We start from the raw sequence: 56,865 nt of genomic DNA, 5'->3' as shown, positions 1-56,865 counted from the left end.
CCGAACGGTGCCGCGCGTGACGAAGAGCTCGACGAGCACCACCGCTCCTGGCGGTACGCAGGAGGTCCCGGCGATGCACTACACGGCTGCCGGCTTCAGCGGGACGGCCCGCCCGGTGACGGGGACCACTCCTGCGGCGGCTGCTCCTGCCACGACCGCGGCCGCCACCGCCGCAGGGGCGCCCTCGACGGACGCGAAGCCCGGCGCGCGACCGGCGTCCGACGGCCCCCGCAGGGTCCGCCTGACGGTGTCCCGGGTCGACCCGTGGTCGGTCATGAAGCTGTCGTTCCTGCTGGCCGTGGCCATCGGGATCATGACGGTCGTCGCGACCGCGGTCTTCTGGACCGTGCTGGACGGCATGGGCGTCTTCACCGAGGTGAACTCCCTGGTGGAGAGCATCGTCGGCAAGGAGAGCCCCGTCGACGTGCTCCAGTTCGTGGAGTTCAACCGGGTCGTCGCACTCTCCACCCTGATCGCGATCGTGAATATGGTGCTCATCACAGCGCTGTCCACGATCATGGCGTTCATCTACAACCTGGTTGCCGCGATGGTGGGCGGAATCCACCTCACGATGACGGACGACTAGGGCAAAACGTCCCCTGACCGGGGCGTCGTCGCAGGCCGTGAGCGGTCCCGGACGGCTCCCGACGATGTCCCGGTTTGGGTACACCCCGAGAAGTGCGATAGTCTCAAGCGCTGCCGCAGCACAGCAAGGGCCTATAGCTCAGACGGTTAGAGCGCTTCCCTGATAAGGAAGAGGTCAGAGGTTCAAGTCCTCTTAGGCCCACTGCCGGAAACCCACCCGAGGGGGAACGTCATGAAGAAGTTCTTCGTACTGCTGCTTGTTGCTGGCGCTGGATTCTTGATCTGGCGCAAGGTGTCCGAGGACAACAACGAGCGCGATCTCTGGGCAGAGGTCACCGACACTTTCGAGTGACGGTTCTCTGCACGTCGGTTCCGAGCGTTCTGGGGCCATGGCGCAATTGGTAGCGCACCTGCTTTGCAAGCAGGGGGTTGGGGGTTCGAGTCCCCCTGGCTCCACACAGTGAGAAGGCCGTCGGCCGGGTCCATGACCCGACCGGCGGCCTTCTGCGTGCTCCGGCCGTCGCCGGATCCCGGAAGGTAGCGCCCCATGCACGAGGGGCCCGCCCGGCATCGCCGGACGGGCCCCTCGTGCAGGCGTACCGCTCAGGCCGTGGGCTTCTTGTCCTCGCCCTCGGTGCTGCCCTCGCTGCCCGCCGACGGCGCTGCGTCCTTGGCGCGTCCGGTCGCCTTGCGCGTGGCCTCCTTGGCGTCGGTCACGGCGTCCTGGACCTTCCCGGAGATCTTGTCCCCGGCGTCGGCGACGGCGCCCTGGACCTTCTCCCCGGTCTCACGGCCCTTGGCGACGGCTGCGCCGGCAGCCTCGCCGACGGCCTCGGCTGCGTTGCCGACGGCGGCTCGTGCGTCGTCGAAGGTCGAGGCGGGGACCTGGTCCCAGGGCTCGGCCCACGGGTCCGTGGTCGGCTGGGCGCGGCGCCACAGCACGTAGGCGCCGCCGGCAGCGGTCACACCGCCCACGACCCACCACAGGGCCTTGCTCTTCTTCTGCGGGTCGGCGGTCTCAGCGGCCGCGGTGAGCTTGGCCGGTGCGGCCTTGGCAGCCTTCTTGGCCGACGCGGCCGAGGCGTCGAGGCCCTTCTTCGCGGCCTTGGCGGCCTTCTTCGTGGCCCTCTTGGACAGTGTCTCGGTGGCCGCCGCGGACTCTGCCGTGGCGGCGGCCGCGGCGTCGGCGGCGCGGGACGCGGCTTCGGCTGCTGCGGCGGCCGCTGCGTTGAAGCTCGCCACGATCTTGGGCAGGACCTCGTCGACGAGCTTGTCGTGCGCGGTGTCGATCGCGGGCGCTGCCTTCCCCGCTGCCTTCTCGACGCGTGGTGCAGCGGCCTGGAGGCTGTCCTGCCATGCCTTCTCGACACGAGGCGTCAGCCACTCGACGAAGGCCTCGACCTTGGGGCTGCCCCACTCCTTCGCCTGACCGGCGGCACCCTTGGCCTGGTCGGCGAGCTGGACCGCGGTCGTCTGTGCCTTGGCGCCGGCCTCCCCGACGAGCGCAGCGACCTCGGCGGCCTGATCCTTGAGCTTCTCGGTATCGATCGTGTCGGTCACGGCGCGTGCGGAACGGCGGGTTCGGTCGGACATGGAGACTCCAGGTGTTCGTGATGCGGGCTGTAGGCGCTGGAACTCCACTCTGCCACCGTGTCCGGAGGCTCGCGAGGCAAGCGCGCCGTGGCGCGGGACACGAGCCGAGGGACAGGGCCGGGGCACAGGCGACCGTGTGAGAATGGGGGCATGTTCGCAACCCTCCACACCACTGCTGGTGACATCCGTATCGAGCTCCTGCCGAACCACGCGCCCAAGACGGTGGCGAACTTCACCGGTCTGGCGAAGGGCACCACGACCTGGACGGATCCGCGCACGGGCGCGGAGCGCAACGACCCGTTCTACGACGGTCTGATCTTCCACCGCGTGATCCAGGACTTCATGCTGCAGGGCGGCTGCCCGCTCGGCACCGGTACCGGTGGCCCCGGCTACACGTTCAACGACGAGATCCACCCCGAGCTGCAGTTCGACCGCCCGTACCTGCTGGCCATGGCCAACGCGGGCTCGCGTCGTAACCCGGTCTCGGGTGAGGTCGAGGGCACCAACGGGTCGCAGTTCTTCATCTCGACGGTCCCCACCCCGTGGCTCAACGGCAAGCACACCATCTTCGGCGAGGTCGTCGACGACGAGTCCCGCGCGGTCGTGGACGCGATCAACGCGACGCGTACCCGTCCGGGCGACCGCCCGGTGGAGGACATCGTCATCACCTCGGTCACCATCGAGGACTGACCATCTCCGTCCCCGCCTTCGGGACACCGGGGCCGGCGCAGCCGGCCCCGGTGTGTCCCCGACACCCAGACCGCGTCTCGTACGTCCGCTGCCAGCGCTGTGGACGTCCGGCCTGCCCCGAGTGCCAGCGTCCGGCGGCCGTCGGTATCCAGTGCGTCGACTGCGTGCGCGAGCAGGCCCGGTCCGCACCCCAGACCACGACGGCTCTCGGCGGGACCGTCCGGACGGGGCGCCCGGTCGTCACGCTGACGATCATCGCGCTGTGCGTCGTGAGCTGGCTGCTCCAGCTGGCCACCGGCGGCGAGTGGACCCAGCGGCTGGCGTTCGCACCGTTCATCGGTGACGTGCAGCCCTACCGGTTCCTCACCGCGGCCTTCCTGCACTCGACGAGCGTCTTCCACATCCTGTTCAACATGTACGCGCTGTGGATCACCGGGCCCTTCCTCGAGCAGATGCTCGGGAGGGCACGGTTCATCGCGCTGTACGTGCTCGCGGCCGTCGGCGGATCCGTCGGCGTCGTCCTGCTCGCTCAGCCGACGCCGGACGGCGGTTGGTTCACGCCGGTCGTCGGTGCGTCCGGGGCCGTGTTCGGGCTCTTCGGAGCGATCCTCGTGGTGCTGCGGCGCCTGGGGCGGAACGCCGCCCAGATCCTCGTCCTGATCGGGATCAACTTCGCGATCGGCTTCATGGTCAGCAACATCGCCTGGCAGGCTCACCTGGGTGGGCTCGTCGTGGGGCTCGTGCTCGGGGCGGGGTACGCCTACGCACCCAAGGAACGGCGCAGGCTGTGGAGCATCGGCATCACGGTCGCGGTCGCGGTGGTGCTCGTCGTCCTGACGGTCCTGAAGTACGCCTCGGCCCCGCAGTTCGTGCTGTCCTGAGCAGACTGCTCGATCTCGAATAGTTATCCACAGAGTTACTCACAGGTGTGGAACTACACCGATGTAGTTATCCACAGGCCAGGGAATCTGTGGACGGCCGACCGTCCCGCGCACGCTGGCGACAGGCAAGAGGGTGGGGTCCGCAGCTCTGCGGGCCCCACCCTCTCCTGCACCGAGCACCGCCGACGTGGGCGGGATGCGCGTCGTCCAGCGACTACTTCCAGCGCGTGGTCAGCGCGAACCCGGCGATGATCAGGACGAACCCGACCACCAGGTTCCAGTTGTGGAGCGCCGGGATCGGCAGGCCGAGGCCTCCGCTGGTGAGGTAGAAGATGACGATCCACGCCAGGCCCAGGAGCATCAGGGTCAGCATGGTCGGGACCAGCCAGCGGGGGTTGCCGGTCTCAGGCTTCTTCACCTGCGGGGCCTTGACCTTGGCGGGCTTCTTACGGGACTTCGACTCGGGCACGAGAGCTGGCTCCTGTCCTCGGGATGCGTGTTCCTGGCACCAGTCGTGTGCAGGAGCTGTGTCGGGTGGGACGAAGCGCCGTTGCGCGACGTCGTGAACGGCGACGCCATTCGTCATCTAGCGTAGTGGGCGGACAGAATAGCGTGTGCACGGGCAGATGGACGAGAGCCGGGAGTGAGCCAGATGGATCGCCGTCACGGAACGACGCACGAGCCCGAGGGTGCTGCGGCCGAGGATGCCCCGCGCGCCGACGCCGGCGAGCCCGTCGACACGGTCGGAGTCCGCCCCCCCACACGAGCCCGTCGGATCCGGTCCAGCGTCACGGTGCTGCTGGTGCTCTCGCTCTCGGGACTCATGTTCTCGGCCAGCGCCCGGCTCGCGCAGGGCCAGGACGGACGTCATCCCGAGAACCTGACGGAGCTCGTGCAGAGCGAGGAGCGCCGGGTCAAGGACATGACCGAGAAGGTCGTCGGTCTCCAGGCAGAGGTGTTGACCCTCGCGGCAGGGACCGGGCAGGCCGAGACCGAGTCGCCCGAGCTCGTCGAGCGCACCGGGATCGTGTCGGGTGCGGTCGCCGTGACGGGTCCGGGACTCAGCGTCACGCTCGACGACGCCCCCATGACCCAGGACCACCCCAAGGCGCGCGTGGACGACCTCGTGGTCCACCAGCAGGACCTGCAGGAGGTCATCAACGCGCTCTGGGCCGGAGGCGCGGAAGCGATGACTCTCCAGGGCCAGCGCGTCACCCCCACGACCGCCTTCCGCTGCGTCGGGAACGTGCTCAACCTCCACGGGCGGGTGTTCTCGCCGCCCTACACGGTGTCCGCGGTGGGTGACCCAGCACAGCTCCAGAAAGCGCTCGACCGTTCCGAGGCGATCGACATCTACAAGCAGTACGTGGACGAGTACGGCCTCGGGTGGAAGGTCGACAAGTCGGACTCCCTCCTCATGCCCGTGTTCGAGGGGGCGACCGACCTGAAGTACGCGCGCGTGACCGGCTCGGAGGACGAGGGCGCGTGACGCCGTCGGGCCAAGGGACGGGCTCCCCCACCCCGCGCCCCCGACGACCGACCCGGCCCGCGCATGGACACGGTCTCCGGCCCCCCGCAGCAGGGACAATGATGAGCAGGCCGGGCCCTGCCCGACCCCTCCGGACGAGCCGCACCCCCCGCGGGGCGTCCGGACGTCTCTACGCAACGACATCCGAAGGAACAGGTGGGTAAGGGATGGTCCGCATCCTCGTCGTGGACAACTACGACTCGTTCGTCTACACGATCGTCGGTTACCTGAACCAGCTCGGGGCCAGGACCGTGGTCGTCCGCAACGACGCGGTCCCGGCCGTGGGTGCGGACGGACGGTTCCGGGACGGTGACGGCGTGTTCGACGGCGTCCTCGTCTCCCCCGGCCCCGGCACCCCCGAGGAGGCAGGGCAGAGCGAGGACGTGATCCGTGCGTGCGCGGCGTCCGGAACGCCCATGCTGGGCGTCTGCCTGGGGCACCAGGCCCTCGCCGAGGTCTACGGTGCGACCGTCACGCACGCCCCCGAGCTCATGCACGGCAAGACGAGCCCGGTCGTCCACGAGGACCTCGGCGTCCTCGCCGGCCTCCCCTCGCCCTTCACCGCGACCCGCTACCACTCGCTCGCCGTGGTGCCCCAGACGGTCCCGGCCGAGCTCGTGGTCACGGCGACGACCGAGAACGGTGTGGTGATGGGCCTGCAGCACCGCGAGCTCCCGCTGCACGGCGTGCAGTTCCACCCCGAGTCCGTGCTCACCGAGGGTGGGCACCTGCTGCTCGCGAACTGGCTGACCGTGTGCGGGGCGCTCGACGCGGTCGAGCGCGCCCAGGGGCTCGCGCCCCTCGTGCGCCTCTGAGAGCTTCGCGAGGCTCGACGACCCGCACCCGAAGCACGAGGAGGGCCCGGCACCATCTGGTGCCGGGCCCTCCTGACGTTCGTGGTCGACCTACGCCGTGCCGGTGCGGTCGACCACGACTCGCGTCAGTACGTCACGGGGTGGACGTGGCGTCGTCGTCCCCGCCGCCGCCACCGCCCTTGGGCGGACCGCTCGAGATGACCAGGTCCACCTTGGTCCCCTCGTCGACCTCCGCGTTCGCACCAGGGCTGGTCGAGATGACCCGCCCCTTGGGCACGTCGGCCGACTCCTTCTCGGTGACGTCCCCGAGGTTGAGCTGGACACCGTTGAGGGCTCTCTCGGCCTGGTCCTTCGTCATGCCGACCAGGTCACCGGGCACCGTGGTCTTCTCGGGGCCCGCGGGCACGATCTCCTTGGCCAGCACGATCGTGACCTGCTGCCCCTGCTTGGTCGGTCCGGGCTTGGGCGTCTGGTCGATGACCGTACCCGGGGTCTTGGGGCTCTCCTGCTCCTTGATGACCGGGGTGAGACCCAGCTTGGCGAGCGCACTGGTGGCGTCCGCCTCGGTCATGCCGATCAGGTCCGGCACGCTCACGTTGCCGCTCGAGATGAAGATCTTGACCGTGCCCCCTGCAGCGACGCTCTCGCCGTTGGCGGGGTCCGTCCGGGTCACGAGGCCCTTCTTGATGGTCCCGTTGTCCTCGGCCTCGACCGTCGGGTCGACCACGAGGTTCGCGGCGGTGATCTTGGAGCGCGCCTCCTCCTGGGTGAGTCCCGTGACGTCGGGGACCAGCACGGTGTCCGGCCCTGCGGAGAAGAAGACTTCGACCTCGGTGCCCGTGGCGACCGACGTCCCGCTCTCGGGGCTCGACTTGGTGAAGGTGCCCTCGGGCTCTGTCGACTCGGTGTCGCGCGCGTACAGGTACACCAGGTCGACCGCCTCGAGCGCCTGCTTGGCAGACTCCTGGGTCGTGGAGGCGTCGAACTGAGGAACTTGCACCTCGGTGGGCGCGTCCGGGCGGGAGTTGATCACGATCATGGTGATGATCGCGGCGAGGGCCAGGACACCCACGGCGATGAGGGCCCACATCAGGCCGCGCCGCTTGGCGGGCTCCTCCTCGGGCTCCTCGGCGGACAGCCCGTTGCCGGGCTGGCCCGGAGGGACCGCTGCCGGGGCGGCACCCGTGGTCTCCCACGGGTTGGGGGGCGTCGCGACGGCCGGGGTCATGACCTGGGTCGCGTTCTCGAGCGGCTGCTGGACCTGGGTCGCGGCGACCGCTGCTCCTGCCACGGCGCCCGCAGCCGCTGCTGCCGCTGCCCCGATGGCCGGGGCCGTGATGTGACCGCCGCGGACGGCGTTCTCGAGGTCGTTGCGGAACTCGGCGGCGCTGCTGTAGCGCGCGGTCCGTTCCTTGGCGAGGGCCTTGAGCGTGATGCGGTCGAGGACCTCCGGCACGTCGGGTGCGAGGTCGCTCGGCTTGGCCGGCGCCTCCCGCACGTGCTGGTAGGCGACGGCGACGGGTGAGTCGCCGATGAACGGCGGACGACCGGTGAGCAGCTCGAAGAGGAGGCAGCCGGTCGAGTAGATGTCGCTGCGTGCGTCGACCGTCTCTCCACGGGCCTGCTCGGGCGAGAGGTACTGGGCGGTGCCGATCACGGCGTGGGTCTGCGTCATGGTCGCGGCGGAGTCCGCGACGGCGCGCGCGATGCCGAAGTCCATGACCTTGACGGCGCCCGTGGGCGTGATCATGACGTTGGCCGGCTTGATGTCGCGGTGGACGATGCCCGCGTGGTGGGAGTACTCGAGGCCCGACAGCACGCCGGCCGTGATCTCGATGGCCTCGTCGATGGGGACGGCCTGTCCGTCACCGAGGATGTCGCGGACCGTGTGGCCCTCGACGTACTCCATGACGATGAACGGCACGTGCGCCGTCCCGCCGCCCGGCTCGGTGTGGGTGTCCTCGCCCGTGTCGTACACGGCGACGATGGCCGGGTGGTTCAGAGCGGCGGCAGCCTGTGCCTCACGACGGAAGCGTGCGAGGAACGACGGATCGCGCGCGAGGTCGGAGCGCAGGATCTTGATCGCCACGGTCCGTCCGAGGCGCGTGTCGTGGCCGATGTGCACCTCGGCCATGCCGCCTCGGCCGATGAGCTCACCGACCTCGTACCGGCCGGCGAGTACCCGGGGAGCGTTGTCCACCACTTAGGAATCCTTCGAGGTTGTCGGAGCCGAGGACGCAGAGGCCTCCGGCACAGTACTGAGCATCATCCCATCGCTGGACGTCGAGTCCTGGGACGAGTACAACGATCTGGTCACGGTCGCAGCAGCCGAGTCGTCCGTGCCGTCCCCGCCACCTCTGACGAGGGTCGCGACGAGGACCACGAGCAGCAGGATCAGCAGGGCCACGAGCGGCCACGACAGGCCCTTGGCGAACCCGCCGATCCGTTGGCCCGTCGTCGTCGAGGTGCGGCCGCCTGCCGGTTCCTGGGAGGCACGCCGTCGTTCGGCGCGCGTCACCCCGCCCGGCTGGGCCCCCGCGAGAGCGGGAGCCGACGCCGCGCCGGTGCGTGACGTCGTCGGGCCGGCGTCCGGGCGCCGCGGACGAGAAGCCGCCGCGCCGTGCATCTCGCGGCGGGGCGGGTACGAGCGCGGGGCGGCAGCGGGCTCCGCTCCGCCCGGCGCGTCCGAGCGCTCCCAGGGGAGCGCCTGGCCAGGGCGGGCCGTGTCCGACGGCGGCGTGACGGACGGGGGAGGAGGCGGCGGCGGGGGGACGGCCTGGCCGTCGTACGGGGCGTCGTCGCGCGCGACCGACGCTGCCGACGCCGCAGAGGGAGCCGACAGTGCCGAGTAGCCCGACGGCGCCGACAGCGCCGAGTGCCCGGAGTGTGCCGACCAGCCGGAGGTGGCCGGTCCTGCGGCGTCGGCCATCGGTGCCGGGCTGACCGTGGGCAGCGGGCGCGAGCGCAGCTCGGCGGGGATCTCGAGGGGCGTGGGCGAGCTGGGTGCCGGCGGTGCGCCGTGCCGTGCGGGCAGGGGGCGGCGCGAACGTCTGCTCCCGGAGGCGGCCCCGGACCGGGCCGTGGCCCCCCACGGGTCGCGCGCGATGGTCTCGGCCAGGTCGTCGAGCGTCTGGGCGAGCGCGGAGGCCGGCATGGGTCGTGCCTTGGGGTCCTTCGCGAGCATCGCGTAGATGAGCGAGGCCAACGACGGGTGCACGTGCGCGGGCAGCGGCGGCACCTTCTCGTTGACGTGCGCGACCGCGATGTCGACCGGGGTCGTGCCCGTGAACGGCCGGTTCCCCACGACGGACTCGTAGGCCACGATCCCCAGCGCGTACACGTCCGACGCCCCGGTCGCGGCCTGGCCGATCGCCTGCTCGGGCGACAGGTACTGGGCCGTGCCCATGACCATGCCGGTCGCCGTCATGGGGATCTGGTTCGCCGCGAGCGACACCCCGAAGTCGGTGATCTTCACGACCCCCCGCGGCTCGAGCAGGATGTTGCCCGGCTTCACGTCGCGGTGGACGACGCCCGCGACGTGCGCGGCGTGCAGGGCGCGCGCCGTCTGCGCGAGGATCGGCAGCAGCTTGGCCGGCATGAGGACGGGCTCGCGCTCGAGCAGGTCCGCCATGGGCTCGCCCATGACGAGCTCCATGACGAGGAAGCCCGAGGCGTTCTGCTCGCCGTAGTCGTACATCTGGGCGATGTTCGGGTGCGACAGGGCCGCGCTGTTGCGAGCCTCGGTGCGCAGCCGCTCGAGGAAGTCCTCGTTGCCCGCGTACTCCTCGCGCAGCACCTTGACGGCGACCTCGCGGCCGAGCGCCTTGTCGTGGGCGACCCACACCTCACCCATGCCGCCGATCGCGATGCGGCGGACCAGGCGGTAGCGGTCGCCGAGCCAGAGCCCCTCGACCGGCCTCACTTGTTCAACACCGCCTCCATGACGGCCTTGGCGATGGGTGCGGCCACGGCGCCGCCCGTGGCCTCGTTGCCGCTGTCCCCACCGTTCTCCACGATGACGGCGACCGCGACCTGAGGGTTGTCGGCCGGGGCGAAGCCCGTGAACCAGGCGTGCGGGGCGGCGCCGCTCTGGTGCTCGGCCGTGCCCGTCTTGCCCGCGACCTGGACGCCGTCGATCTTCGCGGCCTTGCCCGAGCCGCCCTCGACCACGCTGATCATCATCGAGGTGAGCTGCGACGCGACGGTCGGCGAGACGGAAGTGCGCAGGAGCGAGGGCTCGTTCTGCTGGACCACGTCGAGGTCCGCGCCGCGCACGGTCGCGACGGTGTAGGGCGTCATCTGCTTGCCGCCGTTGGCGATGGCCGCGGAGACCATGGCCATCTGGAGCGGGGTCACGCGGACGTCGCCCTGGCCGATCGAGGCACGCGCGAGCTGTCCCCCGTCGTCGGTGACCTCCGCGTCGGGGAAGTGGCTGGGCGTGACGGTCATGGGGATGCTGAGCTTCGAGTCGAAACCGAAGTCCTCCGCCTGGTCGCGCATCGCGTCGCCCCCGAGCGTCACGCCCAGGTCCGCGAACGCGGTGTTGCACGAGATGCGCATCGCGTCGGCGAGGGTCTGCTCGCCCGTCGGGGAGCAGCGCGCCCCGCCGAAGTTCTTCATGGCCTGGGTCGAGTTCGGGTACGGGTACTCGTCCGGTGCGGGGATCACGGTCTCGGGCGTGTACTGGCCGCTCTCGAGCGCGGCGGCCGCGGTCACGAGCTTGAACGTGGACCCCGGCGGGTAGGTGTTGCCGGAGATCGCGCGGTTCACGAGCGGGTCGTCGTCCGCGTTGATGAGCGAGGTGTAGGCCTCGCGCGCGGCCTTGGTGTCGTGGGTCGCGAGCAGGTTGGGGTCGTACGACGGCTTGGAGACGAGCGCGAGGATCTTGCCCGTCGACGGCTCGATCGCGACGACCGCACCGCGCTGGTCGCCCATGGCGTCGTACGCGGCCTGCTGGGCTGCGGGGTCGATCGTCAGCTCGACCGACGCGCCCTGGGGCTTCTTGCCCGTGATGAGGCCCTGGAGACGGTCGATCCACAGCGTGCTGGCCTGACCGTTGAGGAACTCGTTCTCGGTGCGCTCGATCTCCTTGGTCCCGTTGACGATCGAGAAGAACCCGGTGACGTGGCCGTACAGGGGCCCGTTCGTGTACGAGCGCTGGTAGCCGTACGGGTCGTCGATGGGGGTCGAGAGGGCCACCGACTCCCCCGCGACGACGATCGGGCCGCGGAAGTTCCCGTACTCCCGGTAGATCTGGCGGACGTTGCGGGGGTCGTCGTTGAGCGAGCCCGCCTGGACGAACTGGATGTAGGTGGTCGAGACCATGAGTGCCAGGAACATGACCAGCACGACGGTCGCCACTCGGCGCAGAGGGACGTTCACGGGGTCTTCCACTCGGTGTCTTCGATGATCTCGGTGGCTCCGGTGCCCGGGCCACCGCCGACCTCGGGCAGGGCGGTGCGGACGACCTGCGTGGGCTGGTCGTCCGGGAGCGCGCCGTGCGCCCCGGGTTCACGCTGCCCGACGGCGGTGCGCCCGTCCGCGAGGTCGGCGGCGCCCTGGGCGCCGGCCTGGACCGTGACGGGCTGGGGGCCCGTGTCGGGGCGCTCGGTCGCGCGCGACGGGGCGACCTGGCCGCGCACGGGCAGGGAGGACGGCCGGCGCGCGTTGTCGGAGATGCGCAGCAGGAGCCCGACCACGAGCCAGTTCGCGAGCAGCGACGACCCGCCCTGCGCGACGAACGGCATGGTCAGACCCGTGAGGGGGATGATCCGGGTGATCCCCCCGATGACGACGAAGAGCTGCCACGCCATGACGAACGCGAGGCCACCCGCGAGGAGCTTGCCGAACCCGTCGCGGACGCCGATCGCGGTGCGCAGACCGCGCTCGACCAGGATGAGGTACATGACCAGGATCGCGAGCAGTCCCGTGAGCCCGAGCTCCTCGCCGAGCGAGGTGTAGATGAAGTCGGAGAACGAGTACGGCACGAGGCGGGGGTAGCCCTCGCCCCAGCCCGTGCCCGTGAGCCCGCCGTTGGCGAGACCGAACATGCCGCCCACGAGCTGGCCCGAACCGCCCGGGTCGCGACCGTAGATCTCCGGGTCGAGGGGGTGGAGCCAGACGTCGACGCGCGCCTGGACGTGCGGGAACGCCGAGGCCGCGACGACCGCGCCCACGGCGAACATGCTCAGACCGATCGCGACCCAGCTGAACCGCTCGGTCGCGATGTACAGCATGGCCACGAAGAGGCCGAAGAACAGGAGGGAGGTCCCCAGGTCGCGCTCGAAGATGAGCACGGCGAGCGACGCGGCCCAGACGATGACGAGGGGGCCGAGGTCGCGCAGGCGCGGGAGCTGGAGCCCGAGGACCTTGGGACCGGCGAGCGCGAGCGTGTCCCGGTTGGTCACGAGGTAGCCCGCGAAGAAGATCGCGAAGGCGATCTTGGCGAACTCCGCGGGCTGGAGCGACATGCCGGCGATGTTGACCCAGATGCGGGCGCCGTTGATGTTGCGCCCGATCACGGGGAGCAGAGGCAGCACGACGAGCACCAGGCCGACGATCATGGCCGTGTACGAGTACTTCCGCAGGGTCCGGTGGTCCTTGAGGAGCCACACGACCACGCACGCCGCGACGACGCCCAGGGCCGTCCACATGAGCTGCTTGGACGCGAGGTCCTGGTCGCGGCCGACGATCTTGCCGCCGATGTCGATGCGGTTGATCATCCCGAGCCCGATCCCGTTGAGGGCGATCGTGACCGGCAGGATGACGGGGTCGGCGTAGGGCGCCTTGAGGCGCAGGACCACGTGCCCGACGACGGCGAGCGCGACGAGGCCCGCGCTGTAGACGTAGAAGTTGGTGGGCAGCTCGCCCAGCATCGACAACCCCACGGAGGCGTAGGCGCCGATGCCGAGGGCGAGGGCGAGCACGAGCAGGCCTGCCTCGGCCCGCCGCGAGGGACGTACCTCGTGGGGCTCGACGGTCGCCATCACGGGGCCGCCGGCGGATCGGTCGTGGTCTCGGTCGTGGTGCCGTCGGCGGGGGCGGCAGGGTCCGTCGCCGGGTCGGCCGGGGGCGTGGTCGCGTCGGTGCCCGCGGGCTCCTGCGTGCTCGCGTCGGTCTCGGCCCGGGCGTCGGCGACGAGGCGCGTCGCGCGGTCCCGGGCGTCGTCGATCGACGTGGCGCTGATGGTCTCGGTGAGCCGGTCCACGACGTAGGGCGGCAGGTCGTCGACCTTGTCCCCCGTGAGCTCGATCGGGGTCGAGAGCGTGAGGGGACCCGCGCTGGTCGGGATGCCCCGGAAGACCGCGACCTGGCCGTCGGACACGCCCACGTAGTACTGCTGCTGCGTCCACCGGTAGCCGTACAGGCCGACGGCGCCGACCACCGCGATGATCGCGATCGTCACGACGGGCGCGATCCAGCGGCGCGGCCGCTTGCCGGGGCGGACGTCGGAGTCGTCGCCCGCAGCATCCGTGCCGTCCTGGGGGGTCTCCGCGGTGTCGGCCGATGCCTCCGGGGACTCCTCGGCCGAGGCCGTGGCGACGAGCGTGGCCGCGCGGGCGGCGGGGCCGTCCTGCGCCGAGGTCGGGCGGTCGCGGTCGATCGCGGCCGAGCCGACGACGACCGGCACGGTGGACGGGCCCGCGCCGTCGGCCAGGGTGTCCAGGTCGACGACGTCGGCCACGACGACCGTCACGTTGTCGGTGCTGCCGGCCCGGAGCGCGAGCTGGAGGAGGTGGTCGGCGCACTCGTCGGTGTCCGCGACGGTGCTCAGGGTGTGCTCGAGCGTCTCGATGCTCACGAACCCCGACAGCCCGTCGGAGCAGAGCATCCAGCGGTCGCCGGGTCGCGCCTCGCGCACCGACATGTCCGGTGTGAGGTCGACGTCGAAGTCACCGAGGACCCGCATCACGACGTTGCGCTGCGGGTGGTACTCGGCCTCCTCCGGGGTGATGCGGCCCGTGTCGACGAGGTGCTGGACGAACGTGTGGTCGGTCGTGACCTGGTTCAGGACGCCGTCGCGCAGCAGGTACGCGCGGGAGTCGCCGAGGTGCGCCATCGCGAGGGCGTTGCCGCTGCGCAGGATCGCGGTGACCGTGGTGCCCATGCCGGCGAGCTCGGGGGTCACCTCGCTGCGCTCGACCAGGTCGAGACGCGCGCTGTCGATCGACGCCTCGAGGTGGGACAGGGCGTCGTCGGGCCCGTGCGACTCCCCGTCGAGAGGCGCGAGCGCCGCGATGGCGAGCGAGGACGCGACGTCGCCGCCCGCGTGCCCGCCCATGCCGTCCGCGACGACGAGGAGGTGCGGACCCGCGTACCCGGAGTCCTGGTTGTTCGACCGGACGAGGCCGACGTCGGAGACCGCGGCGTACCTGAGTGCGATGTTCATGGCGCGCTACCGCTGCAGCTCGACGATGCTCTGCCCCACCCGCACGCTCACTCCTGGGGCGAGGGGCTGGATCCCGGTGATGCGCTGCTCGTTGATGTAGGTGCCGTTCGTCGAGCCGAGGTCCTCCACGTACCAGGTGCCACCCTGGGGGAAGATCCGGGCGTGCCGGGACGACGAGTAGTCGTCGTCGAGGACAAGGGTGCAGCTCGGGGCGCGGCCCAGCAGGATCGAGGACGCGGAGAGCGGGACCGTGGTCCCGCGCAGCGGACCCGCGGTCACGACGAGCCGGGAGGGCCCGGTCGGGGCCGGGGACGCGGGAGCAGCAGGGGACGGGGCCGAGGGGGCCGACGCCGCCGCACCGCGCCCGGCGGTGGGCGCGGGACGGTGGCCGTCCTCGCGCGTCTTGCCCTTGCGTGCCGTGATCTTGGTGCCGTACAGGTCGCGTCGCAGCACGCCGATCGCGGCGAACACGAACACCCACAGCAGGACCAGGTAGCCCAGCCGCAGCAGGGTGAACGTCAGCTCGGTCATGCGGGGTGGATCACCATTCCTCGTTCTCGGGCGCACCCGTCCAGAACATGATGCGGGTCCGCCCGATGGTCAGGCTGTTCCCGTCGAGCAGGGTAGCGGCCGGGACCTGGTGGCCCTCGACGAAGAGTCCGTTCGTGGAACCGAGGTCCGTCGCGATGACCCCGTCCTGCGTCACCCGGATCTCGAGGTGACGGCGTGAGACCCCGGGGTCGTCGACGACGATGTCCGCCTCGGAGCCGCGGCCGATCACGGTCACGGGACCGGTCAGCAGGTAGCGCTGGCCGTCGATGTCCACCAGGGGGTGGCGTGCGCTCGGGGCCGACGCCGTCGCCGGCGCGACGTTCCCGCGCACGCTCGCGGAGCGCAGCTGGAAGCGGCCCGTGTCGAGCGAGTCGTTCTGCTCGAAGGACACGCTGACCGGGCCGACGAACGCGTAGTGCTGCGACGCCGCGTGCTCGGTGACATTGGCCGCGAGCTCGTCGGCGAGCGACTCGGCCCCCCAGCCGTCGACCTGCGCGTAGTCGTCCGGTGACAGCTCGATGGTGAACTGGTTGGGCACCACGGTCCGGTCGCGGTCCACGACCGCAGCCCGGTCGTCGACCTCACGACGCAGAGCGCTCGCGAGCTCGACAGGCTTGACCTCGCTGCGTCCGACCTTGAAGGCGTTGTTGACGACGCGTTCGACGCCCTTCTCGAAACGATCCAGGACTCCCATGCCACCTCCTCCCTCATCGACGTTCCCACGACCGGGGTACACGGTCCCCGGGCAGACTACCTAGATCGTAACGACCCGGGGCCTCGACGGGCCGGGAATCTCCCGGAATCGAGGGGGAGATCGCGGGGAGATCGGGTGACTCGGGCGTGAGGCGCTCTGCGGAGCGGCTACTGTTCTCTCTGGTGCACCACCGGGCTCTGGCCCGGTCGGGGCGCAGGTGGAAGAGCGCACGAGGACGGCCGTCCGACCGATGCACGGTTGGGTCCGCTCTCGTGATAATCTTCTGCGGCACGCGCGAGTGGCGGAATGGCAGACGCGCTAGCTTCAGGTGCTAGTGTCCGAAAGGGCGTGGGGGTTCAAGTCCCCCCTCGCGCACGTGATGTACGAAGGCCCCGGATCTCAGATCCGGGGCCTTTCGTCGTTCCCGGGGTCGGCTCGAGGTGTCGCCCGACGGGTCCACCGTGCGCGCTTCCCGCGCAGACGCTGGACGAGCCCCGCGCTGCGCAGGTGCTCCACGACCTGGGGCGGCAGGTCTGCGAGCACGGTCGGTCGCGGCGAGCCCGCCGTGCGCGGCAGCAGGCTCACGGTGCCCGCGTCGCCCGTGACGACGAACGTGGCGCTCGCGGGTCCGGGCCGGTAGACGACGCTCCGGAGGGTGGCGAGCGGCTGCTCGTGCACGAACGATCCGCCGTCGGTGATCGAGAGGTGCTGTGCGGTGATGCTGATCCGGTAGGGGCGAGACCGTGACCCCACGCCCAGCGCCACGGTCACCGACACGATCGCGAGCGGGGCGAGCAGCCACCAGGGCGCGCCGCGCCCGTTGATCGAGGCCATGACGTCGTCCAGGTCGATCCCCAGGCCGGCCAGCACGGCGAAGGTCGCCCCGGTCACGACGACGCCGAGTGCGAGGAGAAGGGTGACGAGGGTCGCGTGGCGCATCCGGAGTGCGGTCGTCTCGAGGGTCGCGATGCCGTGGACGACGTGCCAGGCGTTCACCTCGAGGTCCTGCCGCTCGGTACGGGCTCGGCCTGGTCTCATCCGGGGAGTCTGCCAAAGCGAGGCTCCGCTCGGCGACCATACCTAGACCTGCTAGGTTAGAACACCTAGCAGCACTAGGCATAGGAGTGTCATGCACATCGACAAGGACCTGGTCGCGGCCTCGGCCACACCGCTCGTCCTCGGCATCCTCGCCGACGGCGAGTCGTACGGCTACGCGATCGTCAAGCGCGTCAACGAGATCTCGGACGGCCGCATGCAGTGGACCGACGGGATGCTCTACCCCCTGCTCCACCGGCTCGAGCGCCTCGGGCACGTCGAGGCGTCGTGGGGAGTGTCCGACGTCGGGCGCAGGAGGAAGCACTACGCGATCACCTCCGCCGGGCGCGAGGCCCTCGCCGAGCGGCAGGCGCAGTGGAGCGTCGTCGCCGACGCGCTCCAGAAGGTGTGGAGCGACACCCGCGACACACAGGCCCCGCGGACCGTCGCCGAGGGGTGGGCCTGATGAGCACGCACCCCGAGCTCGAGGCGCAGATCGACCAGTGGCGCGGCTACGTCCAGCGCCGCCAGGCGATCTCCACGGCCGACGTCGACGAGATGGAGGATCACCTGCGCGAGCAGGTCGCCGACCTGACCTCGACCGGCCTCGACGACGACGAGGCGTTCCTCGTCGCGGTCAAGCGCATGGGCAACCTCGACGAGGTCTCGCGCGAGTTCGCCCGCGAGCACTCCGACCGCCTGTGGAAGCAGCTCGTCCTGGTCCCCGACGCGGCCGCGGCCGGTGGCGGCTCACCGCGGTGGCGCGAGCTCGCGGTCGTGCTCGCGCTCGCCGTCGGCGCGGGGCTCGCGGTCAAGGTCGCCGCGGAGACCATCAGCGACGAGACGGTCCTGCTGCGCAACGTCAGCCTGCTCGTCTTCCCCTTCCTTGCCGGGTACTTCGCGTGGAAGCGCCGCCTCACCTGGGGTGTGGGTGCCATGCTCGCGATCCCGTTCGCGGTGCTCGCGGTCGTCCTCAACGTCTACCCCTTCGCGCCCGAGGGCTCGACCCTGCTGCTCGCGGCCCTGCACGCGCCGGTCGTCCTGTGGGCCCTCGTCGGGGTCGCATACGTCGGCGGGCGCTGGCGCTCGGACAGCGGTCGCATGGACTTCGCCCGGTTCACGGGCGAGCTCGCGATCTACTTCACGCTCCTCGCCCTGGGCGGCGGCGTGCTGCTCGGCCTCACGTTCGGGACGCTTAACCTCGTGGGGATCGACCCCGAGCCGTTCTTCGAGGGCTGGGTCCTGCCGTTCGCCGTCCCGGGCGCGCTCGTCGTCGCCGCCTGGCTCGTCGAGGCCAAGCAGAACGTCGTCGAGAACATCGCCCCCGTCCTCACGCGCGTCTTCACCCCGCTGACCGTCGTCATGCTGCTCGTGCTCTTCGTCGTGCTCGCGACCGCCGGCTCCCTGCTCGACACCGACCGCGGCCTCCTCATCCTCATGGACGCGATCCTGGTCCTCGTCCTGTGCCTGCTGCTCTACTCGGTCTCGGCCCGCGACCCCCTCGGCCCGCCGCACCTGTTCGACGGGCTGCTGCTCGTCCTGGTCGTCGCGGCGCTCGCGGTCGACGCCGTCGCGCTCACCGCGATGCTGACCCGCATCGCCGAGTTCGGGTTCAGCCCCAACAAGGTCGTGGCCCTGGGCCTCAACGTGCTGCTGCTCGTGCACCTCGTGGGCTCGGCCCTGCTGCTGACCGGGTTCCTGCGGGGACGTCGCCCGTTCGCGGCTCTCGGCCGCTGGCAGACGCAGTTCCTGCCGGTCTACGCGGTCTGGGCAGCGGTCGTCGTCGTGGTCTTCCCGCCCGTGTTCGGGTTCGTCTGACCCGTCGCCGTCGCCGTCGCCGTCGCCTCGGCAGCGGCCCGGCGGCGGCCCCGCTCCGGCCCCCTCCGGCCCGCCGTCGTAGTCTCGGAGGATGACCGACGACGCTCTGGTCGACTGGCTCCTCGACGCGGACCCCGCACTGCGGTGGCGGGTCGAGCGCGACCTCGTCCGAGCCCCCGTCGAGGTCTGGCAGCAGACACGGTCCCGCGTCGCGACCGAGGGCTTCGGTGCTCGTCTGCTCTCGCTGCAGGACCCGGACGGGCAGTGGGCGGGTGGTGCGTTCTTCCCCGCCGACTTCGACATGGACGGCCCCGAAGCCCGGTCCGGCGCCGGTCAGCCCTGGACTGCGACGACCTGGTCGTTGAACGCGCTGCGGGAGTGGGGGCTCGACCCGGCGGTCCTGCGCGACCGCCGGACCGCCGAGCTCCTGGCGCAGAACAGCCGCTGGGAGTACGACGACCTGCCCTACTGGGGCGGGGAGGTCGACTGCTGCATCAACGCGTGGACCCTGGCGAACGGCGCGTGGCTCGGTGCCGACGTCGCGCCCCTCCTCGACGCGATGCTCGCGGTGCGCATGGCCGACGGCGGCTGGAACTGCGAGTGGGTCGAGGGCTCGGTCCGGTCCTCGTTCCACTCGACCCTCAACGTCGTCAAGGGACTCCTGGCGCACCAGGCCGCGACGGGCGGTACCGACGAGACGCGCGAGGCACGGCGCTCGGCCGAGGAGTACCTCCTGCGTCGGGGCCTGTTCCGCCGCGAGTCGACGGGAGAGCCCGTCGCGCCCTGGGTGCGGTACTTCACCTACCCGTACCGCGCGTTCTACAGCGTGCTCAACGCGGCCGTCCACTTCCGCGAGGCGTCGCTGCTCGACGGTACGCCCCCGGACCCTCGCATGGCCGAGGCGATCGGGATGATCCGGGCAGCTCGGCAGCCGGACGGGACCTGGCTCCAGTCGCCGCGGCACCCGGGCACGGTGTGGTTCGAGGTCGACGCGTCGGCAGGTGAGGCCTCGAGGTGGCTGACCCTCGACGCGACCCTCGTGCTCGCCTGGTGGGACGGACGCTAGCGCCGCGCTCCGTCGTCGGGCTCGCCGTGCCCGCCGGGCAGCCGAGACGCCCGGCCGCTCGTCCCACGGACGGACTTCCTTCCTCTCCCCCGGTGTGTGACAGTGGGCCGGATGCTCCGGTGCACACCCCCCGATCGCACCGCAGGACCCCTGGAGGAACCATGACCGACGTGCACGTGCCCGTCGCCGCCGACCATGTCGTGACCGTCGACGACGAGGGGACCCGCACCGGGACCTTCGCGCGCAGCGCCGTCCACACCACCGAGACGCCGCTGCACCTCGCGTTCTCCTGCTACGTGGTCGACGACGCCGGTCGCCTCCTGGTGTCCCGCCGGGCGCTGTCCAAGCGCACGTGGCCCGGGGTGTGGACCAACTCGTTCTGCGGGCACCCGCGCTGGACCGAGACGACCGAGCAGTCGATCGTGCGCCACGCCGCGCACGAGCTGGGCCTCGAGATCACGGGGCTCGAGGTCGCCGTGCCCGGCTTCCGCTACCGGGCCGTGGACGCGTCGGGCGTCGTCGAGAACGAGATCTGCCCCGTGTACGTCGCGCGCGCCGCGAGCGACCTCACGGCCAACCCGGACGAGGTCGCCGAGCTCGCGTGGGCCGAGCCCGGCACGCTGGGGCGCGCGGTCGACGCCACGCCGTGGGCGTTCAGCCCGTGGATGGTCCTGCAGGTCGCGGCGCTGCGTGACGCGGCGAGCGGGCCCGACGGCGCCGTCTCCCCCCTGCTGGCAGAGGTCGCCTCGGCCCTGGGCTGAGCCGGCTGAGCGGCCGGGCGCGTCGGGCGCCCAGCCTGCCCGGCAGTCCGGCCCGCCGTGCGAGGGAGCTCAGCGCGCTCCAGCCCGGACCTGCAGGCTCGTGGAGCGCAGGCGCTCGGGCAGGTGCAGGTGGTCGGCGTCCGTGACGCTCACGCGCAACCGCCGGGAGGGCAGCGCGTGCGGCAGGACGAGGTCGGCTCCTGGCTGGCCCGAGAGGCGCAGCGCGGCGGCGAGCTCGTGCACCAGGACCTCCTGACGGTGGGCGTCGCGCACCGAGAACACCCACAGGTCCTGCCGGTCGGGCTGCGGCTGCCAGGTCCCGGTCCGCGTGAAGGCGCGCGAGACCTCGGCCGTGGGCCCGACGAACGTGACCGAGCGCAGCGACCACAGCGCCGTGCGGTTGGTCGCGGACGCCCCCTGGTCGGCCTTGAGCAACGACACGGGTCGCTGGGTCCCGACGATCGCGGCCACGCTCGGCGCCACGACGTCCGCGTAGGGCACGGCGTACGGGCTCAGGAACGGACCGAACGAGCCGACCACGAGCCCTCGCTCGAGCACGAGGAGCTTCTCGCTCGCGACGAACCGCAGGATCACGGCCAGGACGATCCCCATGCCCACCGCGAAGATCGCGACCTGCAGGACGCTCCCGTTGAACGCCATGACGGCGACGACGAGGGCGAAGACCCCGGCCACGATCCCGATCGCGCGTGCCGACAGGGTGCACGACTCGACGTGGCGCAGCTCGCCGAGGGTGGCACGGTGTCGTTCGGCGACGTCGCGGACCTTGCGGGTCGCGCGGTGGCTCGACGGCGAGAGGTGGGGCATCGGCGGGGCTCTCCGAGGGCTCGTGCGGGGCGGGGTCGTGCTGCGGTCCCGCAGCCGCGCCGATGCTATCCGAGAGGGAGGATTCCCTACCGGGCGTGCCGTTTCGACTGTGCCCGCGCCAGCGGGTGACAATCGACGCATGTCAGCAGCCGGATCCCTTCCCGTCCCCGACCCCGCAGCGTCGTTCGAGGCGCACGTCGAGTGGGCGCGGGCGACGCCGGTCGAGGGGTTCGACCTGACGCCGATCGACGACCGCTGCGTCGAGGACCCGTTGCCCTGGGACTACCTGGTGCTCGCGCGCGAGCTCGTCGGGAGCGGCCGGGGACCGGTCCTGGACCTGGGCACGGGCGGCGGGGAGGCGTTCTCGTCGCTCGCGCCCCTGCCCGAGGGGTCGGCCGCGACGGAGGGCTGGCCCCCGAACGTCCCCGTGGCCCGACGGCGCCTCGAACCCCTGGGCGTGGACGTCCGGCAGGTGGGGAGCAGCAAGGGCGAGGGCCTCATGCTCCCGTTCCTCGACGGCCGGTTCGCCGTCGTCCTGGACCGGCACGAGGAGTTCGAGGCCACGGAGGTGCTGCGCGTCCTCGAACCCGGGGGCGTGTTCATCACGCAGCAGGTCGACAGCCGCGACGGGATCCGGGTCAACACCGCGCTCGGTGCGGACCTGCCGTGGGACCCGGACGACGTGACGATCGAGGGCGTGACGGCCGAGCTGGCCGAGGCCGGGTTCGTGATCGACGTGGCGCGCGAGCACGTGGGGACGCGGCACTTCCACGACCTGAGCTCGCTGCTCTGGTACCTCAAGGTCATCGCGTGGCAGGTCCCGGAGATCGCGAGCCTGTCCCCCGAGGCGGTCGCGAGGTTCGAGGCGCCGCTGAGGGCGCTGCACATGCACTTCGCGGCGGGCAACGAGTTCGTCGACGAGGCTCCCCGCTTCCTCGTGGTGGCGCGCAAGCCGTTCTGAGCCGGGGGCGACGGCGCGCCGCGCCGGCGGTGGAGGTGCGCGGCGCCCGCGGCGACGGACGCGCTCGACCCGGGCTCCGCCGTCGGGCTCGCTGGGCATGAAGAGGCCCGCGGGCTGATGGATCTCTCCACCCGTCGCGCTGGACAAGGGCGCGACACCCGCGGGCTCCGGTGGTTGCTCGGTTCTCGCTGGTCGTGGGTGACCTGACGGTCACCGGTCGGCCGCGGGTTCCTCGCAAGGTCCGTCGTTCGATGGCACGACTAGCGTGCAACCACCTCATGTGTCCGAAGATTCTTCACTTCGTGGACCACCTCCTTTCCCATGTGCCGACGACGCTACGCCTGGCCCACGACGGCTGCCAAGGGTATTTCTCCCACGGCTCAGCGGGCCGTCGCGTCGGGCTCGGGAGCCGGCGCCGCGGACGTGCCCGGCCTCGGTCCACCCTGGTCGACGCCCTCGCGCCGGGAGGCCGCGACGACCCGCAACGAGCACAGCAGACCCAGGAGCAGGAAGCCCCCCGCGACGTACAGCGAGATGCGGGTGCCGTCGCTGAAACCGTCGGACAGCGCGTCGACGACCTCGGGCGTCTTCTCGCCGAACTGGCTCGTGGTGCCCTCGGCGCGCAGCTGCGGGATGGTCCCGCCCGCGGACTGCTGGGTCGCGTCCGCGACCTGCGTCGCGACCGTCGGCGGGACGCCGTCGACCTTCTCGAGCGCGGGCGGGACCGCGGTCGAGAGGCCGATCGCGAGCGCGGCACCGATGAACGCCGTGCCCAGCGCCGAGCCGAGCTGGCGCGCCGTGGACTGCGTCGCGGACGCCTGGCCGGACTCCTCCTCGGGGACGTCGACGAGCGTCGTGCCCGTGAGCTGCGCGGACGCGAGCCCCAGGCCCAGGCCGTAGATCACGAGCAGGGCCGCGATGAGCCACGACGACACGGTCGGCGTCACGACGAGCGCGACCGCGAGCACCCCGACGACCTCGAGCACGAGGCCCAGGACGATCGTGCGCGGCGACCCGATCGCGGCCGCGAGGTGCCGCGCCATGGCCCCCGACACGAACGCCCCGGCAGCCATGGTCGCGAGGACCACGCCCGCGCCCAGGCTCGTCAGTCCCAGGATGTTCACGAGGTAGAGCGGCAGCACGAAGATCAGGCCGAACTCGCCGATCGCGACGAGCATCGCGGTGAGGTTGCCCCAGCGGAACGTCGCGACGCGGAAGAGCGTGAGGTCGAGCAGGGCCGAGCGCGCGATCCGCGCGCGGTGCCGCTCCCAGAACGCGAACAGGACGAGGAAGAGCACGCCGATCGCCCCGATCACGGGCACGGGCGAGACGGGGGCGTCGGTCCCCCAGACCGCCCCGAAGAGCTTGAGCTCCGCCTTGGGCGTCCACCAGCCGAGGGACTGCCCCTCGATGAGCGCGAACACGACCGCGCCGAACCCGAGCGCGCTCGTCAGCAGGCCGACGACGTCGAGCCCCGGCACCGTGATGTGCGCCCGGGTCTCGGGGACCACGAGGATCGCCCCGATGATGACCGCGATCCCGATCGGGATGTTGACGAGGAAGATCCACGGCCACGTGAACGACGTCGTGAGCCAACCACCGAGGAGCGGCCCGACCGCGGCCATGCCCGAGATCACCGCACCCCAGATGCCGAACGCGACCGCCCGGTCCTTGCCGCGGAACGTCGCGTTGACGGTCGACAGGGTCGCGGGGAGGACGAACGCGCCGCCGACCCCCTGGATCAGGCGCGCGACGATGAGGGTCCCGGCGTCGTCGGCCTGGGAGGCCAGGATGCTGCCGCCGAGGAAGACCACGACGCCCACGAGGAGCAGGTTGCGTCGCCCGAGCCGGTCGCCCAGGCGGCCCGCGGTCAGCAGCAGCGCCGCGAACACGACCGAGTAGGACGCGTTGACCCACTGCGCGTCGTTGAGGTCGAGGTGCAGGTCCTCGATGATCGTCGGGAGCGCGACGCCGACGATCGTCCCGTCGAGCACGATCATCGACAGCGCGGTCGCCAGGACGAACAGCCCCGCCCAGCGGTGGTCGCTCTTCGCCGCCGTGGTCGGCGACCCTCCCGGTGCGGCGGGCGCCGTGCCCGACTCGTCCGACTGCGCGCTCATGGACGCTCCTTCGAGTAGGGGGCGATGCGGTGCCCCCCTGGGGGGTGGGGTCAGGCCGGGAGGAGGTGGTCCCACTCCTCGGGGTAGTCGTCGAGCCACGACGCGAGGGACTGGGCGGGCCGCCCGGCGAAGCGCTCGACGACGTCGCTCACCACGGCCAGGTCGCCCGCGGCGATCGCGGTGTAGGACGAGACCCAGCCGTCGACCGCGAACGGCGGCGCGGCGTAGACGGCCCGGGACGCGTACGCCTCCTCGACGGTCTCCGGGTGGTAGGTGATGCTCCGGCCCGTGACCTGGGACAGCAGCGCGGCGACCTCGGTGAGCGTCAGCGCCTCGGGACCCGTGAGGTCGTAGGCCTTGCCGTCGTGCTGCGCGGGGCGCTCGTCGAGGAGGATCGCGGTCGCGACGTCGGCGATGTCGTCGTGCGAGACCGAGGACAGGCGCCCGTCGCCCCCGGGGCCGCGGATCACGCCGTCGTCCCCGACCATGTGCACCAGACCCTGGTGGTACAGGTTGTCGCGCAGGAACGTGTGCTTGAGGCCCGTGCCCTTGATGTACTCCTCGGTGTGCCAGTGGTCGCGCGCGAACGTGAACGTGGCCTCCGGGGCCGCGCCGAGGAACGACACGTAGACGATGCGCTCGACCCCGGCGGCCACGGCCGCGTCGACGGCTGCCCGGTGCTCCTCGACCCGGTTCGGGGCCTCACGGGCCGAGACCAGGAAGACCGAGCTCGCGCCCTGGAAGGCACGGACCATGTTCGGGGTGTCGTTGTAGCCGGCCGCGACGGCGACCTCGGACTCGGGCAGCGGCTCGCCGTCGAGCAGGCGGGGTGCGCGCGTCGTGTCGCGCACGACGAGGCGCTGCCGCGCGCCCTCGGCGGCCAGCCGCAGCGCGAGCTTGGAGCCCAGCCGTCCGCTCGCCCCGGTCACGGCGACGAGCCCCGAGTCGGTCCTGATGGTCATGCGTCCACGGTAGGCCGGGCGGAGGGGAACCGCCTGGGGGCGGTCCGCGTCCGCCCCGTCGCGGCCTGCGGGAACGGCGGCTCCGGCACACTGGAGGCGTGACGACACCGACCCCCCACGACGCCCCCCGCACCGCGACCCCCGACCCCTCGCAGCGGCCCTACCGCGTGATGACGGTCTGCACGGGCAACATCTGTCGTTCCCCCATGGCCGAGATCGTGCTGCGCGACCGCTTCGAGGCTGCGGGCCTCGGCGGGCGGGTCGTGGTGGACTCGACGGGCATCAGCTCGGAGGAGCACGGCAACCCCGTGGACAGTCGCGCGCGGCGCGTCCTGGCCGAGCACGGGTACGACACGGGCGAGGGGCACCACGCCCGGCAGGTCCGCCCGAGCGACGTGGTCTCGCGCGACCTCGTGCTCCCCATGACGTCGCAGCACGCCCGTGCGCTGCGGCGCCTGCACGGCGACGGGAACGTGCGCATGTACCGGTCGTTCGACCCGGCGGCGACCGTCGTCCCGCCCGAGCGGGTCGAGCGCGACGAGCACCTGCTCGACATCGACGACCCCTGGTACGGCGGCATGCAGGACTTCGAGGACTGCCTGGCGCAGGTCGAGGCCGCGGCCGACGGGATCGTCGAGCACGTGCGTCAGGAGCTGGCCAGGCGTCAGGCCTGAGCGCGCGCGCCCGACCTGCCGAACCACCCGCGCACGGCGTCGCGCACCGCCCTGGCGGTGCGTCCGACCCACCCGCCCGTCCGGCCGTCCGGCGTCGGGTCCTCCTCGGGCGTGGGGGGACGCTCGGGCACGTAGCCCCGCACCCACGTCGCGATGTCGTCGTACGCCACGGCCCGCACCGGCGGGGCCGAGAGGACGACGTCGTGCAGCGCCCCGTCGATCCGCACGAGCGTGACCTGGCTGCCCAGGTCGGTCGAGCGGCGCGCGATCCCGACGACGTCGAGCGCGGTGTCGCTGCGCATCATCTCGGGCGACCACGTGGGCAGCAGGGTGCTGCGCGCCGAGAGCAGCACGAGCACGGGGACCGTGATCCCGAGGCCGCGCTCGACCGTCCCCTGCCCGCGCAGGATCGCGGTCAGCCAGGCCGGGTGCGTCGGGAAGCCGCGCACGGGGCGCCACGCGAGGTCGTAGTCCCACTCGCCGTCGAGCGTGCGGGACACCGAGCGCGTGTAGAAGCCGAGGTCGACCTGGGGCAGCGGCGCTCGCGGGTCGAGGCGCGCCTGGAGCTCGAGCGCGGGCGCGAGGACCTTGCGCCCGATCCCCCGGGCCTGGAACTCGAGCCACGGGCTGTTGAGCACGAGCGCGGCGACGCGGTCCTGGTGGCGCGCGGTCCACAGGCTCATGGTCAGGCCTCCCGTCGAGTGCGCCATGAGGACCAGGCTGCGCTCGTGCTTGGGGCGGTCCGCGGTCAGGATGCCGTGGCCCATGGTGGTGAGCGCGGCCTCGATGTCCTCGTCGTACGTCGCGAGGTCGGTCACGAAGCCGGGGGTCTGCCCCGGGCGGAGGCTCCGCCCGTACTTGCGCAGGTCGAGCGCGAAGAAGCGTGCGCCGCGCGCCTCCCAGAAGTCCGCGAGCTCGGTCTGGAAGAAGTAGTCGGACCACCCGTGCACGTACAGGACGTCGATCCCGCGGTCGGCGACCAGCGGGTCGCGGGACTCCCGGGCGTCGGCCGCGGAGCCGCCGCCCGCCCGACGGCGTCGCACGAGCGTCGCGACCACCTCGCCCTCGTCGTCGGGCGTGAGGGGCAGGGTCAGCTGCTCGAACCCGTCGAGCACGTCCGGCTGCCACCTCGGGGTCTCGGCGGGTCGGGCGGTGGGTTCGGGCATGTCCCGAGGGTAGGAGCCGGGGTGCGGGGGCGCGCGGTGGGAGGGGTGAGTCAGGCCCCGTCGTCGTCCCGCCGTGCCCGACGGCGCCACCACCGTCGGGTCCCCGTCGCGCCCTGGGGGCGGCTCGCGCGGGGCGAGCGGTCCCTGGTGGTGCGGGACGCCGTCGGGCCGGGTGCGACGCCGGGCGCGCGACGCTCGCGCCACAGCTCCACCTCCTCCTCGACGTCGCGCAGCGGAGTGACCACCGGAGGCCCGCCCAGGAGCTGGCGTCGTGCGTCGACGACGCGGGCGTTGAACTCCTGGACGACCTCGCGCACCGAGTCCTCGGAGAACTGGCGGTCGAGCTGGTCGCGCAGGCGGGCGTCGTCGGCCCGGAGCTGGGCCGGCGGCAGGACGCCCGTGATCTGCTCGCGCTCGACGAGGTTCTTGAGCCACCAGTCGGGGTCGTGGTGCGAACCCAGCCCGGGGATGGGCTTGCCCGCGAGCGGCAGGTCGTCGAACTCGCCGCGGGCCATGGCCTGGCGCACGAGCTCGTCGACCCACTGGCCGCGGTTCTCGAGCGGCAGTCGGGGTCCCGCGGTCCGCGGGGGCTCCGTCGCCTCGTCCTCGGAACCGTCCTCCTGGGTGACCTCCGCCGCCTCGCGCGCCGCCTCGCGGTCGACGCGGTACTGCGCTGCCCGGCGCACCGGGTCGTCCTCGCTCATGGGTGCCTCCCTGCGGCCGTCTCGCGAGCGTGCTGGTCCCATCCTTCCTGGTCCTCCCGCTCGCGGAGAAGAGGCTCGACCACGGAGACTGGCACCCGACGAGACCGGCACGGGGGCGCCCCGTGCGATCGAGGTTGTACGCTGGGCCGCCGCGCTCGGACAGGCGGTGTGCTCGTGCCCGGTGATGAAGCCGCCGGGACAGGCCCGGCAGCGTGCTGCCGTGAACGGCCCGCATCTGCGGGAGGTGGAGCTGCAATGACACAGAGCACTGACGAAGGACTGCTCGGACCGGCCGAGGCGATCGACCTCGAGAACTGCGCCCGGGAACCCATCCACATCCCGGGCCGGATCCAACCGCGCGGTGTCCTGCTGGTGGTCCGCGAGAGCGACGGCCGGGTGGTGCAGTGCTCCACGAACGTGAGCGACGTCGTCGGGCTCGCGCCGCTGGACGTGATCGGTGCCGGGCTGGGCGAGGTCCTCGGCCCCCAGGACGGCACCAGGCTGCTCGACCATGCCGCGCGGCACCAGGACCTGGCCCCCCACAACCCGGTCGAGATCCGCACGGGGCACGGGCGCACGGTCGAGACCGACGCGATCCTGCACCGCCCGCCGCTCCCGGACGGCGCCGAGCCTGTCGTCGTGATCGAGCTCGAGCAGGCCGTCGTGCGGCCACTGAGCTTCCCCAACACCTACCAGGCCGTGCGCACGGCGCTCGCGGACCTCGACCGGGCGTCGACGCTCGACGCGCTCTTCACGACGGCGGCCGAGCACGTGCGCCGCCTGACGGGCTTCGACCGCGTGATGATCTACCGGTTCGACGCCGACCACAACGGCGAGGTCGTCGCCGAGGCCAAGCGCGAGGACCTCAACTCGTTCTACGGGCTGCACTACCCCGCGACCGACATCCCCCGCCAGGCCCGGGCGCTGTACGAGAAGAACTGGATCCGGCTGATCGACGACGTGGACTACGTCCCGAGCGACGTCGTCCCCACGGACCTCCCGACGACGGGCGAGCCGCTCGACCTCACGTACTCGACCCTGCGCAGCGTCTCGCCCATCCATCTCGAGTACCTGCGGAACATGGGCGTGGGCGCCTCGATGTCGATCTCGCTGCTGCGCGACGGGAGGCTGTGGGGCCTCATCGCGTGCCACCACTACTCCGGCCCGCACCATCCGTCGTACGCCGTGCGTGCCGCGGCGGAGTTCCTGGGGTCGGCGCTCTCGGTGCTGCTCGTGGCGCAGAGCGAGGAGGACCGGCTCGTCGCGTCGCGGGCCTCGTCACGGTTGCTCGCCGGGCTCGTCGCCGACAGCCGCGACGAGGACACCTCGCTCGTCGAGGCCATGACGGCCGACGGGCGTCTCCTCGACCTCGTGGACGCCGACGGCGTCGTCGTGCTCGCCGAGGGGCGTTCGGCGTCGCTCGGACGGGTTCCCGACGAGGAGGGCGTCGCGCTGCTCGTCGGGTGGCTCACGGGCCGGCTCGCCGAGACCGCCGACGAGGTGGTGGCAGTCGACTCGCTGCGCGTCGCGGCCCCCGAGATCGCCGACCTGCTGCCCGACGTCGCGGGCGTCCTGGGCGTGCTCCTGAGCGACGGGCAGGCCGTGGTCTGGCTCCGGGACGAGGTGCTGCGCAGCGTCGACTGGGGCGGCGACCCCCACAACAAGGCCATCGCGCTGAGCGAGGGCGACACGGTCCGGCTCAGCCCCCGCAGGTCGTTCGACCGGTGGCGCGAGGTCGTCAGCGGTCACAGCGAACCGTGGGCCGAGGACGCGGTCGAGAGCGCGGGCGCCCTGCGCAGCCACCTGGTCGAGGCGCTCTACCTCCGTGGACGACGGGACGTGCGGGCCGCGGAGGCGCTCCAGCGCAGCCTGCTCCCCGCGACGCTGCCCGACGTGCCGGGCTGGGACGTGACCGCGCGCTACGAGCCGGCCGGCGGCGGGTTCGTCGGCGGGGACTGGTACGACGCGTTGCTGCTGCCCTCGGGGGCGCTCGCGCTCGTCGTCGGCGACGTCACGGGCCACGGGCTCCAGGCCGCCGCCTCGATGGGGCAGATCCGCAACACGCTGCGCGCAGCGCTCGTGCGCGCAGGGACCGCGCAAGGGGCCGTCGAGCAGCTCGCCGAGACGGTGCAGTGGACCATGCCCGGGCAGATCGCGACGCTCGTGGTCGCGGTCGTGGACCTCGAGACCGGCACGGTCGAGTACGTCACGGCCGGGCACCCGCCGCCCTTCTTCCTGGTCCCGGGCGAGGGCGTCGTCTGGGGGAGGCTGCTGGGCAGCCCGCCGCTCGGGCTGCCGAGCCAGGGCGTCGTCGCCGGGACCACCACGATCGGACCCGGAGGTGCGCTCGTGCTCTACAGCGACGGGCTCTTCGAACGTCGCGACGAGTCCCTCAAGGCCGGGCTGCGGCGGCTCGCGGGGACGTTCGCCGAGCACGTGGGCGACGTCGACGCGGTGCTGCGCTCGACCCGGGACCCCGAGTCCGAGGACGACGCGACCCTGCTGGTGCTTCGCCGTCGGGCCCGGGACGCGCGCGGCTGACGCACGCCTCGCGCGCCGGCTGCGCCTAGCGTGCCGGCTGCGCCGACCGTGCCCCCGAGGGCACGGTCGCTCCGCCGGTCAGGGCGCCGCCCCGGCCGGCACGGCCGGCGACGCGGCGTCCCGTGCTGCGCCGAGGCGCGCCCAGACGTGCTTGCCCTCGGCGACGAACCAGCCCACGTCGAGCGCGAGCCGCTGCGCCAGGACGAGCCCGAACCCGCCGTCGCCCGGGAGCCGCGGGGCGGCCACCACGGGGGCCCGGCTCGTGTCCTGGTCGATCACGTCGACGATGTACTCCTCGCCGTCGGTGAGGAGCTGGACGGTCGTCGGCGGACGTCCGTGGCGCAGCGCGTTCGTGGCGAGCTCGCTCGCGACCAGGACGATCTTCTCCGAGACCTCGGCCATCGCACCGTCGGGGGCCAGCGGACGCCCTGTCAGCTCCTGGTGCAGCGACGTGCGCAGGATCGAGAGCTCGTCGAGCGAGTCGAGCTGCCAGACGCGGACCACGTGGAAGGTCTCGGGCGGACGGGACGAGGGGATCGTGATGTCCATGGGCGTTCCTCCGTGGGTTCACAGCGTGCGTGCGTTCGTGCGTGGTGTGCGGGTGCGACGCCGTGGCCGGGGGTGGTGGCCCGTGGCGTCGGGACGGTCAGTCGACGAGAGTGAACTGCGAGATGACGCCGCTGATCTCCAGCAGGTCCCGGATGCGATCCGGTACGCCGACCAGGACGGGAGGTTCGCCACCTCCGAGCACCGAGAGGTACAGCAGGCGCAGACCCCCCGAGTCCATGAAGGTGACCTCGGTCAGGTCGATCGTGACGGGACCCTCCGCGCGCTGGACCGAGCGGGCGAGGTCGCCCTCGGAGCGGTCCTGGACCGCGGCGTCGACCTCTCCCCACATGGTCCACCGAGGACCGGAGTCGTCGATACGGACACCGCCTTGCATCGTCTGATCGGGCACTGATCGCCTCTCGCTCGTCTCGTGCGGCCGTGTCACCCGCCGCGCGACGGACGGGGACCCGTGCCAGGTTACGGAACTCCGGGCCGAGGTTCCTCCCGGGACACGTCTCGTCACGGGACCTGCACACCGCGGGAGGCGTCGTCAGGCGCGTGATCCCGGGCATGATGGCCTCATGAAGGTCTCGCGCAGGTCGCACGTCCCACCGTTCGCCGTCATGGAGGTGCTCGCCGCGGCCAACGCGCGCCGCGACGCGGGCGAGTCCGTCCTCAACCTGTGCGCCGGGGAGCCCGCGACGGGGGCCTCGGACGTGGTGCGACGCCGCGCGATCGACCTCCTCGAGTCGGGAGACCTGGGCTACACCGAGGCCATGGGCGTGCCCGCGCTGCGCCAGGCCATCGCCGACCACTACGAGCGGACGTACGGCGTGGTCGTCGACCCGGCGCGGGTCGCGGTGACGACCGGGTCGTCGGGCGGTTTCATGCTCGCGTTCCTCGCGGCGTTCGACGCCGGGGACCGCGTCGCGCTCGCCCGGCCCGGGTACCCCGCCTACCGGAACATCCTCGCGGCCCTGGGGTGCGAGGTCGTCGAGCTCGACTGCGGCCCCGAGACCCGCTACCAGCCCACGGTCTCCCAGCTCATGGAGGCCTACTACGAGGGCGGGCTCGACGGGCTCGTGATCGCGAGCCCGGCCAACCCGACGGGGACCATGATCCCGCCGACCGAGCTGGCGGCGCTCTCGGCGTGGTGCACCGACCACGACGTCCGTCTCGTCAGCGACGAGATCTACCACGGCATCGTCTACGCCGACCCGGCCTCACCGGCCGGGGAGACCGCGACCGCGGCGCAGTACCTCGACGACGGTGCGGTCGTCGTCAACTCCTTCTCGAAGTACTGGGCCATGACGGGCTGGCGGCTCGGGTGGCTGCTGCTGCCCGAGGACCTCGTGGGCGCGGTCGACGCGCTCGCGGGCAACATCGCGCTCAGCCCGCCCGCGCTCGCCCAGCACGCGGGTGTCGCGGCGTTCTCGCCCGAGGGGTACGCGGCCGCGGCGGAGAACGTCGCCCGGTACGCGGGCTCGCGTGCGCTCGTGCTGGACCGGCTCGACGACCTGGGCTGGGACCCGGTCGCCCCTGCCGACGGTGCGTTCTACGTGTACGCGAACGTCGCGGCGTCGGGGCTCGACTCGGTCACGTGGTGCGAGCGGCTGCTCGCCGACACGGGGGTCGCGCTCACGCCCGGCACGGACTTCGACGGTGTGCGCGGGGGCGAGTGGGTGCGGCTGTCGTTCGCGGCCGCGCCCGAGGTCGTGGCCGAGGCGGTCGACCGGATCGTGGCGTGGCGCGCGGCGGGGTACCGGCGGGTGTGACTCCCGTGCGCCGCAGAGCGGTCTGAGCCGTCACCGCCGAGCTGTCAGAGGTGGCCCGGGGTATCGCCCGGTTCAGCTCTGACAACCAGGCCGTGGCAGGGACCGGGAGTTCAGGGGCCCGACGAGTTGTCAGAGGTGGCCCGGGGTATGGACCGGCCACGTTCTGACAACCAGGCCGTGGGAGGAACCGAGGAACCCTCAGGCCGCCAGGTCGACCGCGCGCACCTGGGTCGCGGGCACCTCGAGAGGCACGACGACCGCCTGGGCCGCGCGACGCCGTCGGGCCTTGACGAGCACCACGATGGCCTGTCCGCCGATCACGATCCACACCACGTTCGCGACCGCCGACGGCCACACGCCGTTGACCGCGGCGACCAGGCACATGAGCCCGGCACCGACGAAGTTCGTGAGCTGGAACCTCAGCGAGTCCCCCGACCAGCGGCCACGCGTGACCATCGCGTACGCGGTGACCGCGGCGATCGCACCGACCCATCCGAGCGGGGTCACGACCATGTCGACGAGGGAGGGGGAAGCGGACATGGCGGTCTCCGGGCAGGGGTCACGAAGGGATCGGGGAGGGGGGACCTGGTGGGAGCTGCGACGCTGCAGCGGCCAGGGGGATCGTGGGCGCCAGCCCCTTTTGAGGAGGACCGGCCGGCGCCACGTCACAAGTGTGACCCCCAAAATCATTCAGCACAATTGAAGAACTCTGACGTGGCCGTTTAGTATCTCTACATGGCCACGGACCCACGAAGACTTGGTTTCCTGCTTGCCGTGCACCGGGCCGGAGGCGTCCTGGCGGCGGCCGACCTGCTCCACGTGACGCCCTCTGCCGTGTCTCAGCAAATAGCACGTCTGGAGGCCGAGGAAGGCATCCAGGTCCTCGACCGCGGGCCCCGCGGCGTAACCCTCACGCCCGCGGGTCGCATCCTCGCGGACGCGGCCGAGCGCATCGAGGCGGAGATGGTCGAGGCCCGCAAGGCCATCGTCGCGATGAGCGAGGAGATGACGGGCACGGTGACGGTCGGCTCGTTCCAGACGGCCATCCGCGCGGTCGTCGGCCCGACCTTCGCGTCGCTCGAGTCGCGCTACCCGGGAGTCGAGCTCGACGTCCAGGAGGTCGAGCCCGCCGACGCGCTCCGGCTGCTGCGCACGGGCGACCTGGACGTGGTCCTGCTCGAACGTGACGAGGATGCCGACTCCCCCGCGCCGCGCGGTATGCGCGAGGTCCCGCTGCTCGACGAGCCGTGGCGCGTCGTGGTCCCCGCGACGTTCCCCACGCCCGCGCGGCTCGACGACGTGCGCGACGCCGTCTGGCTGGGTCCCGAGCCCACGACGGCCGCGGCCCGCGCCCTGCGGCGCCTGTCGCGCACGCTCGGCACGACGCTGCGTACGCGCCACTCGTACTACGACTTCGACGTGGCTCTCGCGCTCGTCGCGGCCGGGCAGGGCGTCGCGATGCTCCCGGCGCTCGCGGTCCAGGGAGAGATGCCCGACGGCGTCACGGTCGTCCCGCTGCCGGGGCTGGGTTCGCGGCGGCTCGTCGCGCGCCACCGGGCGACCCGGCACGAGCCGCGCCCCGTCGTGAACGCGGTCATCGACGAGATGGTCGCGTGCGCCTCGGCGATCGAGCTGGGCTGAGGCACGGCGCTACCGCACCGCACATCACCTCACCGCACAGCCACCGCGAGCTCTCCGTCGTCCAGGACCGTCAGCTCGTCGAGCAGGCGCGTGAGGGTGCTGACCGACCGGTCCCACCTGCTCGACCGCGGGTCGACGGGGGTGTCCGCCCCGGCCGGGACGGCGTCGGGCTCGGCGAGGTGCCGCGGGACGTAGGTGCTGGTCGACTGCTGGGCCTGAGTACTGCTGTCCATACCGGGTGATTCCCCCTCGGGGCGCTCGCGACGATCCCCGTCGCACGCGCACGACGAGGTGAGCACCTCATCCTTCCCGGCGGACCTGCGCGGCCGAGGAGGCGCGCCCCGTGGCCGTGCGCGGGTCAGTGGGGAGAGTCGTGGAGATCGTGTGGGAAACGGTCGGCGCGCGCGGTCGGGCTTCGTCTCCTACCGTTCTCCTGTGCGCCTCTCGCGAAGCACGTCCGCCCTCCTCGCTGCGGCTCTGGCCGTGCTGCTCGGGCTCCCCCTCGCTCTGCTCGCTGCTGCCCCGGCGGGAGCCGCGACCACGGCCGGCTGGGCCGCCTGGGACCCGCTCACGGGCAGCGGGGGGAGCTTCACGAGCACGATGCGCCTGCCTGCCGGAGGGTTCCCCGCCGCAGCCGTCACGAGCGACTCGCGGGCCGGTCAGGTGGGTGTCCAGTCGGGTGCGAGCTCGTGGCTCAGCGCGACGACGCCCGTGGGGGCGAAGTACGGCTCGAGCCAGGGTCAGCCGTACCTGAACCTCCGGCCGCGTGCCGACTCGCCGACCGCGCCGTCGACCACGACGTACACGTTCGAGCGCCCGACCCCGGCGAGCGGGTGGACGTTCGTGCTGGGCGACATCGACGCCGACCAGGTCACGATCACGGCTCGAGGCACGGGGGGCCGGCTCCTCACGGGTGCCGAGCTGGGCTTCCGGAGCAGCTTCAACTACTGCGCCGTGACGCCGAGCCCGTCGTGCACGGGCACCGACGTGCCCACGTGGGACCCCGCCACAGGGGTGCTCGTCGGGAACGCGACGGCGAGCGACACGTCCGGCGCGTCGGCCTGGTTCGAGCCGACCGTGCCCGTCACGTCGCTCACGTTCGAGTTCCTGCGGAGGTCCGGCTTCCCGGTCTACCAGACCTGGTTCGCGTCGCTGGCTCGCGACGTGTCGGGGACGGTCACCCTGGAGGGCGTCGGCCCGCTGACCGGTGCCACGCTCACGCTCCTCTCCCCCGACGGTGCCCGGCTCGCGACGACGACCTCGGGCGACGACGGGACCTATTCGTTCCTCGGCTTCACCGCGGCCGACGGCTACACCGTCGAGGCGACCCCGCCGCCTGACCCGGACGGGCCGGGGCTGATCGTCGAGGGACCCTTCCGGCTCCCCGCGGACCTCGCCGACACGGACGCGACGGGCGTGGACTTCCTCGTCCGAGAGATCGTGCCCGTCCCCGTGAGCGGCACGGTCCGCACCGAGGAGGGGATCCCGGTGCCTGGCGCGACCGTCACGATCGACGTCCCGGGCGGTTCGCCGCTCACGACCACGACGGACTCGCAGGGCGCCTACCTGATCGACGACGTGCCCGCCGGGCCGCACACGATCACGCTCGCGCTCCCCGAGGGTTTCCCCGTGACTCCCCCGCCCCTCACGATCGACGTCCCCCCGGGCTCGGAGGTGCCGATCACGGACCAGGACTTCGTCGTTCCCACCTTCCCGTCCCTCACCGGGACCGTGACAGCGGGCGGCACCGGTGTGCCGGGGGCCGTCGTGACCTTCACGGGTCCGGGCGGCGCGACGGGCAGCGCCGTCACGGGCGCGGACGGCACCTACCGGTTCGATCAGCTCCCCACGGGCCCCTACACGGTCTCGGTCGCTCCCCCGGCGGGGTTCACGGTCGACGGGACGGGCGCTCGCGCCGTGACCGTCGGGTCCGACGACGTGACCGGCGTCGACTTCGCGCTCGCGCGCCCCGGTGCGATCGGTGGCACGGTCACCGACGACCAGGGGGCGCCCGTCCCCGGTGCCGAGGTGCTCGTGAGCGGTCCCGACGGCGACGTCCCGCTGACGACCGACGACGCCGGGACCTACTTCGTCGACGGCCTGCCGCCGGGGGACTACACGATCGCGCTGACCGTGCCCGAGGGCTACACGGCCGGCGGGCCGGTCGAGAGCGCCGTGACGCTCACGAGCGCGGGCGAGTCCCGGCTCGACCAGGACTTCGCGGTCACCCCGGTCGACGCACCCGTCGACCCGCCCGTCACACCGCCCGTCGACCCGGGCGGTCCGCCCGGCGGGGGCACCGTGCCCGACGACGGACCCTCCACCCCGCGTCCGGCACCTGCGCACCTCGCGGCCACGGGCCTCGACGTGGGCGCCCTGCTCGCGGTCGGGCTCGCCCTGACGGCCACCGGAGTCCTGGTGGCGGCGGGCGGGCGGACGCTGCGCCGTCGGGCGTGAGGGCCGCGCCCTCCCGGTGCCGCACTGCGGACAAAACGCCTGCGACGTAGCCTGCTCGGATGGACGTTGCAGTGCTCGGCGCGACCGGGGACGTCGGGCGGCAGGTGTGCACGCAGCTCGTCGAGCGGCGCATCCTGCCCACGACCTCCCGCCTCCAGCTCGTCGGACGCCCCGACGGGGCGTCGGGCCGCGCTGTCCACGGCCTGCGGGCGGACCTCGTGGACGCCTACGACGAGCACGCACCCCTGATCGACGTGGCCCACTCCCCCGACGACGTCGTGGCCGACGTGATCGTCGTCGCCGCGGGCGCCACGTCCCCCGCACGGGCGGGAGCCTCGCTCGACCGGACCCGCCTCGCGCTCGGCAACCGCGAGGTCTTCGCCGGGTACGCCGACGCGATCGCCCGGCACGGCTCGGGGCACGAGGTCGTGATCGTCGTGTCGAACCCCGTCGAGGTGGGCGTCGCGGTCATGGCCCGGACCCTCGGCGCGCACCGTGTGGTCGGGATGGGCGCGTGGCTCGACACGCTGCGCTTCCGGCGCGAGATCGCCGCTGAGCTGGGCGTGCGGCGGCACCGCGTGGGCGGCTTCGTCGCGGGGCAGCACGGCGAGGACGCCGTCCCGCTGTGGTCGACCGTCCGCATCAGCGGGCAGGACCCGGCCGAGCGCGAACGCACCCTGCGCCACCTGCGCCGCGGCCGGACGCTCGACGGCTTCCCGCGCGAGGTCGCCGCGGCCCAGGCCGAGCTCGTCGAGGTCGCGGCGGTCGACGTCGGGGCGGCCTACCGGCTCGTCGACACGTGGCCCGCGGACCTGCGGCTCGTCGCCCGCCCGTGGATGACGCACCAGAGCGGTGCCAAGACCGCGACCGCGACGGCTGCCGCGACGGCCGACCTGGTCGAGGTCGTGCTCGACGGGCGCGAGACCGTCGTCGCGGGCCAGGTCGCCCTCGACGGCGAGGTGTCGCTCGCGGGCGAGCCCGTGCGGGGCGTCCTGGGGGTACCGCTCGTGCTGGGCCCCGAGGGCTGGACGCGCGTCCTCCTGGACCCCCTGCCCGACGACGAGTCGCGCCGCCTGCACGGAGCGGCGGCGGCCGTGGGGGCGTCCTTGCGGTCGGCGGGGATCGAGGACGCGTCGCGGGGCGGGGAGCCCGGGGAGGCCGGGCGCGCTGGTCGCGCGGGCGGCGCCGCGGACCCTGAGGGTGCCGGGAACACGGAGGACGCTGCGGGTGTCGGAGGCGACCGGGAGGACACCGGCACCCTGGACGGCTCCCCCGCGACCGAGCCCTCGTGGGCCGCCCAGGTCCGAGGACTGCACCGGCCAGGGACGCTCACGGCTCTCGCCGGCGTGTTCTCGACGCGTGGCGTGAGCTTCGACTCGCTCACGACGGGAGCCGTCGACGGCGACGGTGACGCCGGGACCATCCACGTGACCTTCCGGGCGACCCCGCGACGGGCGAGGGCGCTCGAGCGCGCGGTGACCCGGCTCGCGACGGTGCGCTCCGTCGTCGTGCAGGAGACCACCGACCGACCGGCCTCGCCGCACGCCCACGCCGACCGCTAGGCTGGGACCCGCACGACCACAACCACATACTGCTGCTCGAACCACTGCGGGAGAGCCCGGCCACCTCAGGGTGAGGTCGGCGCCGAAGGAGCAACTCCTCCCCGAGAAACTCTCAGGCCGACGTACCGCGGTGGCGAGGCAACTCTGGAAAGCGGTGACTCCACCTCCCCTCTCGGGTGGGAGAGTCCCCTACCGACGGTGCAAGCCGGCGCGCCCCGGGTCCGCGAGGACCATGGCGGACCGGCAAAACTCTCAGGTCGACGCTGCGCGTCCGATGACAGAGCGGGGAGGAACGGGTGGGCTCCCGAGCCCGCCGCCGTCTTCCTCGCCGACCCCCGGAGACCTCCGTGACCCAGCAGTCCAGCGACGCGTTCGACCGCGCGCACTTCCCGTTCCGCCACATCGGCCCCCGACCGGTCGCTGCTGGCTCGAGCGACGTCCCCACGGGCGAGGTCGCGGTGATGCTCGCAGAGCTCGGCTACGACTCGCTCGACGCGCTGGTCGACGCCGCGGTCCCGGACTCCATCCGCACCGACCGCCCGCTCGACCTGCCGGCCGCGCGCACCGAGTCCGAGGTCCTCGCGGACCTGCGGGCCATCGCCGCGAAGAACGTCGTCAAGACGCAGATGATCGGGCTCGGCTACTACGGGACCATCACTCCCCCGGTGATCCGCCGCAACGTGCTGGAGTCCCCCGCCTGGTACACGGCCTACACGCCGTACCAGCCCGAGATCTCGCAGGGGCGCCTCGAAGCCCTCCTCAACTTCCAGACCGTGGTCCTGGACCTCACGGGCCTCGAGGTCGCGAACGCGTCGCTGCTCGACGAGGCCACCGCGGTCGCCGAGGCCGTCGCGCTCATGTGGCGCGCGGCCAAGGGCGGGGCCGGCGTCGTGGCGCTCGACGCCGAGCTGTTCCCCCAGACCGTCGCGGTGACGCGTGCACGGGCCGAGTCGGTCGGTCTGCCCGTGGTCGTCGTGGACCTGTCCCAGGGGCTCGCGGCCGGCCTCGCGGCGGCCGGTGCCGCGGACGAGAAGCTCATCGGCGTGGTGCTCCAGCAGAGCGGGGCCTCGGGCGTGGTCCGGGACCTGCGGCCGCTCGTCGCCGAGACCAAGGACCGGGGCGGTCTGGTGACGATCGCCGCCGACCTGCTCGCCCTCACGCTGCTCGTCTCGCCGGGCGAGCTCGGCGCAGACGTCGCGGTGGGCTCGGCCCAGCGCTTCGGCGTCCCGCTCTTCTACGGCGGCCCGCACGCGGCGTTCATGGCGGTCCGCAAGGGGCTCGAGCGCTCGCTCCCGGGTCGTCTGGTCGGCGTCTCGGTCGACGCCGACGGCGACCAGGCCTACCGGCTCGCGCTGCAGACCCGTGAGCAGCACATCCGCCGCGAGAAGGCCACGAGCAACATCTGCACCGCGCAGGCTCTGCTCGCGATCGTCGCGTCGATGTACGCGGTGTACCACGGGCCCGCGGGGCTCCGGGAGATCGCGGAGCGCGTCCACTCGCGCGCTGTGGCGCTCGCCAACGGCCTGCGCGCCGCGGACGTCGAGGTCCGGCACGACGTCTTCTTCGACACGGTCTCGGCCGTGGTCCCGGGCCGCGCGGCGGCTCTCGTCGCCGCTGCCGCCGATGCCGGCATCAACGTGTACAACCCGGACGCAGATCATGTACAGATCGCGTGCGACGAGACGACGACGCCCGACGACGTCCTCGCGCTGGTCGAGGTGTTCGCCACAGGCCAGGACCTCGAGTTCGAGGGCGGCGGCAGTGTGCTGCCGGCCGACGTGCTGCGCACGACCGGCTACCTGACGCACCCGGTCTTCCACCGGCACCGCTCCGAGACCGCGATGCTGCGCTACCTGCGCTCGCTCTCGGACAAGGACCTCGCGCTCGACCGGACCATGATCCCGCTCGGCTCGTGCACCATGAAGCTCAACGCGACCGCGGAGATGGAGGCCATCTCGTGGCCCGAGTTCGCGGACATGCACCCGTTCGTCCCGGCAGAGCAGGCTCTCGGGTACGCCGAGCTGATCGACGGGCTCAAGGCGCAGCTCGCGGAGATCACGGGCTACGCCGGCGTCTCGGTCCAGCCCAACGCCGGGTCGCAGGGCGAGTTCGCGGGCCTTCTCGCGATCCGCGACTACCACCGCTCGCGCGGCGAGGACGGGCGCGACGTGTGCCTCATCCCCGCGTCGGCGCACGGTACGAACGCGGCCTCGGCTGCCCTTGCGGGCATGCGCGTCGTGGTCGTGGCGACGTCCGAGAAGGGCGAGGTCCAGCTCGACGACCTGCGCGCCAAGCTCGAGCAGCACGGCCCCCAGGTCGCGGCGATCATGATCACCTACCCCTCGACGCACGGTGTCTACGAGGAGCACGTGCGCGAGGTGTGCGACCTTGTACATGCCGCTGGTGGTCAGGTGTACATCGATGGGGCGAACCTCAACGCGCTCGTCGGGCTCGCCCGCCCGGGAGAGTTCGGCGGCGACGTCTCGCACCTGAACCTGCACAAGACCTTCTGCATCCCGCACGGCGGAGGCGGCCCCGGCGTCGGGCCCGTCGCGGTGGCCGAGCACCTGGTGCCGTTCCTGCCGGGAGACCCGCTCACGGGCGAGGGGGCCTCGCCCGTCTCGGCCGCTCCGTTCGGCTCGGCGGGCATCCTGCCGATCTCCTACGCGTACGTCGCCCTCATGGGCCCCGACGGGCTCGAGGCCGCGACCAAGACGGCCGTGCTCGCCGCGAACTACCTGGCCAGCCGCCTGACCGAGCACTTCCCCGTGCTCTACACGGGCGAGACGGGCCTGGTCGCGCACGAGTGCATCCTCGACCTGCGCGGCATCACGGCGCAGACCGGAGTCACGGCCGAGGACGTGGCCAAGCGCCTCATGGACTACGGCTTCCACGCCCCGACGTTGTCGTTCCCCGTCGCGGGCACTCTCATGGTCGAGCCGACCGAGAGCGAGGACCTCGCCGAGCTCGACCGGTTCGTCGACGCGATGGTCGCGATCAAGGCCGAGATCGACCAGGTCGCCGCGGGCGCCTGGGGCATCGAGGAGTCCCCGCTGCGCGGGGCGCCCCACACGGCCGCCGCGGTCGTCTCGGACGCGTGGGACAAGCCGTACTCGCGTGAGGTCGCCGCCTACCCGCTGGCCTCGCTGCGCACCGGCAAGTACTGGCCCCCCGTGCGCCGTATCGACGGTGCCCGGGGTGACCGCAACCTCGTGTGCTCCTGCCCCCCGATCGAGTCGTACTCCTGAGGCCGACCGGACCGGCGCGACCCCAGGGTCGCGCCGCTCCGGACGACCCCGGGCCCACCCCGCCCTTCCCCGCCCCGTCGGAGAGCGTGACGCAGAGGTCACGCAGGCTCCGGCTCCCCCGAGAGGATCACCATGACGGAGTCCGAGCAGCACACCCCGGTCGCTGACCGCCTCAGCCCGCTCCACGACGAGCACGTCGCCCTGGGCGCCTCGCTCACGAGCTTCGGCGGCTGGCAGATGCCGCTGCGCTACACGAGCGACCTGGCCGAGCACCGCGCGGTGCGCGAGGCCGCCGGGCTGTTCGACCTGTCCCACATGGGGGAGATCGAGGTCAGCGGGCCGCAGGCTGCTGCAGCCCTGGACCGGGCGCTCGTCGGCAACCTCTCGGCCGTGGCCGTGGGCCGTGCGCGCTACACCATGATCTGCGCCGAGGACGGCTCGGTCCTGGACGACCTGGTCGTCTACCGCCTGGCCGAGGAGACGTTCCTCGTCGTCGCCAACGCCGGGAACGCGCCGTTGGTGACCCAGGAGCTGGTCCGTCGCTGCGCGGGCCTCGACGCGACCGTCACCGACCAGGCCGCCGAGACCGCGCTCATCGCGGTACAGGGCCCGCGCGCCGAGGAGATCGTGACCTCGCTCGTGGCGGCGGAGGATGTACAGGTGGTCAAGGACCTGAAGTACTACGCGTCGCTCACCGCCCAGGTCGCCGGGATCGACGCGCTCGTGGCACGCACCGGCTACACGGGGGAGGACGGCTTCGAGCTGTTCGTCCCGGCCGAGCGCGCGCGTGAGCTGTGGCGGGCCGTTCTCGCGGCGGGGGAGCCCCTGGGGCTGGTCCCGGCAGGCCTCTCGGCCCGCGACTCGCTGCGCCTCGAGGCAGGCATGCCCCTCTACGGCCACGAGCTCGACACCACGACCACGCCCTACGAGGCGGGGCTCGGGCGCGTCGTCAAGCTCGACAAGGTCGACGCCGAGGGCAACCCGCTCGAGTTCGTCGGCCGCGCCGCGCTCGCGTCGCGCAAGGGCGCACAGCCGGCGCGCGTGCTCGTGGGCCTGCGCGGGCTCGGCAAGCGCCCCGCCCGCGCGGGGTACGCCGTCGTGATCCCGGGCAAGGACCCCGACGTGCAGATCGGGTTCGTGACCTCCGGGGCCCCCTCGCCCACGCTCGGGTACCCGATCGCGATGGCCTACGTGACCCCCGAGTTCAGTGCCGAGGGCACCGAGCTCGCGGTCGACGTCCGTGGGCGCGAGGAGCCGGTGGTGATCGTGCCCATGCCGTTCTACCGTCGTCCCCAGGCGTCCTGACCGGATCCCGCGCAGCGCACCGACCTCGTTCGACGGGCCCCCGGGCCCGCCTCTTCCGCACCCGCACCAGCACCAGCACACCAGGAGCTCCCATGGCCGACTTCCCCGGCAACCTGCAGTACACCGCCGAGCACGAGTGGCTCGACGCCTCGACCCCGGCCGTCATCGGCATCACGAGCACCGCGGCCGAGGCCCTCGGCGACATCGTCTACCTCGAGCTCCCCGAGGTCGGGGCGACCGTCACGGCCGGTTCGGTGATCGGCGAGGTCGAGTCGACCAAGTCGGTCTCCGAGCTCTACTCCCCGGTCACCGGCACCGTGGCCGAGGTCAACCAGGCAGCGATCGACGACCCGTCGCTCGTCAACGCGGAGCCCTTCGCGGGGGGCTGGCTCATCAAGGTCGACGTGACCGAGACGGGCCCCGTGCTCACCGCCGAGGAGTACAGCGCGCTCGTCGGCGGCTGACTCACCGCCGTCGGACGACGCGGTGACCGGCGGGCGACTCCCCGCCCGACGTGTCGCCGTGCTCGTTCCTCGCATCCTCGGACGCGCCCCGGAGGGCCGGTCTGCGACCTCGTCGCGGGACCGGCCCTCCGTGCTGTCCGGGGCTCGCTCGGCTTGTGAGGCGGCCCCGGTCGGCACACACTGTGAGACGGGTCACATTTCTTGTCGCAACACGGGGAGGGTGATCTAGGGCACATGGGAGATATCACCTGCGACGGGCAGTCTCGGGAAGATATCGCGCTGACCTGCGGGAATGCACCCTAGCGAGAGTGAGAAGGTGCCGCTCAGCAAGGCGTCCGAGATTGAGGGTGAAAAACCGCGTCATGAATCGCCCGCTGGGCCATCTCTCCCAGTAGCAGCAAGGCACCGGATCGATCCATGACGCGATGGAGAGACTGGTCAGCATCTGGAGGAAGCATGAGCATCATCGAACTGGCCCGGACCGAGTCGCCCGCACCCCAGCTCCCCGCCACGCTCACCCGTCGTGAGCACGTGGTGCTGTCGAACCTCTCCGAGGACATCACCCTGGAGCAGATCGCCACCAAGCTCTTCGTCACGCGCAACACCGTCAAGTCGCAGGTGCGCAGCCTCTACCGCAAGCTCGGCGTCTCGACCCGGGCCGAAGCGGTCGAGTGGGCCAAGGCCGCCGGGATCCGCTGAGCCTCGACGAGGATCAGCATCGAAGCCCGCCGACACGTGTCGGCGGGGCAGCGGGTCCAGCAGGGTCGTGAGGCGCGTCGTCGCGCCGTGTGACCAGCCGGACACGTGCAGGGTCACGTGCCGTCACACCGGGCGTGAAACACTCCGCGTATGACTCTCCGCCGACTCGTGGTCGCTGCGGCCGTCGTCGACGACCTCGCCACGCCCCGCCTCCTGCTCGCCGCACGCCGTTCGCGGCCTGTGGAGCTGGCCGGTCGCTGGGAGTTCCCCGGCGGCAAGGTGGACCCGGGGGAGACCCCCGTCGACGGGCTGCACCGTGAGCTCCGTGAGGAGCTGGGCGTGCAGGTCGAGCTGGGTGCAGAGCTCCTCGGCCCCGACGACGGCGGCTGGAACATCACGGACCGGCACGTCATGCGCCTGTGGCTCGCGCGCATCGTCGACGGAGAGCCCGAGCCCCTGGTCGAGCACGACGCCCTGCGCTGGCTTCCCGCGGGCGAGTGGGGGAGCGTCGACTGGTTGGACGGGGACGTCCGGATCGTCGAGGCGCTCAGCGACTGGGTGGAGCAGGAAGCCGTCTGACCCAGGTCTCGACCTGCTGCCGGCTCCGCAGCCGCACGAGCGCGACGGGCGGGTCCTGCTGGGCCACGACCGCCGGGAGGTCGCGCAACGAGCGGCGCGTCGACCACGCCCACCGGACGATGTGGTCACGGTCCGTGAAGATCGTCCAGAGCGGCGGTTCGACGTTCCCGTTCCACAGCACCTCCCGGTGCACGGCCCGGCGCACGGTGCGTGCCACGACCTGACGCATGGTGGTCGCGGTGGGCAGGTCGAGCCACACCACGAGCTCGGCCTCGTCCAGCAGGAGCGGGCGCACGGCGCGGTACTGCCACTCCGTGACGAACGCCTCCTGCCCGACGACGGCACGCACGTCCTCGACGAACGTCGCCCGGGGAGTCCAGGCGGGGCCGTGGAAGAGCGCGTCGATCTCGGTGCACGGCAGGTCGAGGCGCGCGGCGAGCCGTCGCGCGAGCGTCGTCTTGCCCGAGCCCGACACGCCGGCCACGAGGACGCGGCGAGGGACGTGCCCGAGGTGCGCGACGACGTCGTCCAGGGGTCCGAGGGTCGTGTGCACCCCGGGACACTACCGGACGTCGCGTGCGGCTCAGCCGTCGGCCGGCTCGCGGGCGGGGGAGTCCTCGGCCGGCGCCTCGTCGGCCGGGACGCTCTGCTCGCCCAGGTGCTTGGGGGTCCATCCCGTGCTGACGGCCCCGATCATCTGCGGGGGAGTGTGCTTGCGGGCCCAGGCCTTGAACACGAGGTACATGACGATCACCAGGACGTAGCGCAGCATGGCGAGCAGCGACTGGACCGTGGGCTCGCCGCACCCGAGCGTGGCCGAGGTGTCGTTGAGCGAGTGGACCACCATGACCAGCAGGATCCCGCCGAGCGCGGCGGGCGTCCCCTTGCGGCCGTACAGGTGCCAGGCCCGCCACGCGATGGCGACCGCGATGCCCGTGAAGAGCCAGTGGAACGGCGAGACCCCGAAGATCCGAGCGACCTGTGCCGCGATGACCGTGCCCGTGGTGACGGCGGGAGTGTCTCCGCCGCAGAAGTCCGGGCCGGACGCCGCAGCCGTCTGGTAGGCGTAGAGCGTGGTCTCGGCGATCGCGAACCCGAACCCGGAGGCCAGGCCGATCGCGACGCCCGCCCGCGGGTTGCGGTAGGTGCCGAGCAGGAACAGGGCGATCGGGACGAGGAGCTTGGAGGTCTCCTCGGTCAGGCCGACCAGGGCCGTCGCGAGCGAGATCCCACCGATGGAGCCGGTCAGGTCGTTGAGGTTCAGGCCGACGAGGAACGTCGCCCCGGCCGAGGCGACCGCGACCGCGACGATCTGCCCGAGCCCGATCACCTCGGGCAGCGCGAGCTGTCGGGCCACGAACCCGTAGAAGGCCCAGCAGACCAGCGCCATGGCCAGGAAGCTCGTGACGGCGATGACGTGCACGTTCTCGGTGGACCGGTAGAGCGTGGTCCCCGCGAGGAGCACGACGCCCGCACCGACGAGCGGCCACACCCACCGTCCCCAGAAGCGGCCGCGGAAGTGGTGGCCGCGGTTCGCCGCCTCGGTGCCCGCGGTGACGCGGGCCGTCCAGGCCTCGCCGTCCCAGAAGCGACGGCGCGCGGCCTTCGAGGCCGGGTCGGGGTACCACCGGGCCGGGGGAGCGTCAGGGCGCTGCGGAGCCAGCCGCCAGGCGGCGTAGAAGCCTGCGGCGAGCAGGACCGCGCCGAGAACGTTGAGAAGAAGCACCATCATGGCTTCAGCCAATCACTGGGAATCGTCGAGAAGAGCTGGTGGGGCGCGACACGCCGTCGACCGTTGGCCGAGACGGTTCGTGCGTCCCCATGAACCGAGTCTCTCCCGGACGAGCGCGTCGGCCGTCGGCCGCACTGACGATTCCCTGGGTACGCACGTACTGCGTCCGCAGCAGCCGCCCGACCTGCGTGGATGCGCCGCGCGGCTCAGGTCCGCAGGTATCGTCGAACGGTGGAACCAGACCGCGCGCGACCGACCGGGACGCACCGTGCGCGGCTCGCCCGCCCGGCCGCGCGCTGGGGCGGGCTTCCCGTGACGGCGCGCGACGCCGTCGGGGCACTGGTCGTGCTCCTGGTGCTCGCGGTGCCCCAGGTCGTCGCCCCCGAGAGGTACGCGAGCACCGTGGCCTCGGTCGTCGCGCTCGTGGTCGCGTGCGCGGGGCTCGTGTGGCGTCGGGCGCACCCGTCGGTCGCGGTCGGCGTGGCCCTGGCCGCGATGGTCGGATCGGCGGCGATCGACGCCGACTCGTCGTTCGCGTTCGCCCCCGGGCTCGTCGCGACCTACTCGGTCGCCGCGTACGCAGGGCGGCGCGAGGCGGCCTGCGCGACGCTGGCCATGATCGTGGCGTACCCGGCCGTGCTCGTCCTCGTGGGCGGCAAGGACCCGTTCGGGTCCTACGTCGTGCTGGTCGTGGTCCTGATCGTCCTCGCGGCGGCGCTGGGCGCGGCGATCGGCGCGCAGCGCGCCGTCGTCGCGGCGGCGCGCGACCGTGCCGTGCGCGCCGAGGAGTCCCGGGAGGCAGAGGCCGCTCGGCGGGTCACCCAGGAGCGGCTGCGCATCGCCCGCGAGCTGCACGACGTCGTCGCGCACCACGCGGCCGTCATCAGCGTGCAGGCGGGTGCGGCCGAGGCGCTCTTCGACAAGCGTCCCGACCTGGCCCGGGAGGCGATCGGGCACGCGCGCGATGCGGGGGAGCGGGTCCTGTCCGAGATGTCGTCGCTCCTGCACCTCCTGCGCGACGCCGACGAACCAGGTGCCTCCGCCCCCGCGCCGGGGCTGGCCGGCCTTCCGGGCCTCCTCGACGAGGCGCGGTCCACGGGCCTCGAGGTCGTCGAGCGGACCGTCGGTGTCCCGCGCAGTCTGTCACCGGTGCTGGACCTCACGGTCTTCCGGGTGGTCCAGGAGGCGTTGACCAACGCGCACCGGTACGGCACCGGGCGGGCGGAGCTGAGCGTGGTGCACGGTGCGGACTCGGTCGTCGTCGAGGTGGTCAACCCTCTGCCGTCGCGGACGGCGGTCGGCTCCGACGGCGCGGCCGGCCAGAAGCGTGCGGTCGGCGTGTCCGGTCCTGTCGCCGCGCACGGGAGCGGGTTGGGGCTCGTGGGGCTCCGCGAGCGGGTCGCCGCGGTCGGCGGCACGGTCGAGACGGGCTCGCGCGCGGGTTCCTGGATCGTCCGGGTCTCGCTGCCCGTGCCCATGCCTGTGCCCGCGATGACCGCCGACCGGTCCGCCCGGGCAGGCACCACCGATGCCGTGCGACCCGCCACCCAGGAGGCCCCGTGACCGTCCGTGTGCTCGTCGTCGACGACCAGGAGCTCATCCGGGCGGGCTTCGCCGCGCTGCTCGGGGTGAGCGAGGGGATCGAGGTCGTGGGGGAGGCGGCCGACGGGGCCCGGGCGGTCGAGCTGGCGCGGGACCTGCGACCGGACGTCGTCGTGATGGACCTCCGGATGCCGGGGACGGACGGGATCTCCGCGACCGCGCAGATCGTCGGCGACCCCGCGCTCGCCGACGTGCACGTGCTCGTCCTGACGACGTTCGAGGACGACGAGCACGTGATCGGTGCGCTGCGTGCCGGGGCTGCCGGGTTCCTGGGCAAGGGCGTGCGCCCGCAGGTCCTCGTGGACGCGGTGCGCACCGTCGCGGCGGGTGACTCGCTCCTGTCCCCGCAGGCCACCCGGAGCCTGATCGCGCGGGCGGTCACGACCGAGCCGCGTCCCAGCGTCGACGGTGAGGCGTTCCGGTCGCTCACCGGCCGTGAGCGCGAGGTCGTCCTGCTGGTCGCGGAGGGGATGAGCAACGACGACATCTCGGTGAGGCTGCACGTCACGCCGCTCACGGCCAAGACGCACGTGAACCGTGCGATGTCGAAGCTCGGGGCCCGTGACCGGGCTCAGCTCGTGGTCCTCGCGTACCGGTCCGGGCTCGTCACGGGCGAGGCCTGAGAGCGAACGGACCTTCTCGGCGTGCAGGCCGGGGGGAACTGTGCACTACTACTGAGCGGTAGGTTTCAACTTTTGATTGACAGGCGATAGAAGTCGGCCTAGATTCCTACCAGGTGGTCGAGGAAGACCGCCGTAGTAGCAGGTAGATACATCGCATTCCAGGATCTTCCGGATCGCTCGAGCAGTGTGAGCGCTCATCCTGCCGGGCGACCGGTGACCAGTCGGTGCCACCTGTCAGTGATGACGGAGAACACCACCACTCGACGGCGAGGGGAGGACGACGACGGTGGCGAGGGCGGGAGTGCCCGGGGAGCCACCGCCACGAGACACAAAAAGACCGGACCACCCGTGATCCCGCTGTCTCAGCAGCGAGCGGTGGCCCGGTCCGGCGATGAACCCCCATGAGGAGCTGCATCACTGTGAAGTCTATTCCTGCACGAAGGACCGCGAGATCAAGGGTGGTCGCCGCGTCTCTCGCGGGCGTCCTGGCCCTGACGGGGCTCGCGGCCGCAACCGGCCCGGCGACGGCCCACGACGGCGTCGACCACGGCGCAGAGCCCGGCGCGGAGGCCGCGCTCGACTGGTCCAACTACGAGAAGATCCTGCTGACCAAGGACGTCGGCGAGCCCATCGACCTGGCGATCCTGCCCGACGGCAAGATCCTGCACACCGCCCGCAACGGCGACGTCCGGCTCACCGACCCCGAGACCGGCATCACCTCCATCACCAACAAGATCCCCGTGTACGCGAACTCGGAGGACGGTCTCCAGGGCATCGGGATCGACCCGAACTTCGCGGAGAACGGCTGGGTCTACCTCTCCTACGCACCGCTCAGCGGGACCCCGACCGGCTCGGCCCCCAACACCCTCCCGGCAGGCGCCGACGAGAGCTACTGGGACCAGTGGAAGGGCGTCAACCGGCTCTCCCGGTTCAAGTGGACGGGCACGGGTCTCGACCTGGCCTCCGAGCAGAAGATCATCGACATCGAGGTCCAGCGCGGTCAGTGCTGCCACGTCGGCGCGGACATGGACTGGGACGCCGACGGCAACCTCTACCTGTCGAGCGGTGACAACACCCCCGCGAGCGCGCCCGGGGCCAACGGCTTCGCGCCCAACAACGACGCCCCCGGGATGAACCCCGGCCTGGACTCGCGTCGCGGTGCGGGCAACACCAACGACCTGCGCGGCAAGATCCTCCGGATCAAGGTCCAGGACGACGGCACGTACACGATCCCCGAGGGCAACCTCTTCCCGGTCGGTACCGAGAAGACCCGCCCCGAGATCTTCGTGATGGGCGTCCGCAACCCCTTCCGCATCGACGTGGACCCCGAGACGAACAGCCTCTCGTGGGGCGACTACGGCCCCGACGCGGCCAACGCCGACCCGAACCGTGGCCCCATGGGCTACGTCGAGTGGAACACCGTGAGCCTCGACGACCCGCACAACGCGGGCTGGCCCTACGTGCACGGCCCCAACGCGCCCTACAACGAGTGGAACTTCGCGACGAGCACCCCCGGGGCGTTCTTCGACCCGGCCGCGCTCAAGAACAACTCGCGCTGGAACACGGGCCTCGTCGACCTGCCCCCGGCCCGTGCCGCGACGCTCTACTACGGTGACCGCCCCGGCGACCAGCCGTGGGACGAGCTCGTGAACTTCGGCACCGGCAGCGGCCAGGCCCCCATGGGAGCCCCCGTCTACCACTACGACGCCGAGAACCCCTCGACGTCCAAGCTCCCCGAGTACTGGGACAACAAGGCGTTCTTCGGCGAGTTCTCGCAGGACTACCTCGCGGCCTTCACGGTCGACTGGGAGACCTACGAGGTCACGCACATCGAGGACTTCACGCCCAACGCCGAGCTCGCCAAGAACGCGCAGCCGCTCAACGACAACATGATCGACATGGAGTTCGGGCCCGACGGCTCGCTCTACGTGCTCGACTACGGCGACGGCTTCTTCCGCGCCAACCCGGACGCCGGCCTCTACAAGGTGTCCTACGCCGAGGGCAACAAGGCGCCCCAGGCCCGCTTCACCGCGACCCCCACCTCGTCGTCCGAGGCCCCGCTCACCGCGGCCTTCGACGCGAGCAGCTCGAGCGACCCCGACGGCGACGCCCTCACCTACCAGTGGGACTTCGACGGCAACGGCACGTTCGACGCCACGGGGATCACCGCGAGCCACACCTACACGACCCTCGGTCAGTACAACGCCCGCCTGCGCGTCACCGACGCCAAGGGCAAGTTCACGCTGACCTCCAAGGTCATCTCGGTCGGCAACCAGGCCCCCGTGGTCACGGTCGACTACCCCGGTGACGGCTCGTTCTTCAGCTGGGGCCAGGCAGTTCCCTTCAAGGTCTCCACGCAGGACGCCGAGGACGGCACCGCGACGGCCTGCAACCGCGTGGCGTGGACCTACGGTCTGGGCCACGACGAGCACGCCCACCCCGAGGTCTCGGGCACGGGCTGCACGGGCGCCTGGAAGACGTCGCCCGACTCGCCGCAGCACGGTGAGGGCGCGCACATCTACGGCGCGGTCGTCGTCTCCTACACCGACAACGGCCACAACGGCCTGCCCGCCGCTCCCGGCGAGGCGACCGTCCAGCTGAACCCGTTCGTCCAGCAGGCCGAGCACGCCAAGAGCAAGGGCGTCGTGGCGTACGAGGACGAGACGGCGGGTGCCGGTCAGGCGATCCGCGGCCTCGGCAACGGCGACCACCTGTCCTACAGCCCGGTGAACTTCGCCGGGATCACGGGCGTCAAGGTCGTCGCCAACGGTGGCGGACAGCTCCAGCTCCGCTGGGGTGCGGCCGACGCCGCGCCGTTCGCCACGGCCCAGATCCCCGCCGGCGCAGGCTGGAAGGAGGTCACGGTGCCGTTCACGAACGCCCCGCAGGGTTCGGGCACGCTGTTCGTGACCTCGGCCAACGAGCTGGCCGTCGACTCGTTCGACTTCCAGGGTGTGGGCGTCGGTGACGTCAAGGCGCCGACGATCAAGCACACGCTCGACCCGGCAGCGCCCACGGGCGTCGGCGGCGTCTACAACAAGGCCGTGCGCATGAACCTCGACGTCAAGGACGACGGCGCTCTCGCGAGCGTCCAGTACTCGACCAACAACGGCCAGTCCTGGACGAACGTGGCCGCGGCCAGCGGTGCGTACAGCGTCAACTTCACGACCAACGGCGTGCGGAACCTGCAGTACCGCGCGACCGACACGGGCGGCAACGTCTCCACGGTCGGGTCGGTCTCCTTCACGATCGACCTCGCGGCGCCGAACGAGCCCACGGTCTCGTCGGTCACCAAGGTCGCCGTGCCGGCAGCCCGCGTCTCGTACGGGGCACCGGGCGAGGCCACGGTCACCGTCACGGGCGAGGGTGGCACGCCGTCCGGCGACGTCGTCCTCACCTCGGGCGACACCGAGGTCGGTCGCGGGACCCTCGTCGACGGCGTGGCCACGGTCGCGCTCGACCCGTCGCTCGCCGTCGGGACGCACACCCTCAAGGCGAGCTACCAGGCCGACCAGGTCTTCAAGAAGTCCTCGTCGACCGTGCGCCTCACGGTCGCCGCGGCGTCCTCGACCGTCTCGGGCTCGGTCTCGCCCAACCCGGTCAAGCCGTCGATCGCCGCCAAGGCGACCATCTCGGTCGAGAGCTCGACCGGTGTCGTCGCCACGGGCGACGTCACGGTCACGGTCAAGCGCAACAACGCCACGGTCGCTACCCGCACCGGGACGCTCGACGCCGAGGGCAACGTCGTCGTGACGCTCCCGAAGCTCCCCGAGGTCGGCACCTACAAGGTCGAGATCGCCTACCAGGGCTCGACCGGCGTCACCAAGAGCGCGACGTCGCTCAACCTCACCGTCCGCAACTAGGCACGTGGTGGCCCGGGGCTCGCGCCCCGGGCCACCGAACCTCACCTCGAAGGAGAGACATGAGTTCACACGAGCACCACCACGAGTCCATCCCGGCTCGCCCGATGAGCCGGCGGAACCTGCTCAAGGCCCTCGCGGCCTCGACGGTCGCCGTCGGTGTGGGCGCGGCGATCGGCCCGACCGCGGCGTCCGCCCTGGGCGGCGTCGCCGCAGCACCGAGCAGCGGCCGCAACCGCCTCGTCCCCGTCAACCGCATCGGCATCCAGCTCTACACGGTGCGCGACAAGGTCAGCTCGCTCGGCTTCCGGGCCGTGTTCGAGGAGCTCGCCGACATCGGCTACTCCGAGGTCGAGTTCGCGGGCTACACGCAGGGCAACGTCGGCCCGATCACCATCCCGGAGATCCGCCAGCTGCTCGACGACAACGGCCTGCGGGCCGTCGGGACGCACGCGACCCTCAACCCGGGCAACATCGACGCCGAGATCGAGAAGGCGCTCATCCTCGGGATGCCGCACATCGGTCAGGGCGGCCCCATCAACAACACCCCGACCGTGGCTGCGTGGACCGCCGCGGCGAACACGTGGAACCAGATGGGCGTCAAGACCAAGGCCGCAGGCCTCAAGCTCTACGCGCACAACCACGACGGCGAGTTCCGCTTCACCACGGACGACCCGACGCGCCGCGTGTACGACCTGCTGTGGGACGAGTTCGACCCCGAGCTCGTCTTCTTCGAGATGGACGTCTTCTGGGCGCACGTCGGCAAGCACAAGTACCCCGGTTTCGAGCCCATCGACTACATCAAGCGCGACCCGCGCCGCTTCCCGATGCTCCACCTCAAGGACGGCAAGACCAACACGGGCAGCGCCAACGGCTACGACATCATCGAGTTCGGCGAGGGCAACATCGACTACCAGGCCTTCCTGTCGCAGCTGCGCACGCGTGGCCAGCACTTCGGCCTGTTCGAGCAGGACAACGCCAGCTCGGTCGCCGCGCCGCCGAACCCCCTGAACTCCCTGGGCAACGCACGGCGCAGCTACACCTCCATCTACGGCCTTCGCGGCTGAACCACCGAGAAAACAGGAGATTCGCCATGAAGTGGAAGGTTTCAGCAGCCGCTGCCGCAGCGTTCGCGCTGATCGCGGTCGGTGCACCAGCGGCGCACGCCGCCGTCACGAGCTGCACGACCGAGCTCGACGACCAGGTCGTCGCGGGCGACCTGGTCGTCCCCGCGGGAGCGACCTGCGTCCTCGGAGGGACCACGGTCCAGGGCTCGATCACGGTCGGCGACGACGCGTGGCTCGACGCGACCGAGGCCGTCATCGAGGGTGACGTCGTCGCGACCGACGCGTACGGCGTCCTGATCGACGGGGCGAGCGTGGGTGGCGACATCAGCTCGTACACCGCCGGTTCGCGCGTCGGGTTCCTCTACCTGTACGACCTGCGCGTGGCCGGCAGCGTCGCGGCGGGCGGGGTCGACGTCGAGATCTCGGACTCGAAGATCTCGGGCAACCTCTCGACGCAGGCCGCGACGTACGTCGACCTGCTGCGCACGAGCGTGGGCGGCGACGTGACGCTCGGGGACAGCGACTTCGGCGTGAGCGTCGGCGGCGCGGTCGTCGGCGGCAGCCTGTCCGTGACGGGTACGTCGCGCGACGCGCTGATCGGCGCGACGAGCGACGGGTCGGCGGACCAGTGGGGCAACACGGTGGGTGGGGACCTCGTCCTGACCGGCAACACCGCGAACCTCCAGGTCGCGGGCACCACGGTCCACGGGGCCGTGCGCCTCGCGGACAACGCACCTGCCGCGAACTTCGGTCCGGGCAACACCGCGGGCTCGGTCGAGGGCGACCTCACCGGCACGGCCCCCGGCGCGCTCGCGGCGAGCGACCAGTCGGTCGCCGTCGTGATCCCCGAGCCCCGTCCGGGCGAGCTCACGTGGAGCCTCGAGGGTTCCTCGGGCCTCGTCGACCTGGGCGTGGCCGAGGAGCAGGGCGACCACTTCGCGGCCTCGGGCGACCTCGTCCCGGTCCGCGTCACGGACACCCGCATCAACGCCCCGGCGTGGTCGGTGTCCGCACAGGTCGGCGACTTCGTCGCGGGCGGCGAGACGGTGTCCGGCAAGTACCTCGGCTGGACGCCCGCGCTCCAGGAGAACGACGGCGGAGCGGTCGCGGGTGCGGCCGTCGCCTCGGGCTTCGTCGAGGGTGACGGCCTGTCCGTCGCCCGCACCCTGGGCAGCGCGGAGGCCGGGCACGCCCGCGGCTCCGCGGTCATCGGGGCGGAGCTCGACCTGAAGCTCCCGCTCACGGTGAACGAGGGGACGTACAACGCGACGCTGACGCTCACGGCGCTCAGCTAGTCGCGAGTGATCGTGGTGCCGGCCGGCCCGTTTCTCCGCGGGCCAGCCGGCACCACCGTTCGACAGCTCTCCTGACCGGCCGCCCTCCTGACGGGCAGCTCTCCTGAGGGGCCACGGACGGCCGTCCCGACGCGACGGACCGCCCGGCTACTCTCGGTCGGAACCCACGAAAGCAGGCACGACCATGGCGACCCAGCACCTCTCCCTCCCGGCCGCGCGCGACGGCGCGAGCCCGGCCGCGCAGGCGACGCAGGACCCGCGCTCGGCGCAGCGCAACGTGCGTGCGCATCAGCGGGAGAACGGCCACAGCCACGCGCAGCGGGAAGTTGCCTCCAGCCACGCGCTGTGGCTCCTCGCCGTGCTGGCCGTGACCCTGGTCGTGGGCCTGCTCGTCTCGCTGGTCGCCCCGACCGCCTCGGCCGTCGCCTCGTCCGCCCCCGCGCGGACCGCCGCGCTCCCGCACGCGGTGAGCGCCGCCGTCGGGCAGGTGGATCCCGCCGCGCCCGCGCCGGACGCCCCCGCCGAGCCCGAGGCTCCCGCGGTGACCACCCCGGTCACCTGGGGCGTGCGCCCCGCCGACACCGTGCACGGCACCGACCGCCCCAACTACGCCTACGGCCTCGACCCCGGGACGAGCCTCGACGACGCGATCATCGTCTCCAACTACACCGAGGGGCCGTTGACGTTCCGCGTCTACGCGGCCGACGGGTACATGACCGAGGCCGGCGAGCTCGACCTGCTGCCCGCGGGCGAGGAGTCGCAGGCGCTCGGCTCGTGGGTCACGTTCGAGGCCGAGGACGTCACGATCGAGGGCGGTGGCACCGCGGTCGTGCCCTTCACCGTGACCGTCCCCGCCGACGCGACGCCGGGCGACTACGCGGCGGGCGTCGTGTCCTCGCTGCTCGTCGAGAACGCGGAGGGCGTGAGCGTCGACCGCCGCCTCGGCTCGCGCATGCACCTGCGCGTCGCGGGCGACCTGGTCCCGGCCGTCGTGGTCGACGACGTGTCGGTCACCTACGACGGCACCCTCAACCCCTTCGCCGCGGGCAGCGCGGTCGTCACGTTCACGGTCACGAACGACGGCAACACGCGTCTGGCCCCCGGCCAGTCCGTGCGCGTCGCCGGGCCGTGGGGTGCGGGCGCGCAGAGCGCACCGCGCGTCGACCTCCCCGAGATGCTCCCCGGCACGTCGCTGACGCGGACCGTGACGGTCGACGGCGTCTGGCCCCTGGGCCGGGTCAAGGGCTCGGTCACGGTCTCCGCGGAGGTCGTGACAGCGATCGGCGCGGCCGACGCCGCGCCCCTGCCGGTCGCGCCCGCCACGGGCTCGGCGTCCACCTTCGCCGTGCCGTGGTCCGCGCTCGCGCTGCTCGTCCTGGTGGTCGGGGGCGTCGTCCTGCAGCGGCGGGGTGCCCGACGGCGGCGCGCGAGCGACGAGCGCAAGGTCGCCGAGGCCGTGGCCCAGGCGCTCAAGGAACGCGACGAGCAGCCCGTCGTCTGAGACGAACGGTAGCGGTCAGGACGACGACGGGCCGGCCCGTCGGCCCCCCTCGGGGAGCCGACCGGTCGGCCCCTTCGTGTCGACAGTCGTGCCTCGCTCCGAGCACGTGGGGTCGTCACGCGTGCCGGACGGGGGCGTCCGACGACAGATCATGCGCCCCGAGCGACAGGTTGTGCACAGGGCCGTGAGCGCTTGGTGATCCGGTGCTTGACTGCCGACGACGCCCTGTCCCCGCGGACGGGTGTCGCCGCAGTCCCCACGACGAGGGGTCGACCGCAGCAGTCGCGGCCCTCGTGTCCGGATCAGGCGCACGGACGAGTCGTCCTCGGCGTCCTGTCAGCAAGGAGCACAACGCAGTGAGCACTCCCCCCACGGCACCATCGCCGACGACGAGCCCTCGGTCCCCGTTCGGTCGGTTGCGGGTGGGGTGGTCGTCGTTCGCGGAGCGTCGGCCGGGGTTGGCTCAGTTCGTGGTGTTCTTCGTGTTGAGCAATGGTGTGACGGTCAGTTCGTGGTGTTCTTCGTGTTGAGCAATGGTGTGACGGT

Annotated in this window: 49 protein-coding genes, 3 tRNA genes and 1 riboswitch (1 of these 53 only partly in view); of the genes, 31 read left to right on the top strand and 21 right to left on the bottom strand. The window is 72.2% G+C overall.

Annotated elements, in window-relative coordinates; all coding sequences use genetic code 11:
* The 4 genes from ASE27_RS07085 to ASE27_RS07075 form a co-directional block, all read left to right on the top strand.
* Positions 1–586: the 3' portion of a DUF3566 domain-containing protein gene (locus ASE27_RS07085; protein ID WP_235534153.1), read on the top strand. The gene continues 449 nt to the left of window position 1, outside the view; 586 of the gene's 1,035 nt are visible here — the last part of the coding sequence; its start codon lies beyond the left edge, outside the window; its stop codon occupies positions 584–586.
* Positions 587–713: 127 nt separating this feature from the next.
* A tRNA-Ile gene (locus ASE27_RS07080) sits at positions 714–787 on the top strand.
* Between the two features lie 30 nt (positions 788–817).
* Positions 818–937, top strand: a complete 120-nt coding sequence (locus tag ASE27_RS20860) for a DLW-39 family protein (protein ID WP_210410998.1) — start codon at positions 818–820, stop codon at positions 935–937.
* A 31-nt stretch (positions 938–968) separates the two neighbouring features.
* Positions 969–1,041, top strand: a tRNA-Ala gene (locus ASE27_RS07075).
* Positions 1,042–1,188: 147 nt separating this feature from the next.
* Here the strand turns inward: ASE27_RS07075 and ASE27_RS07070 are convergent.
* A complete protein-coding gene (locus tag ASE27_RS07070; protein WP_056648081.1) occupies positions 1,189–2,178 on the bottom strand; it encodes a hypothetical protein in 990 nt (329 codons plus the stop codon).
* 150 nt (positions 2,179–2,328) lie between these two features.
* Here ASE27_RS07070 and ASE27_RS07065 point away from each other — a divergent pair, with 150 nt between their 5' ends.
* Both ASE27_RS07065 and ASE27_RS07060 read left to right on the top strand, forming a co-directional pair.
* The gene (locus ASE27_RS07065) at positions 2,329–2,868 is read left to right on the top strand and encodes a peptidylprolyl isomerase (protein ID WP_056648078.1); all 540 of its coding nucleotides are present in this window, start codon (positions 2,329–2,331) and stop codon (positions 2,866–2,868) included.
* 164 nt (positions 2,869–3,032) lie between these two features.
* Positions 3,033–3,749 carry a rhomboid family intramembrane serine protease gene (locus ASE27_RS07060; RefSeq protein WP_369800556.1) on the top strand — a complete coding sequence of 239 codons (717 nt, stop codon included), beginning with the start codon at positions 3,033–3,035 and terminating at the stop codon, positions 3,747–3,749.
* A gap of 214 nt (positions 3,750–3,963) precedes the next feature.
* On the opposite strand, the gene ASE27_RS07055 is transcribed toward ASE27_RS07060, so the two are convergent.
* Complete coding sequence (locus ASE27_RS07055; RefSeq protein ID WP_056648075.1) at positions 3,964–4,218, bottom strand: cell division protein CrgA; 255 nt, start codon at positions 4,216–4,218, stop codon at positions 3,964–3,966.
* Positions 4,219–4,401: 183 nt separating this feature from the next.
* Here ASE27_RS07055 and ASE27_RS07050 point away from each other — a divergent pair, with 183 nt between their 5' ends.
* Together ASE27_RS07050 and ASE27_RS07045 are read left to right on the top strand one after the other, a co-directional pair.
* Positions 4,402–5,238, top strand: a complete 837-nt coding sequence (locus ASE27_RS07050) for a DUF881 domain-containing protein (RefSeq protein WP_082608659.1) — start codon at positions 4,402–4,404, stop codon at positions 5,236–5,238.
* Between the two features lie 206 nt (positions 5,239–5,444).
* Positions 5,445–6,092, top strand: coding sequence for an aminodeoxychorismate/anthranilate synthase component II (locus tag ASE27_RS07045; protein ID WP_056648073.1), 648 nt, complete (start codon positions 5,445–5,447; stop codon positions 6,090–6,092).
* Between the two features lie 133 nt (positions 6,093–6,225).
* Here the strand turns inward: ASE27_RS07045 and pknB are convergent, their stop codons facing one another.
* Genes pknB through ASE27_RS07010 form a run of 7 tightly spaced genes read right to left on the bottom strand, consistent with a single transcriptional unit; the run spans position 6,226 to position 15,727 of the window.
* Entirely contained in the window at positions 6,226–8,295 is a 2,070-nt protein-coding gene (pknB, locus tag ASE27_RS07040; RefSeq protein ID WP_056648069.1) for a Stk1 family PASTA domain-containing Ser/Thr kinase, read from the bottom strand.
* Positions 8,296–10,014 (bottom strand): serine/threonine-protein kinase, encoded by a 1,719-nt coding sequence (locus ASE27_RS07035; protein ID WP_056648067.1) that lies wholly within the window; start codon positions 10,012–10,014, stop codon positions 8,296–8,298.
* Positions 10,011–11,474, bottom strand: a complete 1,464-nt coding sequence (locus tag ASE27_RS07030) for a penicillin-binding protein 2 (protein WP_056648064.1) — start codon at positions 11,472–11,474, stop codon at positions 10,011–10,013. Before ASE27_RS07030 ends, ASE27_RS07035 begins: the two co-directional genes overlap by 4 nt.
* Complete coding sequence (locus tag ASE27_RS07025) at positions 11,471–13,078, bottom strand: FtsW/RodA/SpoVE family cell cycle protein (RefSeq protein WP_082608658.1); 1,608 nt, start codon at positions 13,076–13,078, stop codon at positions 11,471–11,473. The genes ASE27_RS07030 and ASE27_RS07025 overlap by 4 nt, the downstream gene beginning before the upstream one ends.
* Positions 13,078–14,481 (bottom strand): protein phosphatase 2C domain-containing protein, encoded by a 1,404-nt coding sequence (locus tag ASE27_RS07020; protein WP_056648062.1) that lies wholly within the window; start codon positions 14,479–14,481, stop codon positions 13,078–13,080. Before ASE27_RS07020 ends, ASE27_RS07025 begins: the two co-directional genes overlap by 1 nt.
* Before the next feature lie 6 nt (positions 14,482–14,487).
* A complete protein-coding gene (locus ASE27_RS07015; RefSeq protein WP_056648060.1) occupies positions 14,488–15,012 on the bottom strand; it encodes an FHA domain-containing protein in 525 nt (174 codons plus the stop codon).
* 10 nt (positions 15,013–15,022) lie between these two features.
* Positions 15,023–15,727: a DUF3662 and FHA domain-containing protein gene (locus ASE27_RS07010; RefSeq protein ID WP_056648059.1), complete on the bottom strand. Its 705-nt coding sequence runs from the start codon at positions 15,725–15,727 to the stop codon at positions 15,023–15,025.
* A 292-nt stretch (positions 15,728–16,019) separates the two neighbouring features.
* Between ASE27_RS07010 and ASE27_RS07005 the strand changes: the two genes are divergently transcribed.
* Positions 16,020–16,102, top strand: a tRNA-Leu gene (locus ASE27_RS07005).
* 24 nt (positions 16,103–16,126) lie between these two features.
* On the opposite strand, the gene ASE27_RS07000 is transcribed toward ASE27_RS07005, so the two are convergent.
* Positions 16,127–16,765, bottom strand: coding sequence for a hypothetical protein (locus ASE27_RS07000; RefSeq protein ID WP_157257432.1), 639 nt, complete (start codon positions 16,763–16,765; stop codon positions 16,127–16,129).
* A gap of 91 nt (positions 16,766–16,856) precedes the next feature.
* Between ASE27_RS07000 and ASE27_RS06995 the strand changes: the two genes are divergently transcribed.
* The 4 genes from ASE27_RS06995 (at position 16,857) to idi (ending at position 20,407) form a co-directional block, all read left to right on the top strand.
* A complete protein-coding gene (locus ASE27_RS06995) occupies positions 16,857–17,228 on the top strand; it encodes a PadR family transcriptional regulator (RefSeq protein ID WP_056648052.1) in 372 nt (123 codons plus the stop codon).
* A complete protein-coding gene (locus tag ASE27_RS06990) occupies positions 17,228–18,580 on the top strand; it encodes a permease prefix domain 1-containing protein (RefSeq protein ID WP_056648134.1) in 1,353 nt (450 codons plus the stop codon). Before ASE27_RS06995 ends, ASE27_RS06990 begins: the two co-directional genes overlap by 1 nt.
* Positions 18,581–18,671: 91 nt before the next feature.
* Positions 18,672–19,646: a hypothetical protein gene (locus tag ASE27_RS06985; protein ID WP_056648050.1), complete on the top strand. Its 975-nt coding sequence runs from the start codon at positions 18,672–18,674 to the stop codon at positions 19,644–19,646.
* A gap of 161 nt (positions 19,647–19,807) precedes the next feature.
* A complete protein-coding gene (gene idi / locus ASE27_RS06980; RefSeq protein ID WP_068626673.1) occupies positions 19,808–20,407 on the top strand; it encodes an isopentenyl-diphosphate Delta-isomerase in 600 nt (199 codons plus the stop codon).
* A 69-nt stretch (positions 20,408–20,476) separates the two neighbouring features.
* On the opposite strand, the gene ASE27_RS06975 is transcribed toward idi, so the two are convergent.
* On the bottom strand, positions 20,477–21,232 hold the full coding sequence (locus tag ASE27_RS06975) for a hypothetical protein (protein WP_056648048.1): 756 nt from the start codon (positions 21,230–21,232) through the stop codon (positions 20,477–20,479).
* A 139-nt stretch (positions 21,233–21,371) separates the two neighbouring features.
* Here ASE27_RS06975 and ASE27_RS06970 point away from each other — a divergent pair, with 139 nt between their 5' ends.
* Positions 21,372–22,193, top strand: coding sequence for a methyltransferase domain-containing protein (locus ASE27_RS06970; RefSeq protein WP_056648045.1), 822 nt, complete (start codon positions 21,372–21,374; stop codon positions 22,191–22,193).
* Between the two features lie 380 nt (positions 22,194–22,573).
* Here ASE27_RS06970 and ASE27_RS06965 read toward each other — a convergent pair whose 3' ends face one another.
* Together ASE27_RS06965 and ASE27_RS06960 are read right to left on the bottom strand one after the other, a co-directional pair.
* Entirely contained in the window at positions 22,574–24,313 is a 1,740-nt protein-coding gene (locus ASE27_RS06965; protein WP_082608657.1) for a DHA2 family efflux MFS transporter permease subunit, read from the bottom strand.
* Positions 24,314–24,363: 50 nt separating this feature from the next.
* Positions 24,364–25,275 carry an SDR family oxidoreductase gene (locus tag ASE27_RS06960; protein ID WP_056648042.1) on the bottom strand — a complete coding sequence of 304 codons (912 nt, stop codon included), beginning with the start codon at positions 25,273–25,275 and terminating at the stop codon, positions 24,364–24,366.
* A gap of 170 nt (positions 25,276–25,445) precedes the next feature.
* On the opposite strand from ASE27_RS06960, the gene ASE27_RS06955 reads away from it, so the two are divergent.
* Positions 25,446–25,949 (top strand): low molecular weight protein-tyrosine-phosphatase, encoded by a 504-nt coding sequence (locus ASE27_RS06955; protein WP_056648128.1) that lies wholly within the window; start codon positions 25,446–25,448, stop codon positions 25,947–25,949.
* On the opposite strand, the gene ASE27_RS06950 is transcribed toward ASE27_RS06955, so the two are convergent.
* Together ASE27_RS06950 and ASE27_RS06945 are read right to left on the bottom strand one after the other, a co-directional pair.
* Entirely contained in the window at positions 25,940–27,115 is a 1,176-nt protein-coding gene (locus ASE27_RS06950; protein WP_082608656.1) for an alpha/beta hydrolase, read from the bottom strand. The genes ASE27_RS06955 and ASE27_RS06950 overlap by 10 nt on opposite strands.
* A 50-nt stretch (positions 27,116–27,165) precedes the next feature.
* The gene (locus ASE27_RS06945; RefSeq protein WP_056648040.1) at positions 27,166–27,819 is read right to left on the bottom strand and encodes a DUF1992 domain-containing protein; all 654 of its coding nucleotides are present in this window, start codon (positions 27,817–27,819) and stop codon (positions 27,166–27,168) included.
* Between the two features lie 255 nt (positions 27,820–28,074).
* Between ASE27_RS06945 and ASE27_RS06940 the strand changes: the two genes are divergently transcribed.
* Positions 28,075–30,360: a SpoIIE family protein phosphatase gene (locus tag ASE27_RS06940; protein WP_056648037.1), complete on the top strand. Its 2,286-nt coding sequence runs from the start codon at positions 28,075–28,077 to the stop codon at positions 30,358–30,360.
* Positions 30,361–30,438: 78 nt separating this feature from the next.
* Here ASE27_RS06940 and ASE27_RS06935 read toward each other — a convergent pair whose 3' ends face one another.
* Both ASE27_RS06935 and ASE27_RS06930 read right to left on the bottom strand, forming a co-directional pair.
* Positions 30,439–30,909 carry an ATP-binding protein gene (locus ASE27_RS06935; RefSeq protein ID WP_157257430.1) on the bottom strand — a complete coding sequence of 157 codons (471 nt, stop codon included), beginning with the start codon at positions 30,907–30,909 and terminating at the stop codon, positions 30,439–30,441.
* 97 nt (positions 30,910–31,006) lie between these two features.
* Positions 31,007–31,318: an STAS domain-containing protein gene (locus ASE27_RS06930; protein WP_231907579.1), complete on the bottom strand. Its 312-nt coding sequence runs from the start codon at positions 31,316–31,318 to the stop codon at positions 31,007–31,009.
* A 172-nt stretch (positions 31,319–31,490) separates the two neighbouring features.
* Here ASE27_RS06930 and ASE27_RS06925 point away from each other — a divergent pair, with 172 nt between their 5' ends.
* Entirely contained in the window at positions 31,491–32,684 is a 1,194-nt protein-coding gene (locus tag ASE27_RS06925; protein ID WP_056648033.1) for an aminotransferase class I/II-fold pyridoxal phosphate-dependent enzyme, read from the top strand.
* 198 nt (positions 32,685–32,882) lie between these two features.
* On the opposite strand, the gene ASE27_RS06920 is transcribed toward ASE27_RS06925, so the two are convergent.
* Entirely contained in the window at positions 32,883–33,224 is a 342-nt protein-coding gene (locus tag ASE27_RS06920; RefSeq protein WP_068706873.1) for a hypothetical protein, read from the bottom strand.
* 195 nt (positions 33,225–33,419) lie between these two features.
* On the opposite strand from ASE27_RS06920, the gene ASE27_RS06915 reads away from it, so the two are divergent.
* A complete protein-coding gene (locus ASE27_RS06915; RefSeq protein ID WP_056648030.1) occupies positions 33,420–34,325 on the top strand; it encodes a LysR family transcriptional regulator in 906 nt (301 codons plus the stop codon).
* Positions 34,326–34,354: 29 nt separating this feature from the next.
* Here ASE27_RS06915 and ASE27_RS06910 read toward each other — a convergent pair whose 3' ends face one another.
* Positions 34,355–34,558 carry a hypothetical protein gene (locus tag ASE27_RS06910; RefSeq protein WP_068626690.1) on the bottom strand — a complete coding sequence of 68 codons (204 nt, stop codon included), beginning with the start codon at positions 34,556–34,558 and terminating at the stop codon, positions 34,355–34,357.
* A 202-nt stretch (positions 34,559–34,760) separates the two neighbouring features.
* Between ASE27_RS06910 and ASE27_RS06905 the strand changes: the two genes are divergently transcribed.
* From ASE27_RS06905 to ASE27_RS06875, 7 genes are all read left to right on the top strand, one after another.
* The gene (locus ASE27_RS06905) at positions 34,761–36,782 is read left to right on the top strand and encodes a collagen binding domain-containing protein (RefSeq protein WP_056648023.1); all 2,022 of its coding nucleotides are present in this window, start codon (positions 34,761–34,763) and stop codon (positions 36,780–36,782) included.
* A gap of 59 nt (positions 36,783–36,841) precedes the next feature.
* A complete protein-coding gene (locus ASE27_RS06900; RefSeq protein WP_056648020.1) occupies positions 36,842–38,344 on the top strand; it encodes a lactate dehydrogenase in 1,503 nt (500 codons plus the stop codon).
* Positions 38,345–38,381: 37 nt separating this feature from the next.
* A riboswitch (glycine riboswitch) is annotated at positions 38,382–38,482 on the top strand.
* Positions 38,483–38,691: 209 nt separating this feature from the next.
* A complete protein-coding gene (gene gcvP, locus ASE27_RS06895; RefSeq protein ID WP_082608655.1) occupies positions 38,692–41,592 on the top strand; it encodes an aminomethyl-transferring glycine dehydrogenase in 2,901 nt (966 codons plus the stop codon).
* A 132-nt stretch (positions 41,593–41,724) separates the two neighbouring features.
* Positions 41,725–42,897, top strand: a complete 1,173-nt coding sequence (gcvT, locus tag ASE27_RS06890) for a glycine cleavage system aminomethyltransferase GcvT (protein WP_056648017.1) — start codon at positions 41,725–41,727, stop codon at positions 42,895–42,897.
* Between the two features lie 92 nt (positions 42,898–42,989).
* Positions 42,990–43,361 (top strand): glycine cleavage system protein GcvH, encoded by a 372-nt coding sequence (gene gcvH / locus ASE27_RS06885; protein ID WP_056648015.1) that lies wholly within the window; start codon positions 42,990–42,992, stop codon positions 43,359–43,361.
* Positions 43,362–43,817: 456 nt separating this feature from the next.
* Positions 43,818–44,060, top strand: coding sequence for a helix-turn-helix transcriptional regulator (locus ASE27_RS06880; protein ID WP_056648008.1), 243 nt, complete (start codon positions 43,818–43,820; stop codon positions 44,058–44,060).
* A 150-nt stretch (positions 44,061–44,210) separates the two neighbouring features.
* On the top strand, positions 44,211–44,639 hold the full coding sequence (locus ASE27_RS06875) for a (deoxy)nucleoside triphosphate pyrophosphohydrolase (protein ID WP_056648005.1): 429 nt from the start codon (positions 44,211–44,213) through the stop codon (positions 44,637–44,639).
* On the opposite strand, the gene ASE27_RS06870 is transcribed toward ASE27_RS06875, so the two are convergent.
* Entirely contained in the window at positions 44,608–45,192 is a 585-nt protein-coding gene (locus tag ASE27_RS06870; RefSeq protein ID WP_235535377.1) for an AAA family ATPase, read from the bottom strand. The two genes, ASE27_RS06875 and ASE27_RS06870, sit on opposite strands and share 32 nt — an antisense overlap.
* A gap of 30 nt (positions 45,193–45,222) precedes the next feature.
* Positions 45,223–46,371, bottom strand: a complete 1,149-nt coding sequence (locus tag ASE27_RS06865; protein ID WP_235535376.1) for a PrsW family glutamic-type intramembrane protease — start codon at positions 46,369–46,371, stop codon at positions 45,223–45,225.
* A gap of 231 nt (positions 46,372–46,602) precedes the next feature.
* On the opposite strand from ASE27_RS06865, the gene ASE27_RS06860 reads away from it, so the two are divergent.
* The 6 genes from ASE27_RS06860 to ASE27_RS06835 all read left to right on the top strand — a co-directional run bounded on the left by ASE27_RS06860 (position 46,603) and on the right by ASE27_RS06835 (position 56,319).
* Positions 46,603–47,934, top strand: a complete 1,332-nt coding sequence (locus ASE27_RS06860) for a sensor histidine kinase (RefSeq protein WP_056648004.1) — start codon at positions 46,603–46,605, stop codon at positions 47,932–47,934.
* Positions 47,931–48,596, top strand: coding sequence for a response regulator transcription factor (locus ASE27_RS06855; RefSeq protein WP_056647997.1), 666 nt, complete (start codon positions 47,931–47,933; stop codon positions 48,594–48,596). Before ASE27_RS06860 ends, ASE27_RS06855 begins: the two co-directional genes overlap by 4 nt.
* 458 nt (positions 48,597–49,054) lie before the next feature.
* Entirely contained in the window at positions 49,055–52,459 is a 3,405-nt protein-coding gene (locus ASE27_RS06850; protein WP_235535375.1) for a PQQ-dependent sugar dehydrogenase, read from the top strand.
* 59 nt (positions 52,460–52,518) lie between these two features.
* Complete coding sequence (locus ASE27_RS06845) at positions 52,519–53,523, top strand: TIM barrel protein (protein WP_068626708.1); 1,005 nt, start codon at positions 52,519–52,521, stop codon at positions 53,521–53,523.
* A 26-nt stretch (positions 53,524–53,549) separates the two neighbouring features.
* Entirely contained in the window at positions 53,550–54,818 is a 1,269-nt protein-coding gene (locus tag ASE27_RS06840) for a hypothetical protein (RefSeq protein WP_056647993.1), read from the top strand.
* 184 nt (positions 54,819–55,002) lie between these two features.
* Positions 55,003–56,319, top strand: a complete 1,317-nt coding sequence (locus tag ASE27_RS06835; RefSeq protein WP_056647990.1) for a hypothetical protein — start codon at positions 55,003–55,005, stop codon at positions 56,317–56,319.
* Positions 56,320–56,865 lie beyond the last annotated feature (546 nt).

The sequence above is a fragment of the Oerskovia sp. Root918 genome, from assembly GCF_001428945.1.
Classification (GTDB): Bacteria; Actinomycetota; Actinomycetes; order Actinomycetales; family Cellulomonadaceae; genus Oerskovia; species Oerskovia enterophila.
Note: the sequence above shows the minus strand (reverse complement) of the source record. Positions and strands in the feature narration are given on the sequence as shown.

Bases quoted from the DNA above. Each gene is read 5' to 3' on its own strand.
- ASE27_RS20860 (WP_210410998.1), top strand. From the start codon at position 818: ATGAAGAAGTTCTTCGTACTGCTGCTTGTTGCTGGCGCTGGATTCTTG.
- ASE27_RS07070 (WP_056648081.1), bottom strand. From the start codon at position 2,178: ATGTCCGACCGAACCCGCCGTTCCGCACGCGCCGTGACCGACACGATC.
- ASE27_RS07065 (WP_056648078.1), top strand. From the start codon at position 2,329: ATGTTCGCAACCCTCCACACCACTGCTGGTGACATCCGTATCGAGCTC.
- ASE27_RS07050 (WP_082608659.1), top strand. From the start codon at position 4,402: ATGGATCGCCGTCACGGAACGACGCACGAGCCCGAGGGTGCTGCGGCC.
- ASE27_RS07045 (WP_056648073.1), top strand. From the start codon at position 5,445: ATGGTCCGCATCCTCGTCGTGGACAACTACGACTCGTTCGTCTACACG.
- ASE27_RS07025 (WP_082608658.1), bottom strand. From the start codon at position 13,078: ATGGCGACCGTCGAGCCCCACGAGGTACGTCCCTCGCGGCGGGCCGAG.
- ASE27_RS07020 (WP_056648062.1), bottom strand. From the start codon at position 14,481: ATGAACATCGCACTCAGGTACGCCGCGGTCTCCGACGTCGGCCTCGTC.
- ASE27_RS07015 (WP_056648060.1), bottom strand. From the start codon at position 15,012: ATGACCGAGCTGACGTTCACCCTGCTGCGGCTGGGCTACCTGGTCCTG.
- ASE27_RS07010 (WP_056648059.1), bottom strand. From the start codon at position 15,727: ATGGGAGTCCTGGATCGTTTCGAGAAGGGCGTCGAACGCGTCGTCAAC.
- ASE27_RS07000 (WP_157257432.1), bottom strand. From the start codon at position 16,765: ATGAGACCAGGCCGAGCCCGTACCGAGCGGCAGGACCTCGAGGTGAAC.
- ASE27_RS06995 (WP_056648052.1), top strand. From the start codon at position 16,857: ATGCACATCGACAAGGACCTGGTCGCGGCCTCGGCCACACCGCTCGTC.
- ASE27_RS06990 (WP_056648134.1), top strand. From the start codon at position 17,228: ATGAGCACGCACCCCGAGCTCGAGGCGCAGATCGACCAGTGGCGCGGC.
- ASE27_RS06985 (WP_056648050.1), top strand. From the start codon at position 18,672: ATGACCGACGACGCTCTGGTCGACTGGCTCCTCGACGCGGACCCCGCA.
- idi (WP_068626673.1), top strand. From the start codon at position 19,808: ATGACCGACGTGCACGTGCCCGTCGCCGCCGACCATGTCGTGACCGTC.
- ASE27_RS06975 (WP_056648048.1), bottom strand. From the start codon at position 21,232: ATGCCCCACCTCTCGCCGTCGAGCCACCGCGCGACCCGCAAGGTCCGC.
- ASE27_RS06970 (WP_056648045.1), top strand. From the start codon at position 21,372: ATGTCAGCAGCCGGATCCCTTCCCGTCCCCGACCCCGCAGCGTCGTTC.
- ASE27_RS06965 (WP_082608657.1), bottom strand. From the start codon at position 24,313: ATGAGCGCGCAGTCGGACGAGTCGGGCACGGCGCCCGCCGCACCGGGA.
- ASE27_RS06960 (WP_056648042.1), bottom strand. From the start codon at position 25,275: ATGACCATCAGGACCGACTCGGGGCTCGTCGCCGTGACCGGGGCGAGC.
- ASE27_RS06955 (WP_056648128.1), top strand. From the start codon at position 25,446: ATGACGGTCTGCACGGGCAACATCTGTCGTTCCCCCATGGCCGAGATC.
- ASE27_RS06950 (WP_082608656.1), bottom strand. From the start codon at position 27,115: ATGCCCGAACCCACCGCCCGACCCGCCGAGACCCCGAGGTGGCAGCCG.
- ASE27_RS06945 (WP_056648040.1), bottom strand. From the start codon at position 27,819: ATGAGCGAGGACGACCCGGTGCGCCGGGCAGCGCAGTACCGCGTCGAC.
- ASE27_RS06940 (WP_056648037.1), top strand. From the start codon at position 28,075: ATGACACAGAGCACTGACGAAGGACTGCTCGGACCGGCCGAGGCGATC.
- ASE27_RS06935 (WP_157257430.1), bottom strand. From the start codon at position 30,909: ATGGACATCACGATCCCCTCGTCCCGTCCGCCCGAGACCTTCCACGTG.
- ASE27_RS06925 (WP_056648033.1), top strand. From the start codon at position 31,491: ATGAAGGTCTCGCGCAGGTCGCACGTCCCACCGTTCGCCGTCATGGAG.
- ASE27_RS06920 (WP_068706873.1), bottom strand. From the start codon at position 33,224: ATGTCCGCTTCCCCCTCCCTCGTCGACATGGTCGTGACCCCGCTCGGA.
- ASE27_RS06915 (WP_056648030.1), top strand. From the start codon at position 33,420: ATGGCCACGGACCCACGAAGACTTGGTTTCCTGCTTGCCGTGCACCGG.
- ASE27_RS06910 (WP_068626690.1), bottom strand. From the start codon at position 34,558: ATGGACAGCAGTACTCAGGCCCAGCAGTCGACCAGCACCTACGTCCCG.
- ASE27_RS06900 (WP_056648020.1), top strand. From the start codon at position 36,842: ATGGACGTTGCAGTGCTCGGCGCGACCGGGGACGTCGGGCGGCAGGTG.
- gcvT (WP_056648017.1), top strand. From the start codon at position 41,725: ATGACGGAGTCCGAGCAGCACACCCCGGTCGCTGACCGCCTCAGCCCG.
- gcvH (WP_056648015.1), top strand. From the start codon at position 42,990: ATGGCCGACTTCCCCGGCAACCTGCAGTACACCGCCGAGCACGAGTGG.
- ASE27_RS06880 (WP_056648008.1), top strand. From the start codon at position 43,818: ATGAGCATCATCGAACTGGCCCGGACCGAGTCGCCCGCACCCCAGCTC.
- ASE27_RS06875 (WP_056648005.1), top strand. From the start codon at position 44,211: ATGACTCTCCGCCGACTCGTGGTCGCTGCGGCCGTCGTCGACGACCTC.
- ASE27_RS06865 (WP_235535376.1), bottom strand. From the start codon at position 46,371: ATGATGGTGCTTCTTCTCAACGTTCTCGGCGCGGTCCTGCTCGCCGCA.
- ASE27_RS06845 (WP_068626708.1), top strand. From the start codon at position 52,519: ATGAGTTCACACGAGCACCACCACGAGTCCATCCCGGCTCGCCCGATG.
- ASE27_RS06840 (WP_056647993.1), top strand. From the start codon at position 53,550: ATGAAGTGGAAGGTTTCAGCAGCCGCTGCCGCAGCGTTCGCGCTGATC.
- ASE27_RS06835 (WP_056647990.1), top strand. From the start codon at position 55,003: ATGGCGACCCAGCACCTCTCCCTCCCGGCCGCGCGCGACGGCGCGAGC.